The 55001-nt window shown below is 67.2% G+C and carries 55 protein-coding genes and 1 pseudogene (2 of these 56 only partly in view); 31 read left to right on the forward strand and 25 right to left on the reverse strand.

Annotation, left to right across the window (positions count from 1 at the left end; all coding sequences use genetic code 11):
- The 4 genes from GXK59_RS01605 to GXK59_RS01620 all read left to right on the forward strand — a co-directional run.
- Positions 1–75, forward strand: the final stretch of a protein-coding gene (locus GXK59_RS01605; protein WP_160663829.1) for a FadR/GntR family transcriptional regulator. Its footprint begins 615 nt before the window's first position; only the last 75 of its 690 coding nucleotides appear in the window; its start codon lies off the left edge, out of view; it ends in the stop codon at positions 73–75.
- A 282-nt stretch (positions 76–357) separates the two neighbouring features.
- Positions 358–1470, forward strand: a complete 1113-nt coding sequence (locus GXK59_RS01610; RefSeq protein WP_160663831.1) for a 3-deoxy-7-phosphoheptulonate synthase — start codon at positions 358–360, stop codon at positions 1468–1470.
- A gap of 189 nt (positions 1471–1659) precedes the next feature.
- Positions 1660–1872 carry a helix-turn-helix domain-containing protein gene (locus GXK59_RS01615; RefSeq protein WP_024365616.1) on the forward strand — a complete coding sequence of 71 codons (213 nt, stop codon included), beginning with the start codon at positions 1660–1662 and terminating at the stop codon, positions 1870–1872.
- 199 nt (positions 1873–2071) lie between these two features.
- Positions 2072–2170 (forward strand): 30S ribosomal protein bS22, encoded by a 99-nt coding sequence (locus GXK59_RS01620; RefSeq protein ID WP_003792170.1) that lies wholly within the window; start codon positions 2072–2074, stop codon positions 2168–2170.
- A gap of 269 nt (positions 2171–2439) precedes the next feature.
- On the opposite strand, the pseudogene GXK59_RS20550 reads toward GXK59_RS01620, so the two are convergent.
- Together GXK59_RS20550 and GXK59_RS01625 are read right to left on the reverse strand one after the other, a co-directional pair.
- Positions 2440–2556: pseudogene (locus GXK59_RS20550) on the reverse strand (HAD-IB family hydrolase); the annotation flags it as partial.
- 188 nt (positions 2557–2744) lie between these two features.
- Positions 2745–3563, reverse strand: a complete 819-nt coding sequence (locus GXK59_RS01625; RefSeq protein WP_160663833.1) for an HAD family hydrolase — start codon at positions 3561–3563, stop codon at positions 2745–2747.
- A gap of 168 nt (positions 3564–3731) precedes the next feature.
- On the opposite strand from GXK59_RS01625, the gene GXK59_RS01630 reads away from it, so the two are divergent.
- Complete coding sequence (locus tag GXK59_RS01630; protein ID WP_160663835.1) at positions 3732–3992, forward strand: glutaredoxin family protein; 261 nt, start codon at positions 3732–3734, stop codon at positions 3990–3992.
- 90 nt (positions 3993–4082) lie between these two features.
- Complete coding sequence (locus GXK59_RS01635) at positions 4083–4778, forward strand: redox-sensing transcriptional repressor Rex (protein WP_160663837.1); 696 nt, start codon at positions 4083–4085, stop codon at positions 4776–4778.
- 65 nt (positions 4779–4843) lie between these two features.
- Here the strand turns inward: GXK59_RS01635 and GXK59_RS01640 are convergent, their stop codons facing one another.
- The 3 genes from GXK59_RS01640 to GXK59_RS01650 all read right to left on the reverse strand — a co-directional run bounded on the left by GXK59_RS01640 (position 4844) and on the right by GXK59_RS01650 (position 7339).
- Complete coding sequence (locus tag GXK59_RS01640; RefSeq protein WP_160663838.1) at positions 4844–5650, reverse strand: hypothetical protein; 807 nt, start codon at positions 5648–5650, stop codon at positions 4844–4846.
- 212 nt (positions 5651–5862) lie between these two features.
- The gene (locus GXK59_RS20555) at positions 5863–6537 is read right to left on the reverse strand and encodes a hypothetical protein (protein ID WP_237393742.1); all 675 of its coding nucleotides are present in this window, start codon (positions 6535–6537) and stop codon (positions 5863–5865) included.
- A gap of 253 nt (positions 6538–6790) precedes the next feature.
- Positions 6791–7339 (reverse strand): YceI family protein, encoded by a 549-nt coding sequence (locus GXK59_RS01650; protein WP_160663840.1) that lies wholly within the window; start codon positions 7337–7339, stop codon positions 6791–6793.
- Positions 7340–7549: 210 nt separating this feature from the next.
- On the opposite strand from GXK59_RS01650, the gene GXK59_RS01655 reads away from it, so the two are divergent.
- The 5 genes from GXK59_RS01655 to ccsB all read left to right on the forward strand — a co-directional run bounded on the left by GXK59_RS01655 (position 7550) and on the right by ccsB (position 12666).
- Positions 7550–8215 carry a histidine phosphatase family protein gene (locus GXK59_RS01655; RefSeq protein WP_160663842.1) on the forward strand — a complete coding sequence of 222 codons (666 nt, stop codon included), beginning with the start codon at positions 7550–7552 and terminating at the stop codon, positions 8213–8215.
- 2 nt (positions 8216–8217) lie between these two features.
- Complete coding sequence (locus GXK59_RS01660; RefSeq protein ID WP_160663844.1) at positions 8218–8838, forward strand: TlpA family protein disulfide reductase; 621 nt, start codon at positions 8218–8220, stop codon at positions 8836–8838.
- A 17-nt stretch (positions 8839–8855) separates the two neighbouring features.
- A complete protein-coding gene (locus GXK59_RS01665; protein ID WP_160663846.1) occupies positions 8856–9611 on the forward strand; it encodes a cytochrome c biogenesis CcdA family protein in 756 nt (251 codons plus the stop codon).
- A 260-nt stretch (positions 9612–9871) separates the two neighbouring features.
- A complete protein-coding gene (gene resB, locus GXK59_RS01670; RefSeq protein ID WP_160668930.1) occupies positions 9872–11557 on the forward strand; it encodes a cytochrome c biogenesis protein ResB in 1686 nt (561 codons plus the stop codon).
- A complete protein-coding gene (gene ccsB / locus GXK59_RS01675) occupies positions 11557–12666 on the forward strand; it encodes a c-type cytochrome biogenesis protein CcsB (RefSeq protein WP_160663848.1) in 1110 nt (369 codons plus the stop codon). The genes resB and ccsB overlap by 1 nt, the downstream gene beginning before the upstream one ends.
- A gap of 239 nt (positions 12667–12905) precedes the next feature.
- On the opposite strand, the gene GXK59_RS01680 is transcribed toward ccsB, so the two are convergent.
- Positions 12906–13883 (reverse strand): hypothetical protein, encoded by a 978-nt coding sequence (locus tag GXK59_RS01680; RefSeq protein WP_237393743.1) that lies wholly within the window; start codon positions 13881–13883, stop codon positions 12906–12908.
- A 165-nt stretch (positions 13884–14048) separates the two neighbouring features.
- Complete coding sequence (locus GXK59_RS01685) at positions 14049–14468, reverse strand: PLD nuclease N-terminal domain-containing protein (protein ID WP_160663850.1); 420 nt, start codon at positions 14466–14468, stop codon at positions 14049–14051.
- Between the two features lie 106 nt (positions 14469–14574).
- Between GXK59_RS01685 and GXK59_RS01690 the strand changes: the two genes are divergently transcribed.
- On the forward strand, positions 14575–14883 hold the full coding sequence (locus tag GXK59_RS01690; protein WP_160663852.1) for a DUF4229 domain-containing protein: 309 nt from the start codon (positions 14575–14577) through the stop codon (positions 14881–14883).
- Between the two features lie 48 nt (positions 14884–14931).
- Here GXK59_RS01690 and GXK59_RS01695 read toward each other — a convergent pair whose 3' ends face one another.
- The 5 genes from GXK59_RS01695 to GXK59_RS01715 are packed head-to-tail and all read right to left on the reverse strand — an operon-like array spanning position 14932 to position 19261.
- Entirely contained in the window at positions 14932–15813 is an 882-nt protein-coding gene (locus tag GXK59_RS01695) for a 1,4-dihydroxy-2-naphthoate polyprenyltransferase (protein ID WP_160663854.1), read from the reverse strand.
- 49 nt (positions 15814–15862) lie between these two features.
- Positions 15863–17002 (reverse strand): AMP-binding protein, encoded by a 1140-nt coding sequence (locus tag GXK59_RS01700; protein ID WP_160668932.1) that lies wholly within the window; start codon positions 17000–17002, stop codon positions 15863–15865.
- An 18-nt stretch (positions 17003–17020) separates the two neighbouring features.
- A complete protein-coding gene (locus GXK59_RS01705; protein ID WP_160663856.1) occupies positions 17021–17986 on the reverse strand; it encodes a 1,4-dihydroxy-2-naphthoyl-CoA synthase in 966 nt (321 codons plus the stop codon).
- A 21-nt stretch (positions 17987–18007) separates the two neighbouring features.
- Positions 18008–18448, reverse strand: a complete 441-nt coding sequence (locus GXK59_RS01710) for a VOC family protein (RefSeq protein WP_160663858.1) — start codon at positions 18446–18448, stop codon at positions 18008–18010.
- Positions 18449–18502: 54 nt separating this feature from the next.
- The gene (locus GXK59_RS01715; RefSeq protein ID WP_160663860.1) at positions 18503–19261 is read right to left on the reverse strand and encodes a CPBP family intramembrane glutamic endopeptidase; all 759 of its coding nucleotides are present in this window, start codon (positions 19259–19261) and stop codon (positions 18503–18505) included.
- A gap of 201 nt (positions 19262–19462) precedes the next feature.
- On the opposite strand from GXK59_RS01715, the gene GXK59_RS01720 reads away from it, so the two are divergent.
- Entirely contained in the window at positions 19463–21124 is a 1662-nt protein-coding gene (locus tag GXK59_RS01720) for an ABC-F family ATP-binding cassette domain-containing protein (RefSeq protein WP_160663862.1), read from the forward strand.
- A 272-nt stretch (positions 21125–21396) separates the two neighbouring features.
- Complete coding sequence (locus GXK59_RS01725) at positions 21397–22857, forward strand: amino acid permease (protein WP_160663864.1); 1461 nt, start codon at positions 21397–21399, stop codon at positions 22855–22857.
- A 306-nt stretch (positions 22858–23163) separates the two neighbouring features.
- On the opposite strand, the gene GXK59_RS01730 is transcribed toward GXK59_RS01725, so the two are convergent.
- Positions 23164–23340 carry a CsbD family protein gene (locus tag GXK59_RS01730; protein ID WP_035739049.1) on the reverse strand — a complete coding sequence of 59 codons (177 nt, stop codon included), beginning with the start codon at positions 23338–23340 and terminating at the stop codon, positions 23164–23166.
- A 135-nt stretch (positions 23341–23475) separates the two neighbouring features.
- On the opposite strand from GXK59_RS01730, the gene GXK59_RS01735 reads away from it, so the two are divergent.
- From GXK59_RS01735 to GXK59_RS01760, 6 genes are all read left to right on the forward strand, one after another.
- On the forward strand, positions 23476–23934 hold the full coding sequence (locus tag GXK59_RS01735) for an SRPBCC family protein (RefSeq protein ID WP_160663866.1): 459 nt from the start codon (positions 23476–23478) through the stop codon (positions 23932–23934).
- 26 nt (positions 23935–23960) lie between these two features.
- Positions 23961–24611, forward strand: a complete 651-nt coding sequence (locus GXK59_RS01740; protein WP_237393745.1) for a pentapeptide repeat-containing protein — start codon at positions 23961–23963, stop codon at positions 24609–24611.
- Between the two features lie 155 nt (positions 24612–24766).
- Positions 24767–25996 (forward strand): thiolase family protein, encoded by a 1230-nt coding sequence (locus GXK59_RS01745; RefSeq protein ID WP_160663870.1) that lies wholly within the window; start codon positions 24767–24769, stop codon positions 25994–25996.
- Positions 25996–26838 (forward strand): enoyl-CoA hydratase/isomerase family protein, encoded by an 843-nt coding sequence (locus GXK59_RS01750; protein WP_160663871.1) that lies wholly within the window; start codon positions 25996–25998, stop codon positions 26836–26838. Before GXK59_RS01745 ends, GXK59_RS01750 begins: the two co-directional genes overlap by 1 nt.
- Before the next feature lie 2 nt (positions 26839–26840).
- Positions 26841–27713, forward strand: coding sequence for a 3-hydroxyacyl-CoA dehydrogenase family protein (locus GXK59_RS01755; RefSeq protein ID WP_160663873.1), 873 nt, complete (start codon positions 26841–26843; stop codon positions 27711–27713).
- 42 nt (positions 27714–27755) lie between these two features.
- Complete coding sequence (locus GXK59_RS01760) at positions 27756–28379, forward strand: GNAT family N-acetyltransferase (protein ID WP_160663875.1); 624 nt, start codon at positions 27756–27758, stop codon at positions 28377–28379.
- Here the strand turns inward: GXK59_RS01760 and GXK59_RS01765 are convergent.
- Positions 28376–29218: an SGNH/GDSL hydrolase family protein gene (locus tag GXK59_RS01765; protein ID WP_160663877.1), complete on the reverse strand. Its 843-nt coding sequence runs from the start codon at positions 29216–29218 to the stop codon at positions 28376–28378. The two genes, GXK59_RS01760 and GXK59_RS01765, sit on opposite strands and share 4 nt — an antisense overlap.
- A 312-nt stretch (positions 29219–29530) precedes the next feature.
- On the opposite strand from GXK59_RS01765, the gene GXK59_RS01770 reads away from it, so the two are divergent.
- Together GXK59_RS01770 and GXK59_RS01775 are read left to right on the forward strand one after the other, a co-directional pair.
- The gene (locus tag GXK59_RS01770) at positions 29531–30211 is read left to right on the forward strand and encodes a tyrosine-protein phosphatase (RefSeq protein ID WP_160668933.1); all 681 of its coding nucleotides are present in this window, start codon (positions 29531–29533) and stop codon (positions 30209–30211) included.
- A gap of 9 nt (positions 30212–30220) precedes the next feature.
- The gene (locus GXK59_RS01775; RefSeq protein WP_160663879.1) at positions 30221–32845 is read left to right on the forward strand and encodes a S1 family peptidase; all 2625 of its coding nucleotides are present in this window, start codon (positions 30221–30223) and stop codon (positions 32843–32845) included.
- A 152-nt stretch (positions 32846–32997) separates the two neighbouring features.
- Here GXK59_RS01775 and GXK59_RS01780 read toward each other — a convergent pair whose 3' ends face one another.
- Positions 32998–33414, reverse strand: a complete 417-nt coding sequence (locus tag GXK59_RS01780; protein WP_160663881.1) for a PaaI family thioesterase — start codon at positions 33412–33414, stop codon at positions 32998–33000.
- Positions 33415–33576: 162 nt separating this feature from the next.
- Between GXK59_RS01780 and paaZ the strand changes: the two genes are divergently transcribed.
- On the forward strand, positions 33577–35688 hold the full coding sequence (paaZ, locus tag GXK59_RS01785; protein ID WP_160663883.1) for a phenylacetic acid degradation bifunctional protein PaaZ: 2112 nt from the start codon (positions 33577–33579) through the stop codon (positions 35686–35688).
- Positions 35689–35830: 142 nt separating this feature from the next.
- Entirely contained in the window at positions 35831–36238 is a 408-nt protein-coding gene (locus GXK59_RS01790; RefSeq protein ID WP_160663885.1) for a VOC family protein, read from the forward strand.
- A 92-nt stretch (positions 36239–36330) separates the two neighbouring features.
- Here GXK59_RS01790 and GXK59_RS01795 read toward each other — a convergent pair whose 3' ends face one another.
- The 4 genes from GXK59_RS01795 to GXK59_RS01810 all read right to left on the reverse strand — a co-directional run bounded on the left by GXK59_RS01795 (position 36331) and on the right by GXK59_RS01810 (position 39829).
- Complete coding sequence (locus GXK59_RS01795; RefSeq protein WP_160663887.1) at positions 36331–37188, reverse strand: DUF427 domain-containing protein; 858 nt, start codon at positions 37186–37188, stop codon at positions 36331–36333.
- 66 nt (positions 37189–37254) lie between these two features.
- The gene (locus tag GXK59_RS01800) at positions 37255–37860 is read right to left on the reverse strand and encodes a TetR/AcrR family transcriptional regulator (RefSeq protein WP_160663889.1); all 606 of its coding nucleotides are present in this window, start codon (positions 37858–37860) and stop codon (positions 37255–37257) included.
- Positions 37861–37944: 84 nt separating this feature from the next.
- Complete coding sequence (gene paaK / locus GXK59_RS01805; protein ID WP_160663891.1) at positions 37945–39273, reverse strand: phenylacetate--CoA ligase PaaK; 1329 nt, start codon at positions 39271–39273, stop codon at positions 37945–37947.
- Between the two features lie 16 nt (positions 39274–39289).
- Entirely contained in the window at positions 39290–39829 is a 540-nt protein-coding gene (locus tag GXK59_RS01810; RefSeq protein ID WP_160663893.1) for a hotdog fold thioesterase, read from the reverse strand.
- A 223-nt stretch (positions 39830–40052) separates the two neighbouring features.
- On the opposite strand from GXK59_RS01810, the gene pta reads away from it, so the two are divergent.
- Complete coding sequence (pta, locus tag GXK59_RS01815) at positions 40053–42164, forward strand: phosphate acetyltransferase (RefSeq protein ID WP_160663895.1); 2112 nt, start codon at positions 40053–40055, stop codon at positions 42162–42164.
- Here the strand turns inward: pta and GXK59_RS01820 are convergent, their stop codons facing one another.
- Positions 42165–42413: a hypothetical protein gene (locus GXK59_RS01820; protein ID WP_160663897.1), complete on the reverse strand. Its 249-nt coding sequence runs from the start codon at positions 42411–42413 to the stop codon at positions 42165–42167.
- A gap of 194 nt (positions 42414–42607) precedes the next feature.
- Between GXK59_RS01820 and GXK59_RS01825 the strand changes: the two genes are divergently transcribed.
- Positions 42608–43777, forward strand: a complete 1170-nt coding sequence (locus GXK59_RS01825; RefSeq protein WP_160663899.1) for an acetate kinase — start codon at positions 42608–42610, stop codon at positions 43775–43777.
- Positions 43778–43836: 59 nt separating this feature from the next.
- Complete coding sequence (locus tag GXK59_RS01830) at positions 43837–44412, forward strand: GNAT family N-acetyltransferase (protein ID WP_160663901.1); 576 nt, start codon at positions 43837–43839, stop codon at positions 44410–44412.
- 171 nt (positions 44413–44583) lie between these two features.
- Here the strand turns inward: GXK59_RS01830 and GXK59_RS01835 are convergent, their stop codons facing one another.
- Positions 44584–46800, reverse strand: coding sequence for a S9 family peptidase (locus GXK59_RS01835; RefSeq protein WP_160663903.1), 2217 nt, complete (start codon positions 46798–46800; stop codon positions 44584–44586).
- A gap of 375 nt (positions 46801–47175) precedes the next feature.
- On the opposite strand from GXK59_RS01835, the gene GXK59_RS01840 reads away from it, so the two are divergent.
- Positions 47176–48213, forward strand: a complete 1038-nt coding sequence (locus tag GXK59_RS01840; protein WP_160663905.1) for a S1C family serine protease — start codon at positions 47176–47178, stop codon at positions 48211–48213.
- 45 nt (positions 48214–48258) lie between these two features.
- Here GXK59_RS01840 and GXK59_RS01845 read toward each other — a convergent pair whose 3' ends face one another.
- From GXK59_RS01845 to GXK59_RS01855, 3 genes are all read right to left on the reverse strand, one after another.
- Positions 48259–50109 (reverse strand): Hsp70 family protein, encoded by a 1851-nt coding sequence (locus GXK59_RS01845; RefSeq protein WP_160663907.1) that lies wholly within the window; start codon positions 50107–50109, stop codon positions 48259–48261.
- Between the two features lie 171 nt (positions 50110–50280).
- Positions 50281–51972 carry a hypothetical protein gene (locus GXK59_RS01850; RefSeq protein WP_160663909.1) on the reverse strand — a complete coding sequence of 564 codons (1692 nt, stop codon included), beginning with the start codon at positions 51970–51972 and terminating at the stop codon, positions 50281–50283.
- Positions 51956–52321, reverse strand: a complete 366-nt coding sequence (locus GXK59_RS01855; RefSeq protein WP_160663911.1) for a hypothetical protein — start codon at positions 52319–52321, stop codon at positions 51956–51958. The genes GXK59_RS01850 and GXK59_RS01855 overlap by 17 nt, the downstream gene beginning before the upstream one ends.
- 122 nt (positions 52322–52443) lie before the next feature.
- Between GXK59_RS01855 and GXK59_RS01860 the strand changes: the two genes are divergently transcribed.
- Positions 52444–52962 (forward strand): RNA polymerase sigma factor, encoded by a 519-nt coding sequence (locus tag GXK59_RS01860; RefSeq protein WP_202129043.1) that lies wholly within the window; start codon positions 52444–52446, stop codon positions 52960–52962.
- Positions 52963–52973: 11 nt separating this feature from the next.
- Here the strand turns inward: GXK59_RS01860 and GXK59_RS01865 are convergent, their stop codons facing one another.
- Complete coding sequence (locus GXK59_RS01865) at positions 52974–54392, reverse strand: GTPase (RefSeq protein ID WP_160663915.1); 1419 nt, start codon at positions 54390–54392, stop codon at positions 52974–52976.
- A 168-nt stretch (positions 54393–54560) separates the two neighbouring features.
- On the opposite strand from GXK59_RS01865, the gene GXK59_RS01870 reads away from it, so the two are divergent.
- Both GXK59_RS01870 and GXK59_RS01875 read left to right on the forward strand, forming a co-directional pair.
- Positions 54561–54794, forward strand: a complete 234-nt coding sequence (locus GXK59_RS01870; RefSeq protein ID WP_160663917.1) for a hypothetical protein — start codon at positions 54561–54563, stop codon at positions 54792–54794.
- Between the two features lie 55 nt (positions 54795–54849).
- Positions 54850–55001 carry the start of a hypothetical protein gene (locus GXK59_RS01875; RefSeq protein WP_160663919.1) on the forward strand. The gene runs 208 nt beyond the window's last position, so the window shows 152 of its 360 coding nt (coding positions 1–152); the start codon lies at positions 54850–54852; the stop codon falls past the right edge of the window.

The raw sequence follows: 55001 nt of genomic DNA on the forward strand, positions 1-55001 counted from the left end.
GGCCGCGCGGCGCAACTCGTTGCCGACCACATCGAGGGCTACTACGCGGAGGCCGGCGTGGGGTCCGGGGCCTGATCCTACACCTGGTCACCCGGCTAATACTTCAGCTGATCCGTCGCCCAGAGCCGGATTGTTACGTCCCGGATTTTGCCGCGGCTGCGGTCCGCGGGCTATCGTCGAGCTATGACTAACCGTTGGTATGCGTATTTTTCGTTGGCTCTGGAGGGGCCCGCGTCTAACTGACACGCATCCAACCTTCCTTCAGAGCCAACAGGGCAGAGATCATTCTCTGCCCTTCGCCATTTCACGGCGGGTTCTGATCAGGGCCCGCTCCGCACCCCGGAACAGGACCCGCACATGAGCATCGAAGCAGCCCCCGAATCCCAGCAGTCCACCTCTAACCTGCGCGTCAGCGAGTTCACCCCGCTGCCGACCCCGCAGGACATCGCCGCGGAGCTGCCGCTGGACGCCGGCCTGGCCGACGTCGTGGCCCGGGGCCGGGACGAGGTCCGCGTCATCATGGACGGGGTCGATGACCGCTTGCTCGTCATTGTGGGCCCCTGCTCCATCCACGATCCCAAGGCCGGCCTCGAGTACGCCCGCCGGCTGGTCAGCCAGGCCGAAAAGCACAAGGAAGACCTGCTGATCGTGATGCGGGCCTACTTCGAAAAGCCACGCACCACGGTGGGCTGGAAAGGCCTGATCAACGATCCCCGGCTTGATGGCAGCCACGACATCGCTGCCGGGCTGCGTGCCTCGCGCCGCTTCCTGCAGCAGGTCACCGCGCTGGGCCTGCCCGCCGGCACCGAGTTCCTGGAACCCATCAGCCCGCAGTACATGGCGGACCTTGTCTCCTGGGGCGCCATCGGTGCCCGCACCACCGAAAGCCAGATCCACCGCCAGCTGGCGTCGGGCCTGTCCATGCCGATCGGGTTCAAGAACGGGACCGACGGCGACCTGCAGGTCGCGCTCGACGCGTGCAGCGCCGCCGGGGCAGCCCAGGCGTTCCTGGGGATCGACGGCGAGGGCCGGGCCGCCCTGGTCTCCACCGCAGGCAACCCTGACACGCACATCATCCTCCGCGGCGGCCGCAAAGGACCCAACTACTCCGCCCCCGACATCGAGGCCACCACCGCCAAGCTCGCCGCCAAGCAGCTCAACCCGCGGCTGATCGTTGATGCGAGCCACGCCAACAGTGGCAAGAACCACCACCGGCAGGCTGAAGTCGCCTTCGAAATCGGCGCCCAACTCGAGGGGGGCGGCAGCTCGGCGGGAGCCATCGCCGGCGTCATGCTGGAGAGCTTCCTCGTTGGCGGGGCGCAAAACCTCGATGTCGTCGAGCACGCCGCCGGATCGGACGAGCTCGTCTACGGCCAGAGCGTGACGGATGCCTGCATGGACTGGGATGTCACGGCATCGGTCCTGGCGCAGCTTGCGGCCTCCGCGCGCGTTCGCCGTACCCGCGGCTAAGAGCCCCGGCGGTCAGGCGGAGCCGGAGGAAATCCTGCCGGGAGGCCCGGAGATTCCCGCGTAGCTCTTTCACATTGGCACCATCAGCCCCTAGAGTATCTATCACATGGTTGTTTGATGGCTCAGCATCGGCACACCGCCATGTCGTTCAGATGGGGCTGCCGTTCGCTTGAGTAAAGGAATAGGGAAATGTCTTCGGAGGCTAACTTCTCCAATGCGCGCTTCTTGACCGTGGCTGAGGTCGCGGATGTGATGCGCGTGTCCAAAATGACCGTGTATCGTCTTGTTCATTCCGGCGAGATGCCGGCTGTCCGTTTCGGGCGCTCCTACCGGGTGCCGGAAACCGCCGTCGAGCAGTACCTCAAGGGTGCTGTAGTCGACGGGCACACGGAAACAGCCTGATTCTTCGCGTCTTGTACGCCGGAATAACAACCTGCAGGCGCCCAGCGCGGCCTGCGGTCGTGGTGTGCCCCCGTTAGGCGGTACCCTGTTAAGGAACGTTTTACGTCATTGTAAGAACCTGTCAGTTGTACAGTCTGCTGCTTAGCCCGCGGACCCTTTCCAACAGGCAGGTACTGCATCTAGCCGGTAAGGAACTTTCGTGGGTTCAGTTATTAAGAAGCGTCGCAAGCGTATGGCCAAGAAGAAGCACCGCAAGCTGCTTCGCAAGACGCGCCACCAGCGTCGCAATAAGAAGTAGAGATACTTCACATCATGTGAATGCCCGTTGCCTTCCAGGCAGCGGGCATTTTCTTTGGCTTCGCGGCGGGTGCGGACGCGCGTGCGGGCGAGTGACGCGCATTCCGGCGGGCGACGCTCCTTCGGACGGGCCACGCGCTTTCGGACCGTCGACTCGCGTTTGCGCCGGCGCTACGCGGATCCGCGTAGCGCTTGGCAGGAAGCGTAGCGCCCGGCCGAAAGCGCAGCGGAAAGAGGCTGGCCGGGCAGGCTGGCTGGGGGCGGGTTAGACCGTGGGCCGCGGAAGCGGGAGAAGCCTCGATAGAGGCCGTCGATCGCCCCTCCGACCGTGGCGGCCTTGAGGCCCAGGATTGCCGCGCGGCGTCCGGAACGGAAATCGTAGACCGGTCAGTTGTGATCACGGGCGCCGCACCAGCTTCGGAAGGCCGACGGCGGAGAGCTGAGGCGGGCGACGCGCTTTCGGACAGTCGACTCGCGTTTGGGCCGGCGCTACGCGGATCCGCGTAGCGCTTGGCAGGAAGCGTAGCGCCCGGCTGAACGCGTAGCGGAAAGAGGCAGGCGCGCTGGGGTGCGGGTCAGACCGTGGGGCCGCGGAAGCGGGAGAAGCCCCGCCAGAGGCCGTAGATCGCCCCTCCGACGGTGGCGGCCTTGAGGCCCAGGGTTGCCGCGCGGCGTCCGGAACGGAAATCGTAGACCGGCCAGTTGTGATCACGGGCGTGGCGGCGGAGCCGGGAGTCGGGGTTGATGGCCACGGGATGTCCCACCATGCTCAGCAGCGGGATGTCGTTGTGCGAATCGCTATACGCCCAGCACCGCGCCAGGTCCAGTCCCTCGGCCTCGGCCACGGCGGTGACCGCCACGGCCTTGGCGGGGCCGTGCAGGATCTCGCCGACCAGCCGTCCGGTGTAGGAACCATCCATTATTTCGCCCACCGTGCCGAGGGCGCCGGTGAGGCCCAGCCTCGTGGAGATCACCGAGGCCACCTCGATCGGCGTGGCGGTCACGAGCCAGACCTTACGGCCCACCCGGAGGTGCTGCTCGGCCAGCGCCTTGGCCCCCGGCCAGATCCGGGATTCAATCATTTCGTCATAGACTTCTTCGCCGAGGGCCTCGATGTCCTCAACGGTGATACCGGAGGCGAGCGCCAGGGCGGTGTCGCGGACAGCGTGGACATCGTCCATGTTCTCCCCGCGGAGCACGAACATCAGTTGCTTCCAGGCGAACCCCGCCGCCTGTGGAATCGTGAAGGCCCCGCGCTGGTGCATCTTGCGGGCCACGTGGAATAGGCTGGCCCCGCGCATGAGGGTGTTGTCGACGTCGAAGAACGCGGCTTCGCCGTGCTGCGGTGCTGCAACAGGATCTGTGACCACAGCGGCGTACTTCTCTTCGGACATGCCACGAGTCTAGTCAACGCCGGAGCCAGTCCCGTCCCCCCGGGCCGCGGCGGCGCCCGGATGCTGCGGCGCGTCGACGCCGGAGCCAGTCCCGTCCCCCGGGCCGCGGCGGCGCCCGGATGCTGCGGCGCGTCGACGCCGGACGGGCCGCCGGGCTACCGTGGAACCATGCCCAGCCCCGACATCGTCCTCATCACCAAAGCTGACTGCCACCTCTGCTCGGCGGCGCGCGACGCCGTCGACCGCGTCACAAAGAACCTCGGGATCGGCTGGCGGGAGCAACCGGTGGACAACGACGTCGAACTGCGGGAACGCTTCGCCGAGGAGATTCCCGTGGTGCTGGTGGATGGCGTCCAGCGGGACTTTTGGAAGATCGACGAAGCCCGGCTGGAGCGGACGTTACGGCGGGCGCTGGGCCGGCAGGGCTGACCGGCCGGGGCTGTTGGAGGCGACTGCTTTGTCCGGCGAACTGCGGGGGCCCTAGAGTGGAAGTCACAACGCGACTCAATGGAGCAGATAGTGACTTCGCTGGACTCATCCCCCGACGCGATGCCGGGGGGATCCGGGACTGCCGCCAAGCAGATTCCGCCCGCGGCCGTGTCCCGGCTGACCATCTATCTGCGCGCCCTGACCACCCTGCTCGCCGAGGGTGTTGATCGGGTCTCGTCCGAATCCCTGGCCGAGGCCTCGGGCGTCAGCTCCTCGACTCTCCGCAAAGACCTTTCCTATGTGGGCTCCTACGGGACCCGTGGTGTCGGCTACGAAGTGCAGTACCTCAGCCGGCACATCGCCGCGGCGTTGGGCCTGACGCACGACTGGAAGGTCGCGATCGTCGGTGCCGGCAACCTGGGCAAGGCGCTGGCCCGGTACGGCGGCTTCGAATCCCGGGGCTTCGACATTGTCGCAATTTTCGATGCCGACCAGATGGTGGTCGGGAGCGAGGTGGGCTGGTTGCGTGTCAGCGATGCTGCCGACCTGGAACCGGTGCTGCAGCGGACGGGCGCCAACATGGTGGTACTCGCCCTGCCGGCTGCCGTGGCGCAGGACGTCTGCGACCGGGTGATTGCCGCCGGCGTGCGGAGCATCCTCAGTTTTGCCCCGGTGATGCTGCAGGTGCCGCCCGGGGTCAACCTGCGCAAGGTGGATATGGCCACCGAACTCCAGATCCTCGCCTATCACGCACAAAGGGCGCAGGACCCGGAGGATGCTGACTAGCTTTCAGTCAGCCCGTCCGGCTCCCGCGCCCTCTGCGCCGGTGCCTGGCTACTTGGTGTCGACCGTTAGTACGGTCGGCCCGGCTGTCCGTACGGGTTGGCGAACGGCTGCTGCTTGCTGAAGTACGGCGACGTTGCCGGCAGGTACAGCATCACAATGCCGGCGATGCCGAGGAGAACTGCCAGCGTGCCGAGGCTCAGCGGGTAGAGGCTGAAGATGGACAGGGCGGCGAAGACCGTGCCCAGGATCCGTGCCCAGTTCTTGCCTTTGCGCACGTTCAAGGCAACGAGGGCGTAGAGTCCGGCGCTGATCACAGCGAACACGACGATGCTCCCGACGAGGGCACCCCTGAGGTCCTCGAACCGTATTTCAGCACCGCTCGCGGCCATCTGCTGTTCGAACATGTCCCGCATGGCGGGGGAATCCAGCGTTCCGATCGCCAGCAGCAGCGAGATGACCCATACCGCGCCGGACGCAACGATGAGCCAAAAGGCCGTGTTCACCAGTTTGGGCATGCCGGGCGTGGCCTGCGGCTGCCCCGAGGGGTACTGGGCATAGGGGTACTGGGCATAGGGGGATTGGCCGTAGGCGGGCTGGTTGTACTGCGGCGGGTTCTGGCCGTACTGCGGAGGCTGGGGGGCCTGCTGCCCGTACTGCGGGGCGTTCTGGCCGTACTGCGGAGCCTGCTGCCCGTACGGCGGCGCGGACGGGGGCTGGCCGTACTGCGGTGCTCCCGGCGGCTGCTGGCCGTACTGCGGTGCGGAGGGCGGCTGCTCGCCGTACTGGGGTGCGTTCTGGCCGTAACGGGGTGCGGGCTGTGCGCCCGGCTCGGGGGAGTCCGGGTTCGACGGCGGGACTGGCGGGATGCTCATGGGCGTTCCTTTGCGTGGCGGTCTGGTTCGGATACCGGAAACAGATTCCTGCCCTGCCCCCAGCATGGTTTACTCCCACCGTACCGCGGGCCGGCGCGCGCGCGGATCATTCCGCAGGAGTATTCTCGGCGAACAAGGGGCGGGTGCCTGATGCTGCACAAGCGCAGGTCAGGCCCAGGTTGAACTTAGATCCGGCGCGGGGCGGGCGCGGATCAGCTGCGGCCCCGGAGCGAGGCGAACCACGCCTGGGAGTTGGGCATCCACATCAGTGCGGCGGCCGCCAGGCTGACGATGAAGCTCGGCCAGCTGCCTCCGCCCCGGCCTTCCGCCGCGCTGGTGTTGAGGACGGCAAGCAGCAGGGAAATGCCGGCAACTATTGTGAGGGCGAAGCGGGCCCACTCGCGGCCCTCCTTCATCTTCATGGCCAGGATGACCTGAGCCGCCGCAAGGGCCAGTGCCACCAGCACCAGCAGGAGCACCACGAACCCCAGGCCCGGAACGACGGCCAGGAGCACGAACGACCCAAAGAGGCCGATCACTCCGCCGAGCAAACCCAGCAGCCCGCCGATGAGCCAGATCCAGTAGGACACTTTCAGCTCGGTCGGCAGCCAGGTGACCGTGAACATGCCGGCGAATCCGCCGCGGGGCATCACGTCGTTGAAGTTTTGCGGCCGGTCCGTGGGCAGCTCAAAGCGGAATCCGCCGGGCTGGGGTGCCTGATGGCCGGGCGGCTGGTATCCCGGCGGCGGGGCCTGATAGCCCGGCAACTGGTAGCCGGGCAGGGGCGTGACTGGCGGCGGCTCGTAACCTGCCGGTGGAACATTGCCCGCCTGCGGGGGCTGGGCACCCGGCTGATGCGGTGGAGGTACCTCATTAGGGTTGCTCATGGCTCTCACTGTAGACCGCGAATGTGCCGGTATCGAGGGAATTTGAGCATGTTGCGGGGCATGTCGGGGTGGCCCCGGGCCCGCGCCTGGACGCGGCCCTGCAGGGCTCTGCTGAAGACGCATTTGCCGTGGCGGCAGCAGCTCCCGGTTAAACGCAAGACCCCGCTCCGTCACACGGACGGAACGGGGTGCCCGGCGCCGGAAGCCGCCGGCCGGGCCGGTCCTGGGGACCGGCCCGGCCAAGCGTTGCAGACTAGGCTGCGGGGGCGATGAAGGCCAGTTCGAGGTTGACGGCAACCTTGTCGCTGACGAGCACGCCGCCGGCTTCGAGGACTGCGTTCCAGGTCAGGCCGAAGTCCTTGCGGCTGATAGTGGTCTCAGCGGAGAGGCCTGCGCGGGTCATGCCGAACGGGTCGACGGCAACGCCGTTGAACTCGGTTTCGAGGGCCACCGGACGGGTAACGCCCTTGATGGTGAGCTCGCCCTGGAGCTCGTACGCGTCACCCTTGGGGACGATGCTGTTGGAAACGAAGGAGATTTCCGGGAACTTCTCGACGTCGAAGAAGTCTTCGCCGCGGACATGGCCGTCGCGGTTGGCGTCGCCGGAGTCGAAGCTCGCGGTCTTGATCGTGGCGTTGACCTTCGAGTCCGCGACGTTCTCGGCGAGGTCCAGGGTGGCTTCTGCATCCTTGAACTGGCCGCGGACCTTGCTGATGCCCGCGTGGCGGACGGTGAAGGCAATCTCACTGTGGGAGTTGTCGAGGGTCCAGGTGCCGGTGGTGACGTTGGCGGGAAGTGCCATGGTGTTGCTCCTTGAGTCGGGTGGGTCGTGCGGTGGGTCTGATCGTCAGTTGAAGCCTCATTTGTTGAAGTCTCAACCAACTGCTTCACCCAGTATAAACATGCATTTGCATCTTTTATTCCAACTCCGGGGAACATTTCTGAAAACTCTTGAGTTCTACTTCCTGTAGAAGATTTCGTCATTACCCTGCCCTTTGAGAAACTGGTACACATGCCCCAAGCCACTGTCCATTTGCTCCGCCACGGCGAGGTCTACAATCCCGATGGCGTCCTGTACGGCAGGCTGCCCGAATTCCACTTGTCCGAGCTCGGCCGGGAGATGGCCCGGACGCTGGCGGAGCACTTCAGCGCCCGGTCCGCGCAGGGAGCGAAGATCGTCCACCTCGCCGCCTCGCCGCTGACCCGCGCGCAGGAGACGGCGCAGCCCATCTCCGAGGCGCTCCACCTCGAGGTCACCACCGAGGACCGGATCATCGAGGCCGCCAATTACTTCGAGGGCCTCCACGTCGACAAGGCCGAGATCCTCAAGCCGAAGCACTGGCCCATGCTGCGCAACCCGTTCCGGCCCTCCTGGGGTGAGCCCTACAAGGACCAGGCCGCCCGGGTCATCGCCGCGGTTCAGGACGCCCGGCTGCGGGCCGTCGAACTCGGCGGCGAGGGCGCGGAGGCCATCCTTGTGAGCCATCAGCTGCCCATCTGGGCCACCCGGCTCAGCGCCGAGGGCAAGCCGCTGTGGCATGATCCGCGCAAACGCGAATGCACCCTCACCTCGGTCACCTCCCTGGTCTTCGACGACGACGGAACCCTCCTGCGGGTCGAGTACAGCGAGCCCGCAGCCGCCCTTCTTCCCGGTGCCTCCAGCACCCCCGGAGCTTGAGCATGACCAGAAACAAGGAAAACGCGTCACCCGTCTCACGCCGCAGCGTCCTGACCGCGGGCGGTGCGGCGCTCGCCGTCGTACTGGGTCTCTCCGGCTGCGCCCAGGAGGATGCCCTGGCCCAGCAGGCCAGGGCCGGCGACAACAAGAACTATGTGGCCGGCGACGGTTCGGTGACGGAATTCGCCGTGGCGGACCGCAAGAGCCCCATTGCCATCAAGGGCACGCTCTTCGACGGCACCGCGGTGACTGCCGAGGCTTTCCAGGGCCAGGTGACCGTACTCAACTTCTGGTTCGCGGCCTGCGCGCCGTGCCGGGTGGAGGCGCCCTCGCTGGAGGAGCTGCACCAGGAGTTCAAGAGCCAGGGTGTGCAGTTCTTCGGGGTCAATCTCCGGGACGAGAAGGCCACCGCAGAAGCATTCGACAAGACGTTCAACCTGACCTACCCAAGCTTCAATGACAAGGACGGCGCCGTGCTGCTGGCCGTGTCCGGCCTGGTTCCGCCGGGGGCCGTGCCCACCACCCTCGTGCTCGACAAGCAGGGCCGCGTGGCGTCCCGTGTCCTCGGCGAGATCCAGAAGGGCACCCTCAAGTCCCTCATCGCCGCTGCTGTGGCCGAGTAACGGACAGGCCAGCCACCGTGAACAGCCCCTTCGCCGAAGCCATCCTGAGCGGTTCGCTGCTGCTTGCCATCCCCGTGGCATTGCTCGCCGGCTTTGTCTCCTTCCTTTCGCCGTGCGTCCTTCCCCTCGTCCCGGGGTACCTGGGCTACGTCACGGGACTGACCGGCGTCGACCTCGAGAAGCAGAAGCGCGGCCGCATGCTGGCCGGGATCGGGCTCTTTGTCCTGGGCTTCTCGGTCATCTTTGTGTTGCTGGGCGGGGCATTCGGGCAACTGGGGACGCTGATCACCGGCTCGCAGAACGCCTGGATCACCCAGGTGCTGGGCATCCTCGTGATCATCATGGGTGTGGTGTTCATGGGTGGCTTCGGCTGGCTCCAGCGCGACGCCAAGATCCAGTCGAAGCCGCCCGCCGGGCTGTGGGGCGCGCCGTTGCTCGGCATCACCTTTGGCCTCGGCTGGGCACCCTGCATCGGCCCGACCTATTCCGCGGTCCAGCTGTTGAGCCTCTCTGGCGGATCCTCGGCGGCCAAGGGGGCGTTCCTGGCGTTTGTCTATAGCCTTGGCCTTGGCATTCCCTTCCTGCTGATCGCCCTGGCTGTACGCCGGGGCATCGGCGTGATGTCCTTCTTCCGCAAGCACCGCCTCGCCATCCAGCGCATTGGCGGCGGAATCCTGGTGGGGCTTGGACTGCTGATGGCCACCGGCGTGTGGGGAACCTGGGTTTCCGAGTTGCAGTACTGGTTCCAAACCGATGTGAAATTGCCGATCTGATGAGCGAGCGAGTGAACGTAGAGAAGAAGTCCCCGGCCCCCGGCACCACCCCTGGCGGCACCGACCCTGGCGGCACCGACCCCGGCAAGCCGGCCCAACCGGGCACGCCGGGCGGCAAGTCCCGCAAGTCCGGCAAGCCGGGCAGCAAGGCCGGCAAGCCGGGCAGCAAGGCCGGCAAGCCGGGCGGCAGGTCCGGCGCCGCCCGCCCTGTCCCCGCCGCAAAGGCTGAAGCTGTCCTTCCCACGCTTGGCCCGTTGGGCATGCTCCGCTGGGCCTGGACCCAGCTGACCAGCATGCGCACCGCGCTGTTCCTGCTGCTGATGCTGGCAGTGGCCGCGGTACCCGGCTCGCTCTTCCCGCAGCGGCCCGCCAACCCTTCGATCGTCACGCAGTACATCAAGGACCACCCGGACTACGGCAAGATCCTCGACTCGCTCCAGCTCTACGATGTGTACTCCTCGGCGTGGTTCTCCGCGATCTACATCCTGCTGTTCATCTCGCTGATCGGCTGTGTGGTCCCGCGCGCCATCGCGCACTACAAGGCCATGCGGTCCCAGCCGCCGCGGACGCCCGCACGGCTGTCGCGGCTGCCCGAATACGGCACGCTGGTGATTCCCGCCGACGCCGGGATCCCGGCGTCGCGCGCCATTACGGATGCCGCCGGGCTGCTGAAGAAGCGCGGCTACCGCGTCGACGTCCGCGACCGCGACGGTGCCCGGCCGTCGGTGGGCGCCGAGCGCGGCTTCCTGCGCGAGGTCGGCAATCTCCTCTTCCACACCTCGCTGATCGGTGTGCTGGTCTCGGTGGCGGTTGGCGGCCTGTTCGGCTACAGCGGGCAGCGGATCCTGGTGGAGGGCGACACCTTCGTGAACACGCTTGTCGGCTACGACCAGTTCACCCCGGGCACCAACTTCCAGAGCAGCCAGCTGCAGCCTTACTCGGTCCAGCTGGACAAGTTCCAGATCACCTTTGACCGGGAGTCCAAGGGCAAGTTCGGCCAGCCCATCGACTTCAAGGCCGATGTCACCACGAAGGAAACCCCGGACGCCCCGGCCAAAAAGGAGGTGCTGAAAGTCAACGACCCGCTCACCCTGGGCGGCACCAGCATGTACCTCACGGGCAACGGCTACGCCCCCGTCGTGACCGTCCGCGACGGCGCCGGGAACATCGCCATGCAGGGCCCGGTGGTGGCCAAGCTCCAGGGCGACAACTACTACTCCTCCGTGGTCATCAAGGTCCCGGACGCCAAGCCGGAGCAGCTCGCCTTCGCCGGCTTCTTCCTGCCTACGGCCTTCGTCACCGATGAGGGCGTCTCCTTCAGCGGCGATCCCGAGTTGTTCAACCCGCAGCTGACCCTGAACTCCTATTACGGGGACCTCGGCCTGGACGACGGAGCCCCGCAGAACGTCTTCGAACTCGACGTCAAGAAGCTGACCCCGCTCAACGCCAGGAACCTCGACACCAAGGGCATTGTCCTGACGCCGGGGGCCACCCATACCCTGCCGGACGGCAAGGGGACCATCAGCTTCGACGGCGTGAAGCGCTATGTCGGCGTCGATATCCACCACAACCCGGGCCAGCTCTACGCCCTGATCTTCGCGCTCCTGGCGGTAGCCGGCCTGGTCACCTCGCTGTACGTGAACCGCCGCCGCGTCTGGGTCCGGACCGGGTCCCACGAGGACGGCCGCACCATGGTCGAATACGGCCTCCTGGCCCGCGGCGAGGACCACCGGCTTGCCGGCGAGGCGACCGCGATCCGCAAACTGCTCACCGCCGCCTGGGATCTCGACGACGGCTCCCAGTCGGCTCCCAGCGGGAGGGCGGATAATGACCGGGCGGATACCATGCTGCCCGGTGCCGGTGCTGAGCAGGCCTCCCCGGACCACCCCGCAGCAGACTTCATCCAGTCCACAGCAGGCTCTTCCGAGTCAAAGAAGGATCAGTAATGTTCCCCATCAACGAAACCATGGGCCAGTACAGCGAGTTGTTCATGCTTCTCGCGGCCGGCACTTACACGGTGGCTTTTATCGCCTTCGCGTGGGACCTGGCCAAGAGCAGCAAAACGCTGCGCGCGGTGGACCTGAAGGCGGCCGAGCTGTCGGGTGCCGCGGCCGCCCGGGTTCCGGTCGCTGCCGGCGTCGGGGCCTCCAGCGGGGCTGTTGACCGGGCCGAGTCCGACGTTGCCGGACCGATCGGCCGGGCCGAGCGCCCGACGTCGTCCGTCGCGGGGGCTGTCGGCGGCAACGCGGCCGGCATCGGCCAGACCGCCGACGGCGCCATGCGCTACTCCGCCGAGCGCCGGACGCCCGCCCGGGTGGCCGTTGCCCTGACGGTGCTGGGTGTCGCCATCCACGCGGCCGGTGTCATTACCCGGGCCCTCGGCGCGGGCCGCGTGCCGTGGGGCAACATGTACGAGTTCCTCACCACCGGCGCATTTGTGGCCGTGGCCGTTTTCCTGCTGGTCCTCATCCGCCGCGACCTGCGCTTCCTGGGCACCTTCGTAGTGGGCCTGGCGATCATCATGCTGGTGGCTGCCTCGGTGGCCTACTGGACGCCGGTGGGACACCTCGTTCCCGCACTGCAGAGCTACTGGCTCATCATCCACGTCTCCATCGCCGTGATATCCTCCGCACTGTTCACCCTGACCTTCGCGATGTCCGCGCTGCAGCTGGTCCAGTCGCACCGGCAGAAGACCATCGCTGCCGGCGGCGGGGACAAGCTGGGCTTCATGCGCCTGGTGCCGTCCGCGCTGAGCCTCGAAAACCTTTCCTACCGGATCAACGCCATCGCGTTCGTCGGCTGGACCTTCACGCTCATGTTCGGCGCCATCTGGGCCGAGAAAGCCTGGGGCCGGTTCTGGGGCTGGGACACCAAGGAAGTCTGGACCTTCGTGATCTGGGTTGTCTACGCCGGATACCTGCACGCCCGCGCCACCCGGGGCTGGACCGGCACCCGCGCGGCCTGGCTGTCGATCGTCGGCTACCTCTGCGTGGTGTTCAACTTCACCATCGTGAACCAGTTCTTCAACGGCCTGCACTCCTACTCGGGGCTGTAGCCCGCACCACCTCCGTCGATTCGCCACAAGTGGCCGCTAAGCAACCCGCTTAGCGGCCATTTGCGTCGGATGGGTATCCCGGTGCCGGGGGAGCTTCGCCCGGATGCCAGGGTAGGCCCGACCCGGCGTTCTTTTCAGGGCTGCGCGGGCCCACCACACTTCATCGAGTTGCCACGAACGGCCGTTATGCCACCCCGTTCAGCGCCCATTCACCACAAGTGGCCGCTAAGACGCCACTATTAGCGGCCATTCCCGTCAAGTGGTTCCACGCGGGCGCTACGCCGTGGGCTCGGGCCCGGTGCCGGGGTCCAGCCGCGCTCCGTCAGCGCACTCCGTACCCGGGTCACTGCAGTCGGTTCCATGCCGGGTGCGACCGGGTCCAGGTCCCGCTGTGTCAACACGACAACGCGCCACCCGGCATCTCTGGCGCTTTCATCTCGGAAGATGTCGCTGCGACGCTGCGCCGGATCCGCGTGATGCGCCCCGTCGTACTGGATCGCGATCCTTTCCTGCTCATAGGACAAGTCTGGGTCCTGGATCCAGCATCCGTACCCGTCGAAGATCGGGACGTTGACCCCGGGCTCCGGCAGGCCATGGCGAACCAGCAGCAGCCGGAGCTCGGTCTCTTTGGGGGAGTCCGTGTTGGCGCGCATCAGGCCCCGGGCACGCATGGCGCGCCGGTAGCCAGCCCTTCCCCGTTTCCCGGCGAGAAAGGTGTCCAATGCATCGACCGTTGTCAGCGGATTCCTTCGGCGCAGCAGGAAGTCGCCGGCCATCACCAGATCATCCAGGCCCAATGTCCCGGCGAGGTCGAACCACGTCCGCAGGGGGGAAGTGCAGCTCACCCAGACGCCGGTCACGATCTCGTCCGGTTGGAGTGACTGCTGATGGCCGACGACATACTTGTACCGCACGGCCCGTTTTCCTGGACCACCCGTCAGGTGGATGACAGTCAGGTTCCCCAGCGAAGGCGGCAGGGGGAAGCCCCAAAGCACTGCTGCAGACAGGTGGCTCACGACGCCGCCGGTCACAACAGCCAGGGCGCGCAATCGTTCCAGCGAAGTGTCCTGCGTGGTGGCCGCTGTGCGCACTCCGTGGCAGGGGTTGATGAGATCCTGAGCCCGGGTCCGACATCGGCTCAGCCCGGCAGCGCGGGCCTGGGCCACGGTGAAAGGCTGGTTTCGAAGCTGCGGGGGAAGCTCGCTGGGAGGTCGCATACAAGCATTCTGCGTCCGTCAGCAGCGGGCTCCGAGGTTATCCACAGAGTGGAGGAGAAGTGGGTCTTGTGACCGACAGGAAGGTGAGTGGGACGCTACAGTGCGCGGAAGGGACGCCGGGAGAGCCCCGGGGTGGGGCATGCGGCCGTGCAAGGGCAGGCTGGACTACTTGACCTCGTCGGTACCCTGCGCGTCGCCACTGCCGCGGGCCTCGCCGGACCCGGATCCGTGTGTGCCCTTGCCGTCGTCGATGGTGCGCTCCTTGGCGTCCAGCTCTGCCTTGAGCTTCTTGAGCCGGTCGGCCTCGGCCTGGTTGCGGCGGCGGAGTTCGAGGTTGCGCAGGAAGTCCGGGTCGTCGTCGGGCGCGATGGTGTGGCTGTACGTGGCGCGCGCTGGGGCGGTTCCGCGGGGGCGGCCAATGAGGAACCACAGGATGGCTCCAATTACCGGAAGGACGATCTGCACCACGATCCAGGCAGGCTTCGAAATGCCCTTGGTCTGGCGGGCATCAGTGCGGATCACGTCGATGAGTCCATAGACAAAGACAACGAGTACTGCGACGGCAACCACTACACGGAGGAGCATGCCTTCAGTTTAGCCGTCGGGGGAGTTCCCGGCGCCTCCTTGTCCCCACAGCTGGCTTGATCCGGCCTGGTGGGGCGGGGCGGCCGCCGGCGGCTAAACTTGGAGTGTGGATTTCCTGAAATACTCCCTGATCCGGCTGGCGCTCTTTGTGCCTCTGTTCGCACTGTTCGTCTACCTCGAGCTCGGATGGCTGCTTGCCGTCCTCTGCGCGGGCATGATGGCGTTCGCGATCAGCTTCCTCTTCTTCCAGAAGCAGCGCGACGCCGCCGCGGCCTCGCTCCACCAGCGGTTCTCGGGCAAGGCCAAGCCTCTGCGCAGTGCCGGGGAAGTGGACGACGCCGACGCCGAAGACCGCCTGGTCGACGCGCACCCGGACATCACCGTGCACACGGACACGCGCCCGAAGGACTCCTAGCCCCCTGCCCCCAACGGGACCGGGAGAGGCCCTAACGGGACCAGGACCCTAGAAGCCGTGGCTCAGCACGAGTCCCAGCGAGAACAGCACCGCATAGCCGAGGTTGATCAGACCGGTCTGTTTGAGCACCGGAATCAGGCTCTTGCGGCGCCGGCCGGCGATCATCAGCCAGGACGGCATCAGGCTGGCCGGGATCAGCAGCAGCACGATCAGCATCCACGGCCGGGACGGCGCCAGGACAATGGGCAGCAGGATGGCGACGGCGAGCATCAGCACGTAGCTTTCCCGGGCATGCTTGTCGCCCAGCCGCACAGCCAGGGTCTTCTTTCCGGCCTTCCGGTCGGTGGGGATGTCGCGGACGTTGTTGGCCATGAGCAGGGCACAGGCGATGAGGCCGGTGCCGATCGCGCCGATGATGGCCGCGAGGCTGATCTGGCCGGCCTGCGTGTAGGTCGTACCGAGGGTAGCGACCAGACCGAAGAACACAAAGACGAACAGGTCGCCCAGGCCGAGATAGCCGTAGGGATTCTTCCCGCCCGTGTAGCCCCAGGCCGCCAGGACGCAGCCCAGGCCCACCAGGATCAACCACCAGGTCTGCGAGAGGATGACCAGGGTCAGGCCGAACACCATCGCGAGCCCGAACGCGGCGAACGCGGCGTACTTTACGTGCTCGGGTTTCGCGGCGCGGGAGCCGACCAGCCGGAGCGGACCCACCCGGTCCTCATCGGTGCCCCGGATGCCGTCCGAATAGTCGTTGGCGTAGTTCACGCCAATCTGCAGCAGCAGGGCCACCATCGCGGCCAGCACGGCGTTGAGGGGACGGAAGGCGTCCATCTCGTACGCGGCCGCGGTGCCGATCAGGACAGGCGCGATCGCGGCCGGCAGGGTGCGCAGTCGGGCGCCTTGGATCCATTGAGCGGCTGTAGCCACGTTTCAGTACCTCGTGTTGGTTTGGCGGCACCGGGAGTGCCCGGCTTATCTATTTTCCCTGATGCAGCCCGGAGAGCCGAACCGTCATGGCAAGGCGGTCCGGTTTTCCGTTCGGCAGCATCAGCAGTTCGCTGGCGGCCAGCACGGTCTTCGGCGCCAGCGGGCCCAATGCGGCGGCCCAGGCAGCGCCCGCGGTGAAGTTCCGGAGGCCCCGCGGGCTGCTGTCCGCCACCGCGACGTACGCGGCGAGGGCCTGTCCCCACTCGGCGGAGGGAACGCCGGCGACGAAGGCGGCCAGCACGCCGTCGAGCTTCTCCAGCTCGGCCTGCACGTGCGCCGCGGAGACCTTGACGCCGCCGGTGATGACGACGTCGTCCGCCCGGCCCAAAACGGTCAGCTTCCCGTCGGCGTCGAGCTCGCCGAGATCGTTGGTCCGGTACCAGCGGATGCCGTCGTCCTCCACGAATGCCGCCGCGCTGAGTTCCGGGGCATCAAGGTAGCCGGCGGCGATGGTGGCCCCGCCGAGCAGGATGCGTCCGTCGTCCGCCACCCGGACCTCGACGCCGTCGAGCGGGACGCCGTCGTACACGCAGCCGCCGCAGGTCTCCGCCGAGCCGTAGGTGGTCACGACCCGTACCCCGGCGTGACGGGCCGCGGCGAGCAGCCCCGGCTGTACCGGGCCGCCGCCGAGCAGGATCCCGTTGAAGCGCCGGAGCACGGCCAGGGTCTCCGCCGAGGGCGAGTCCAGCAGCCGCTGCAGCTGGGTGGGTACGAGCGACGTGAAACGGATCTTGTCCGTCAGTTCGAGCGCCGCGGCGGTGAAGGCCTCCGGAGTGAAGCCGCCGCTGAGGTCCATCGCCCACGGGCGGGTGCCGGCGAACAGCGAGCGGACCAGAACCTGGACGCCGGCCACGTACTGCACGGGCAGGGCCAGCAGCCACTGGCCCTCGCCCCTGAGCGCCAGCGCGGTGGCCATCGAGGAGGCCGCCAGCGCGTCGAGGGTCAGCACGGTCGCTTTGGGCGTGCCGGTGGAGCCGGAGGTCCGCACCACGACGGCGGCGTCCTCGATGCCGGGCGTTTCGGGGAAGGCCAGCACCGGGGAACCGTCCGGCCCGGCGGAGAGCTCGACGGCGGGGCCCTCACCGCGGAGGACAGCGGCCAGCGCGGTTAGGGCGGGCTCGATGTTCACAGCAGTCACGTGATCGCCCTAGAAGTAGTACGGGAAGCTGGACCAGTCCGGATCGCGCTTCTCGAGGAACGCTTCCTTGCCCTCCACGGCCTCGTCGGTCATGTAGGCCAGACGGGTGGCTTCGCCGGCGAAGACCTGCTGGCCAGCCAGTCCGTCGTCGGCCAGGTTGAAGGCGAACTTGAGCATCCGGATGGCCTGCGGGGACTGCCGGGCGATGTCGGCGGCGTACTCCAGCGCCACGTCCTCGAGCCGCGCATGGTCCACGGCCTCGTTCACCGCGCCCATCCGGACCATGTCCTCGGCGGAGTATTCGCGGGCCAGGAAGAAGATTTCGCGGGCGGCCTTCTGGCCGATCTGGCGGGCCAGCAGCGCTGAGCCGTAGCCGGCGTCGAAGCTGCCCACCGTGGCGTCGGTCTGTTTGAACTTGCCGTGCTCGCGGGAGGCGATGGTCAGGTCGGAGACGACGTGCAGGGAGTGCCCGCCGCCTGCCGCCCAGCCGTTCACGACGGCGATGACCACCTTGGGCATGGTGCGCATGAGCCGCTGGACCTCAAGGATGTGCAGCCGTCCGGCGCGTGCCGGATCGATCGTCTCCTTCGTCTCCCCGACAGTGTCTTGTACTACGTACCTGTACCCGTCACGGCCGCGGATCCGCTGGTCCCCGCCGGAGCAGAAGGAGTGGCCGCCGTCTTTGGGGGAGGGGCCGTTGCCGGTGAGCAGCACGGTGGCCACGTCCGGGCTCATCCGGGCGTGGTCCATGGCACGGTACAGCTCGTCCACGGTGCCGGGGCGGAAGGCGTTCCGCACCTCGGGCCGGTCGAAGGCGATGCGGACCGTCGGCAGGTCGCGGACCACGGTGCCGTCGTCGGAACGCTCCACCTGCCGGTGGTAGGTCATGTCCTGGAAGTCGTCGAAGCCGGTCACTGTGCGCCAGCGGGTGGGGTCAAAGACGTCGGATACCTTGGCGGGGATTTCGTTGCTCACAGTCCGAGTCTAGTAATCGCCTCAGCTGATGCAGAACTCGTTGCCTTCCGGGTCCGCCATGGTGTGCCAGGAATGGGGCCCCTCGCTGGCGGTCCAGAGGAAGGTGGCGCCGCGGGCTTCGAGTGCGGTGCGCACCTTGTCCTTGTCGGCGCCGGCGAGCCTCACGTCCCAATGGACCCGGTTTTTGACGGTTTTTTCTTCCGGGACCGTCTGGAAGAGAATGCGGCGGGCGGGCGATTTGGCCTCGAGTTCCTCGGGCGGCCGGATCGCGGCGCCGGTACTCCAGACGAGTTTGCCGTGGTGGAGCTTGGTTTGCGCATCCGTGGCGAAGCCCTGCTCGATCATGGAGCGGATGAAGGCCTCGTCCTGCGGCTCGACGGCCCACTCGAGGGTTTCTGCCCACCAGTCGGCGAGTTCATGCGGGTTCCGGCAGTCGACGGCGATCTGGATGTTCAGTGTCATGGATAGAAACTACGACGTCGGCGCCCGTGGCGGTAGGGGGCAGCGGTGCCCGTCCTAGCCCTGGACCTTCTGCAGCTGCTCCATCACATCCGGCGGGATGGCGTAGATGAAGATGACCGCCAGCAGGTTTTTTGAGGCGTGCACGAAGTAGGAGAACATCACATTCTTGCCGGTCCAGACGTAGACAAACACCAGGACGGCGCCCATCGCGAGATAGGGCATGAGGACCGGAAGGGTCAGGTCCTCCTGGCCGACGATATGCAGGGCCGCGAACAACACGACGGACAAGCCACAGCACACCCAGAGGTTGACCCGCCGGCTGAGCTTGCCGATCAGGAGGTGGCGGAAGATGTACTCCTCCACAAAAGGCCCCACGATCACCAGCAGCGGCACCATCAGCCAGGCCGGCACCTGCTGCATGAGCGCCTGCAGGCCGGCCTGGTTGGCGGACGTCTGCGGCGTTCCGGTGATTGAGGCGAGGACCGCGGTGAGGATCATCATGGCCACAACGGCGAGGGGGACCATGAGCAGGGTGAACCACGGCCGTGTTGCGAGGACCCTGAGGTCCCGCGCGGCGACATGCCGGGCGGCGGCCAGGGCCAGGATCCCGATGCTGCCGTAGAAGATCAGGTTGACGGAGTAGGACGCCACCGCCGGGTTAGGCGACAACTGGAGCATCAGCGGGACCAGCAGTCCGCCGGCCACAGCGAAAAAAGCAGCGACAGCTACATAGAGGCCTGCCGTGAGGTAGTCGAGCCGCGAGAACCTGTACAGTTCCGGCCGCGGTGCTGGTGTGCGGAGAGCGGTGCCCATGCCACCAGCCTAGCGCCGTGGCGGGACGGCAGAGTCAAACGCAACCGATCATCCCGCCGTCCCAGTACCTCCGTACCCCAGTACCTCCGTACCCCAGTACCTCCGTACCCCAGTACCTCAGTTACAGCCGGCGGTGTCATACTTGACGCCGCACGACGCACGCCGCCGCCGGGCAGGCCGGCACCTACCTGCAAGGACTTCTTGAGCGAACATCTCCGCCTTTCGGGCGTATCCCATGGTTACGGGGACCGGCAGCTGTTTGCCGGCGTCGACATTGCCATCACAGCCGGTGAGCATGTGGCGATCGTCGGCGAAAACGGCGCGGGCAAATCCACGCTGCTCCGGATTTTGGCCGGGCTCGAGGCCCCGGACGAGGGCACCGCCGTCAGCCAGGGCCGCGTGGGCTATCTTGCCCAAACCCTGGGCCTGCCTGATGCGTTCACCGTGAGCAACGCGATCGATGCCGCGCTGGAATCGCTCCGCGAAATGGAGGCCGAGCTGGAGCGTCTGGAAGACGGGCTGGCTGGAGCGGAAGCAGATGAACTGGAACGCTACGGAAACCTGCAGACGCAGTACCAACTCAGGGAAGGCTATGCCGCGGAATCCCGGGTGGAGGCGGCGCTGGACCGGCTTGGCCTCGGCGGACTGGACCGGGCGCGGACCCTGGGCTCGCTCTCCGGCGGGGAGCAGGAACGCGTGGCACTGGCCTGCGTGCTGGCCGATCCCGCGGACCTCCTCCTCCTGGACGAACCCACAAACCACCTTGACGCCAGCGGCACGTCCTGGCTGGAGGCGCGGCTGGCCGCGCACCGCGGAACCGTGGTGGTGGTCTCCCACGACCGCGTCCTGTTGCGCAAAGTGGCATCAACAGTGATTGAAGTCGATGCCGAACGCCTTACGGTCAACCGGTACGGCAACGGCTACGAAGGCTACCTGCGGGAGAAGGCGGCCGAGCGCCAGCGCTGGACGCAGCAGTACCACGGGTGGCTGGACTCGATGGCGGCCGAACGGCTCCAGGCGGACACCGTCGCGGGGACGATGGGCTACGCCCGCCAGCGCGACAACGACAAGATGGGGTTCGACTTCAAAGCCGGCACGTGGCAAAAGGCAGCTACCAGCAAGGTCCGCAACGCCCAGGAACGTCTCCGCCGGCTGGAGGCAAACCCCATCGACCGGCCGCCGGTGCCCCTGAAACTGGCGACGGAGCTGCGGGCGGACGTTGCGGCGGGTCCCGCTCTCGAAGCGACGGGAGTGACGGTGCCCGGTCGCCTGGAACCGACGGACCTCAGGGTGGAGGCGGGCCAGAAGATCCTCATCACCGGTCCCAATGGTGCCGGCAAGTCCACGCTGCTCGCCGTCCTCGCGGGCACGCTGGAACCGGCCAAAGGCACTGTAGTGCGGCACGGCCGGATCGGATACCTGCAGCAGGAACTGGAGCTTCCGCAGCGCCCGGGGCTGCGCCTCTTGCCGGCTTTCGCCGCGGGCCTGGGCGGCAACATCGATGAGCACGCCGAGGCGCTGCTCCGGCTCGGGCTCTTCCGGACCAGCGAATTCCACGTCCCGGTGGGAAGCCTTTCCGCAGGGCAACAACGCAGGCTGGCGCTCGCCCGCCTCCTCCTGGGCGGGTACGGAACGATGCTCGTGGATGAGCCCACCAACCATCTGGCGCCCGTGCTGGTGGAACAGCTCGAAGCGGCCCTTTCGGACTTCGCAGGGACACTGGTCCTGGTCAGCCACGACCGCGCGCTCGGGGAGTGGTTCAGCACTTGCGCCCTTCAAAACAGCACCGGGACCCGCGCCGGGCACGGGGCCAAGGCCGGGAACGGGCTCCGGTACGCCATGCGCGACGGCGCCCTGGCCTAACGGACGGACGTGCCGGGATTTGCCGGTCCAAAATCGAACATCATTCGGCAATTCGGCCGGTACGGCGTCAATAATTAGCGGAAATGTCCGAGGGGTGTTGCCCCCGTCACTCCCGGGTCCTGAATGCTAGTACGATAGATGAGCCGCGCGAACTTCGACGCTTGTGAGGTTCGGTACATGTCTTGGTCCCTGCGAGGGGCTTGGGCCCGAATTTTGTGTACTTGAATCCACGGTCCCTTCCCGGCCATACCTCGACCTACAAGGAAACAGCTGTGCCATCAAATACCCCCACAGAACTTAAGAGCCCGACGGCGCAATCCGCCGTCGTCGACTCGACTCTCAGCGCCGAGGGCTACCAGAAATCCCTGAGCGGTCGCCAGGTCACCATGATCGCGATGGGCGGCGCCATCGGCGTCGGCCTGTTCATGGGTGCCGGCGGACGGCTGGCCTCCACCGGCCCCGCGCTCATCTTCTCCTACGCCATCGCCGGCGTCATCGCTTACCTGCTGATGCGCGCCCTGGGTGAGCTCATCATGTACCGCCAGACGTCGGGCTCCTTCGTCAGCTACGCCGGCGAAATGTTCGGCAAGAAGGGCGCATACCTGTCCGGCTGGATGTACTTCATCAACTGGGCGATGACCGGCATTGCCGAGCTCATCGCGATCGGTCTGTACTTCCAGTTCTTCTTCCCCAACGTGCCGGTGGAACTGACCGCGATCGCGGCGCTGCTGCTGCTGGTGGGCGTCAACCTCCTGAGCGTCAAGGCGTTCGGCGAATTCGAATTCTGGGCCTCCGTCCTCAAGGTCGGCGCCATCCTCATCTTCCTGGCCGTGGGCACCTTCATGGTGGTTACCAACGCCCAGGTGGGCCCCGGCCACGCGTCGGTCAACAACCTCTTCGCGGCCGAAGGCGGAATGTTCCCCAAGGGCGCGCTGGTCATGATCCTGGTCCTGAACGCCGTGATCTTCGCCTACAACGGCATTGAGCTCGTCGGCATCACCGCCGGTGAGATGCAGGATCCGGCCAAGGAAGTGCCCAAGGCGATCCGCGCCGTCGTTTTCCGCATCGTGGTCTTCTACGTCGGTTCCGTCACCCTCCTGGCCATGTTGCTTCCCTCGGACCAGTACGTGGCGGGCACCTCGCCGTTCGTCACCGTGTTCGGGCAGATGGGCCTCGGCTGGATGGGCGATGTCATGAACATGATCGTCATCACCGCCGCGCTGTCCTCCTGCAACTCGGGCCTCTACTCGATCGGCCGGGTCTTCCGCACCATGGCCAACAACGGGCATGCCCCGCATTGGCTGACCAAGATGTCCAAGAGCCACGTGCCGTACGCCGCCATCCTGGCCATCGGCGGCGTCTACCTCGTAGGCATCCTGCTCAACATCTGGCTCGGCGGCTCGCACGCCTTCGACCTCGCGCTGAACTCCGCATCGATCGGTGTGATCTTCACGTGGGGCGCCATCTTCGCCAGCCAGATCGCGCTGCGCAAGACCAAGGGCAAGGTCTCGTCCCTGCCCGCGCCGGGCGGAACCCGGGCCAGCTGGGCCGGCCTGATTTCCCTGCTCGTCATCACGGTGCTCATCGGTTTCGACACCATGACCAGCAAGACCGGTGAAGTGTTCCACCTCGGACTCTGGACCCTGGCGACCATCCCGTTCTTCGCGCTCGTGCTGTGGCTTGGCTGGCAGAAGGTCAAGAATAACGAACCGACGAACGCGCTCTTCAACTAGCCGCTACAGGCAACATCCAAGCGGACGACGACGGCGGGCCTCCAGTGCGGGGGCCCGCCGTTGTTGGCTTTAAGCTGCGGCTGCGGCATTCCTTCGACGGCGCTCGACGGCGTTCGCGGCGCCAACTCTGTGTCGAGGCAGCATCGACGTGACGAAGATGGCCGCTAACCGGGGTGGCATAGAGGCCAGTTGTGGTGAATCGCGGGTCTGCGGGGCCCCGCGCCCAGGGGTCGCATCCGCCCGGGCGCACAAAAAACGGCGGCGGCCATCCCCCAAAGGAATGTCCGCCGCCGCTATTCGAAAGGACTAGTCCTTCTTGAAGGCGTCCTTGACGTTCTCGCCGACCTTCTTTGCGTCGGCTACAACCTGGTCCTTCTGGCCCTCGGCGCGAAGCTCGTCGTTGTTCGTGGCGTTGCCAGTAGCTTCCTTGGCCTTGCCACCGAGGTGCTCTGCTTCGTTCTGAATCTTGTCTCCGATACCCATGGTGTGAACCACCTCTCGTTTCCGGTTGAAATTCAACGTTCATTCACCATAACACAAAGCATGCTTAGTAATTCAAGGGGGCATCCTGCGCTGCAGGGATGAAATCTGCCGCGAGGCCGGGCTAGGCTCGATGCTATGGACCACAAAACCAGCCTGACCCAGCATGTCAACGCGCCGGCGGACAAGGTGTGGGCCGTCATTTCCGACATCCCCGGTTCGGCCGCAACCCTGTCCGGCATTGATTCGATCCAGATGCTGTCCGACGGCCCGTACGGCGAGGGTACGCGCTGGAAGGAAACCCGCACCATGATGGGCCGGTCGGAAACGGTGGAAATGTGGGTGTCCCAGGCCGACCCGCCCCGGAGCACAACGGTGAAGGCGGTGCAGGGCCGGGCGGACTACACCACCCGCTTCGCGCTGGTCGATCGCGACGGCGGCACGGACCTGACGCTGACCTTCGGCGCCGAAATCCTGAATCCCTCCCGGATGAGCAAGCTGGCGATGGCGCTCCTTGGAAAACTGGGCATGCGCATCACCCGAAAGGCCCTCGCCAAGGACCTGGCGGAGATCGCAGCCCGGGCCGAGTCGCTCTGATGGTGCGCGGCACCGCGGGGCCGAAGATGCCCAAAGTGACCGCGCCGAGGCTCAGCCCGGTCCGGCTGGCGGACCTGCGGGACGACCCGTCCCCGGATTTCCAGTCCGGCGAACGGTACGACGGCGTCCGGTACAGCAAGGCATCCGCTGACGGGCTTGAACTTGGCGGCACCGACTTCGCCGAGTGCGATTTCCAGGGTGTTTCCTTCAACGAGACGCAGCTGCGGGGCGCCTCCTTCCGGGACTGCATCCTGGCGGAGCTGTACGCGCCCGTGTTCATGGCGGCCCGGAGCACGCTGCGCGACGTCGAGATCGGCAACCCCCGCTGGGGTTCCGCGGAACTTTATGAAAGCGGCTGGCAGTCCGTGCGGATCGACGGCGGCAAGCTCGACTACGTGAACCTCCGCGGTTCCAGGCTCACGGACGTGCAGATTAGCGACTGCATCATCAACGAGCTGGACCTGGGCTCCTGTGCGGCGACGCGGGTGGCGCTGAAGAACTGCACGATCGGCACCCTCGACGTGTCCGGGGCCCGGCTCAAGGACTTTGACATCCGGGGCACGGACTTCCGCGCCATCAGCGGGCTCGAAAGTCTCGCAGGCCTCGTCATCGACGACTACCAGCTGGGCCTGCTGGCCCCGCTGATGGCGAGCCACCTCGGCGTCGTCGTCGCGTAATCCTGCGGGGCCTTCATTGACCCCCTTGCCGTGCCGTGTAATCTTTATAGAACGAACGGTCGGTAAATTGGCGCACTAGCGGGTCGAACGCAGTGGCCGCGGCCGGTGAGTGTTTTTTCGATGACAGTGCCGTTTATCGCGTGAAGGGTGTACCCATGGCATCAGCAGTTGCAGGACCACAGGCATTTCTCGTAGGCGGTGCCCGCACTGCGGTGGGCCGGTACGGCGGGGCACTTTCCGCGGTCCGCCCCGATGACCTGGCTGCCCTGGTGGTCCGCGAGGCTGTGGCCCGGGCCGGGCTGGACCCGGACAGCATCGACGAGGTCATCCTCGGTAACGCCAACGGCGCCGGCGAGGAGAACCGCAATGTCGCCCGGATGGCCACCGTCCTGGCCGGCCTGCCGCTGCACATCCCTGGCATCACCGTGAACCGGCTCTGCGCCTCCGGGCTGAGCGCCATCATCATGGCCAGCCAGATGATCAAGTCCGGGGCCGCGGACATCGTGATCGCCGGCGGCGTCGAATCCATGAGCCGCGCCCCCTGGGTCCAGGAGAAGCCGCAGACCGCCTTCGCGAAGCCGGGACAGATCTTCGATACCTCCATTGGGTGGCGCTTCGTGAACCCGCTATTCCAGAGGGGTGAGCTGTCCCGCGGCGGGAAGATGACCTACTCCATGCCGGAAACGGCCGAGGAAGTCGCCCGCGTGGACGGGATCACCCGTGAGGACGCCGACGCCTTTGCCGTCCGCTCCCACGAACGCTCCCTCGCGGCCATCGCCGCCGGCCGCTTCGCCGACGAGATCGTCCCGGTCACCGTCAAGACCCGCAAGGGCGAAACCGTCGTCGACACCGACGAGGGCCCCCGTGCCGGCACCACGATGGACGTCCTGTCGGGACTGCGCCCCGTCGTCGCCGGCGGCTCGGTGGTCACGGCCGGCAACTCCTCCACCCTCAACGACGGCGCCTCCGCCATCATCGTCGCCTCGGAGGCGGCCATCGAGCGGCTCGGCCTCACCCCGCGTGCCCGGATCATCGACGGTGCCTCCGCCGGCTGCGAACCCGAAATCATGGGCATCGGCCCCGTCCCGGCCACCCGGAAGGTGCTCGCACGGACCGGCCTGAGCGTCGGTGACCTCGGCGCCGTCGAACTCAACGAAGCCTTCGCCACCCAGTCGCTCGCGACGATGCGCCGGCTCGGCCTGGACCCCGAGATCGTAAACCGCGACGGCGGCGCGATCTCCCTGGGGCACCCGCTGGGTTCGTCCGGCTCACGGCTCGCGATCACCCTGCTGGGCCGGATGGAGCGCGAGGACGCCCGGATCGGCCTCGCCACCATGTGCATTGGCGTCGGCCAGGGCACCGCGATGCTGCTGGAACGCGTCTAGTGGCCGCCGCGACGACGGGTCTCAACCCGCAGGATTTCAGCACGCTGAAGGTCGAGGAGCGCGAGGACCGGCTGGTGGTGCTCCTGAACCGGCCCGAGGTCCGCAACGCGATCGACCAGCAGATGGTCGACGAGCTGCACGCCGTCTGCGCTGCGCTGGAGCAGACCCCAAAGGTGCTGATTATTGCCGGCACGGAGGGCATCTTCGCTTCCGGCGCGGACATCGGCCAGCTGCGCGAACGCCGCCGCGACGACGCCCTGCGGGGCATCAACTCCACGATTTTCGTCCGGATCGCCAAGCTTCCGATGCCGGTCATTGCGGCCCTGGACGGTTTCTGCCTCGGCGGCGGGGCCGAACTGGCTTACGCTGCGGACTTCCGGATCGGTACACCCTCGGTGCGGATCGGCAACCCGGAAACCGGCCTGGGCATCCTGGCAGCCGCCGGTGCCAGCTGGCGGCTGAAGGAACTGGTGGGGGAGCCGGTGGCCAAGGAAATCCTGCTGGCCGGCACGGTGCTGCGCGCCGACCGGGCCCTCGCCGTGAACCTCATCACCGAGATCCACGAGGCCCCCGATCTGATGGCCGCCGCCCACGCCCTGGCCGACAGGATCGCCGGCCAGGACCCGCTCGCCGTCCGGATCACCAAGTCGGTGTTCCACGCCCCCGCCGAGGCACATCCCCTGATTGATGAGCTGGCGCAGGGAATCCTCTTTGAATCCCAGGCAAAATTCGACCGCATGCAGTCATTCTTGGATAAGAAAACAGCTAAGAAGGCTGCCAAGTCATCGGCCCAGCAGTCAGCCACGACGTCCGAGCAGGATCCAGACCGGAAGAAGAACTGACCATGAGCAACTCCACACTCCCCGCGAACCTTCCCGACTCTGTCGGGGTGCTGGGCGGCGGCCGGATGGGCGCCGGCATCGCGCATGCCTTCCTGATCAACGGTGCCAACGTCCTCGTCGTCGAGCGAGATGAGGAAGCAGCCGAGGCCGCCCGCGAACGGGTGGAATCGGCGGCGGCCAAGAGCATCGAGCGCGGCGCCACGGACGGCAACCTGGACGAAATGGTCTCGCGGCTGTCGGTGACGGTGGACTACGACGACTTCAAGGACCGCCAGCTGGTCATCGAGGCCGTCCCGGAGGACTGGGACCTGAAAGTCGCCTCGCTGCGCGGCATCGAGGAACGCCTGGCCGACGGCGCGTACGTCGCCTCCAACACCTCCTCCATCTCAGTCAACGCACTGGCCCGCGAGCTGGCGCGCCCGCAGAACTTCCTGGGGCTGCACTTCTTCAACCCGGTCCCGGCGTCAACCCTGATCGAGGTCGTCCTCGGCGAACACACCTCCGAGCCGCTGGCCCAGGCCGCCCGCGGCTGGGTCGAGGCGCTGGGCAAGACCGCCGTCGTCGTCAATGACGCCCCCGGCTTCGCCTCCTCCCGGCTCGGCGTCGCGATCGCGCTCGAGGCGATGCGCATGGTCGAGGAGGGCGTGGCGTCCGCGGAGGACATCGACAACGCCATGGTCCTGGGCTATAAGCACCCCACCGGACCGTTGCGGACCACGGACATCGTGGGCCTGGACGTCCGCCTCGGCATCGCCGAATACCTCGCCTCCACCCTGGGGGAGCGCTTCGCGCCGCCGCAGATCCTGCGCGACAAGGTGGCCCGCGGCGAACTCGGACGCAAATCCGGCAAGGGCTTCTTCGACTGGAGCAAGTGACCGGCTGACAGGTGCCGGGGCCGGTACCCCTAGGATGGTGCGGTGACTTCCCTGGACCGCCCCGCGATCGCTCCCATCACCCTGACCGGCAAATACGTCATCCTCGAGCCGCTGAGCCCGGACCACCACGACGGCCTCGTCGAGGCGGCCCGGGACGGCGAATTGTGGCACCTCTGGTACACCAGCGTGCCCGCGCCGGAGCAGATGGCCGCCGAGATTGAGCGGCGCCTGGCCCTGCAGGAGAGCGGCTCCATGCTGCCCTTCACCACGCGGCTGCTTGACCCCGCCACCGGCGGGCCGGGCCGCGTGATCGGCATGACCACCTACATGAACATCGACGCCGCCACGCCCCGGGTGGAGATCGGCTCCACCTGGAACGCGGCGTCCGTGCACGGCAGCGGCAGCAACCCGGATTCCAAGTTGCTGCTGCTGCGGCACGCCTTCGAAACGCTGGGCTGCCCCGCCGTCGAGTTCCGGACGCACTGGCTCAACCACCAGTCCCGCGAGGCGATCGCCCGGCTGGGCGCCAAGCAGGACGGAGTGCTCCGCAGCCACACCCGCAGTGCTGATGGCGCGTTGCGGGACACCGTGGTGTACTCCATCCTGGAACACGAGTGGCCGATGGTCCGGAACGCGCTGGAGTCCCGGCTGGCCAAGCGGCGCTAGGGTGCCGTGTAGGCCTGTGCGGCGCTCAGTGCTGTGTAGTACGCCTGGTAGCCCTTGGCGTTCGGGTGGAAGCTATCTGCGTTACCGGTGACGCCGTTAATCCACGGGTCGTCGGGTGAGAGAATGCCGTGGCCGGCGAACTCGGTCCGGACGTCGACGTACTGCACCCGGCGGTCCTGGGTGTTGGTGGCCCCGGCGGCGTCGGCGATTTTCTCGTTCAGTTGGTCAGCCAGGAAGGTGGCCTGGTAGATGAATTGGGACATCGAATCGGTCAGGCCGGCGGGGAGCGGATCGAAGAGGTAGGGGTAGCCGGTCACCACAATCTTGGCGTTGGGCGCGGCCGCCTGCACGCTCCGGATCATCGCGGCCACATCACGGCCCAGCTGTCCGCTGACGAGCAAGTCCATCGCGGTAGCGGTGGCTCGAGCACACGCGGGAGCAAGGTCGGGATTGGCAGAGCCGCAGTTGGTGACGATGTCCCCGAACCCGAGGTTGTTGCCGCCGGCGGTGATGGTCACCAGCCGTGTGGTTGTGTTCAGCTGGAGCAGCTGTGTGTTCACGACGTCCTGCGTCGTCTTGCCGCTGCAGGCCGCGTTCGTGACCAGCTTGATGGCCTTGGTATCAGCCGCGAGCTCGGCATAGCTGTTATCGCTGCGGTAACAAGTATCGTTCTTGTACTCACCGGCGCCCTGGCCCGCGGCGTAGGAGTCGCCGAGCGCGATGTACTTGGTCTTGTCCACGGCCTGCGCCGGGGCCGCTGCCAGACCTGCTGCCATTGCCAGGGCGGCGAGACCGGCAGCCAGGGCCGTTCGACGGCGTCGAAGTTTCAGAGTTCCCATGGTGTTTCCCCTCAATAGCACGCTGGTTTCAGCGACCGTGCCGCGAAGACGTGTCAGTCCCGGCTGCAGGCGAGCTGAAAAGTAGCCCGGCGGCTACCGGGTTCACCGTCACCCTACGCGGACGCCTGTACCCCACACCCTGCCAATGGGCCCTATGTGGGAAACTTTTCCAATGCAGGGGAACCTGTCCCGTTGTGGGTATCTTTCGCAATCCTGCCCGTGGATCGGCGCCGGTGCGTGTGCTTGACTTTCAGGATGACAATTCCCGCCGCCTCCCCGGGCCCAGCCCGGGGAATGAGGGTACCCGAAGCGATGCAGTGGGACGGTGCGGTCAACGCCTGGCACGTTGCCGGCAGCGTGTTCCGGATGGGGCGCCGTGAATGGCTCACCGACGCCGGGTGGCAGCAGGCGTACGACGGCGGCATCCGGACGGTGATCGATCTCCGCAACCCGGAGGAGATCCGTCGCCGCGACACCGACCCCCAGGTGAGGCCGGAGACCCTGGCCGCGTTCGACGTCGTGCACGCCCCCACCGAGGACCCCGGCAACAGCGAGTTCCGCGAGCTCTGCGTTCCCTACCTGAATGATCCGGCGTCCTATGCGGACAATGCCCGGATCTTCCCGGACAAGCTGGCCGCGGTGTTCCGCGCCGTGGCGGCGGCGCGCGGCGGCGTCGTGATCCATTGTTCCGCCGGCCGGGACCGCAGCGGGATGATCGCGGCCATGCTCCAGGACCTCGCCGGAGCGGGCGAGGACGCCATCGCGCAGGGTTACGAGCGCGCCATGCGTGGGATCAACGAGCACCACCGGGTGTCTGGCATCCCGCATCCGCATGAGCGGTACCTGCCCGAGGACGCCCTTGCGCCGCTGCTCGAAACGCGGCTGGAAAGCCTGCTGCAGTTTGTTCGGCATGTGAGGACCGGGGATTTCCTAAGCCACAATGGCATAACGGACCGGGAGCGGACTGCCATTCTCGCCAAATTGGGGCGCTAGAGTAACCGGGTGAAGACTCCGAGGTATCAGCTGACAGTGCGCGCGGTGGCGGCTGCCGCCATCGCGATCGCGGGATCGTTCTATGCCGTTCCTGCCCTGGCCGAAGCCGGGGGACCGGAACCCGCTCCTACCTCCTCACCGACAGCGACCGCCAGCCCGGCAGCGCCGGTTGATACGACGACGCCGGCAGTGGCGCCGGAAGTCAGCGACGCCGGACTCGCCGAGGCCGTCCGGCGCGATTTGGGTATGACGCTCGAGGAATTCAATGCAGCCGGCCAGCTGGCCAGGACCGCCGCCGACGCCGTTCCCTCGCTGCGGGAGCTGCCCGGCTACTTGGGGATCAGCCTGCTGGACGGCAAAATCCTCGTCGAAGGCAGCGGCGCCGAGCTGCAGTCCCGGGTGAACGAACTGAACGGGACGGGAACCTCGGGAGTGTTCGTTCTCGTGGCTCCGGCAGCTGAGTCCTCGGCTGCCCCCTCGACCACTCCTTCGGCTACTCCGACGGAGGCTCCTACCGCTGCTCCCTCGGCGGCCGAACTGGTGGCGTCCAGCACCGAGCAGCTGTTCCAGGCCTATGTCCGCGAGGTTGGCCCTGCCGGCCTGCAGGCCGTGGCCTACTCCGGGGGGCGCTTCATCATCCGCACCGGCGGAACGAACGCCGCCGAAGCGGACCTGCCCCCGGTGCCGGACCAGCAAGCCGCGCCGGTGCCGACTGCCCCGGCGACGACTGCCGCGGCGCCAGGGAAGATCTCCCCGGCCGACTTCGTGGCCCGCTACGCCAACGTCCAGCTGGAGCAAGCGCCTCCCCTCGCGACCGAAGCGGACGTGTACGGCGGAGAGGGCTACGTCATTGACTCACCTCCCCGGCGGACCATCTGCTCGACCGGATTTGGCGCGTTCAGTGCGGCGGGTCTGCCGGTCGTCCTGACGGCGGGGCACTGCGCCGAGGACGGCACAGCCGCCGTCATCGGACTTGAGCCACCGACCTCCGCGACGGCGGGTGGCTCGTTGCCCCTTCCCGGCAGCCTCGCGTCGTTCGGCAGCTTCGGATTCAGCCAGTTCGGCGGACTCCAAAACTCATGGGTCTTGAACCCACTGTGGAACACGGACGATCCCGGAGAACCCGGCAACGTCGGCACGGACATCGCCGTTATTGAGTCACTGAACGGCGGCGTAAACGTCCAGCCGGCCGCGACCACCTGGGCCAGCGCCGCGAACCCGGGCTCTACCGCCGTGAAGATCATCGGCATGGTCGCCCCGTTCAAGGGCCAGGAAGTGTGCCGCTCCGGACGGACCGACGGCTGGTCCTGTGGGCAGGTGGAAGAAACCGGCATCTACGTGGTGGGCGGAAGAACCACCGATCCGGCCGACGTGCGCGCATTCAGGGGCTTCCTGTCCAAGAATGTCCAGTCCAGTGGCGGTGACTCCGGCGGCCCGTGGATCAGCGGCAATTATGCCGTGGGCACCCACTCGGCCGGCGAGACCAGTGGAGAGAACTTCGCCATCGCCACCACGCTGGAAGACTCCCTGACCAAGATTCCCACCGCCGTGCAGCTCCAGCTGTTCCTGAACAAGCCGGAACTCGTGGCCCCGGAAAATCTGACCTTCATGGAAGGCCAACCGATCACGGGCCGGGTCCCGGCGGCCCCGGCGTCGGCCGTTGCCGCCAACTCGAAAGTGCGCATCACTGTTGCGAACCAGGCACCCCTGGAGGTGCCCGTCGACCCGGCCGGCAACTGGACCTACCCCGCACCCGCGACCACCGGACCGCTGTCATTCACCGCGGAAACGGTGAACGGATTCAGCCACTCGGGCGCCGCTTCCGTGGCCGTCAACATCTCCGACCTCGACGCCCCGGTGATCACCGCCCCTGAAGGGGGAGCGGCTTTGAGGACGCTCAACCGCATCGACGGCACCGGAACCCCCAGCCAGACGGTGAAACTCACCGGCGACGTCAGCGGCTCCGCCGTCGTCGGGCCGGACGGCCGCTGGAGCATCCCGGTCGCCGGGCCCGTCTATGGCCAGATCGCCGTGCACGCCGTGCAGACGGCTCCCTCGCACGAGGACAGCCCCTCCGTGACGCGCACGTTCACCGTCACCCCGGTAGCCCCGGCGGTCGCTTCGATCGTGGACGGGCTGCACTTCAGCCAGGACTCGCTTCCCGGGACGATTTCCGGGACGGGCCTCGACGGCGCCGACGTCACCGTCTCGATCGACGGGACGCCGGCCGGTGCTGCCCAGGCAGGGGCCGGCGGTGCCGGGGCGGGGGCGCGCGCAGTGGTCCGCTCCCTGGTTCCGCACATCCTCGTGGCAGGCGGGCGCTGGAGTATCCCGTTCCCCTCCGGCCTCGCCGTGGGGGCGCACACGCTTTCCGTCACCCAATCGGTCGACGGCGTTGCCTCGGACCCGCTGCTGCTGACCTTTACGATTGACGCCCCGGCCGTTGCGCCCGCTGGGCCCGCTGTTCCGCCGGCCGGTCCAGCCGTGCTTCCGGCCGGCGCCGGCCAGCTGCCGGACACCGGCGCCGGGCAGCTGCTGCTGATGGGAGCCTTCGCCGCGGGAGCGACCCTGCTGGGCGGCCTGCTGCTGGGTGGTTCCCAACTGGCCGCGGCACGGCGCCGGCTGGTCCGCTAACTGCCGCACCGACTGGACGTCAGCCAGCCAGAGGTCCGGGCGGAACACCTCGTACTGGATGTCTTTGGCCCGGACGCCGCTTGCCACCAGCGCGCTCCGGACGGACTTCAGGAACGGCAGGGGACCGCAGAGGTGCTGCGACCTCCAGCCCCTTAGTTCTTGCGGTCCAGCAACAGGTTGGTGATCCGCAGGGTGCAGAGCCGCTGCCCCGCCTCGTTGGTGATCAGCACCTCGTGGGTGGTCACGGTGCCGCCGAGATGGATGGGGGTCGCGGTGATCGTGATGAGCCCCTCGCGGGCGGACTTGTGGTGGGTGGCCGAGACGTCCACGCCGACGGCGGTCTTGCCCAGGGTGCTGGCGTGGATGACCGCAGCCCAGGAGCCCACCGCCTCCCCGACTGCCAGCGAGGCGCCGCCGTGCAGCAGCCCGAAGGACTGCCGGTTGCCCTCCACCGGCATGGTGGCGACCACCCGCTCGACGGATTCCTCGACGATCTTCACGCCCATTTTCTCGTCGAGTTCCCCGAGGGTGATCTTCCACAGCTCGGTATTCCGGGGCTCAGGCGTCATAAGGTCTCCTTTTTGGCCGGAAATCCAGGGGCTCAGGCCGGTCAGTGCCGCCGCAGCTAGTGTGCGGCAGGCCTCATTCATGTACTGTAGACATATTACCGAACGGACGGTCAGTAATGCTGGCCGTGTTGATCTTGCCCCCGTTGGAAGGACCCGTCAACGATGACCACCACTGCAACCGCTCCGGAACCCACAGTAGACACTGTCGAGATCGTTCCCAGCTTCATCCGGGATTCCTGGTGGACTCCCGACGCCGGCGCCGCAGCAGCCGCCGCGTCCGTTCTGGACGCCAGCACCGGTGAACTCCTCGCCAAGGTGAGCACCGAGGGACTCGACCTCGCCGCCGTCGTGGACTACGGACGCACCACCGGCCAGGCGGAACTGGGCAAGCTGACCTTCCACCAGCGCGCGCTCAAGCTCAAGGAGCTGGCGCAGTACCTCAACGGCCGGCGCGAGGAGTTCTACGCGCTCTCCTTCCAGACCGGCGCCACCAAGATTGACTCCATGGTCGACATCGACGGCGGCATCGGCGTGCTCTTCACGTTCGGTTCCAAGGGCCGGCGTGAATTGCCCAACTCCCAGGTGATCGTGGACGGCCCCATGGAGGTGCTGTCCAAGGACGGTTCCTTCGCCGGCGAGCACATCTACACCCGCATCCCCGGCGTCGCCGTGCAGATCAACGCCTTCAACTTCCCGGTCTGGGGCATGCTCGAGAAGTTCGCGCCCGCCTTCATCGCCGGCGTGCCCACCATCGTCAAGCCCGCCACTCCCACCGGCTACGTCACCGCCGCCGTGGTCAAGGCGATCATCGACTCCGGCATCCTGCCCAAGGGCTCGCTGCAGCTGATCTCCGGCTCGGTCCGCACCATGCTGGACCACCTCGACTACCGCGACATCGTGGCCTTCACCGGCTCCGCCTCCACCGCCAACACGCTCAAGTCCCACGTCAACGTGGTCAAGGGCGGGGTCCGCTTCACCTCGGAAACCGACTCCCTCAACGCCTCGATCCTGGGCCCGGACGCCGTCAAGGGCACGCCGGAGTTCGACGCCTTCATCAAGTCCCTCGTCACCGAGATGACCGCCAAGGCCGGCCAGAAGTGCACCTCGATCCGCCGGGCCATCGTGCCGCAGGAGCTGGTGCAGGACGTCATCGCCGCCGTGGGGGAGCGGATCAAGGAACGCATTGTCCTCGGCGACCCGCGCGCCGAAGGCGTCAACATGGGCGCCCTGGCGTCCCTGGAGCAGCTCGCCGATGTGCGCGCCGCCGTCCAGTCCATGCTCGACGCCGGCGGCGAACTCGCCTACGGCACGCTTGATTCGCCGAAGGTCACCAGCGCGGACGGCACCGTCGGCGTCGTCGCCGACGGCGCGTTTATGTCCCCCGTGCTGCTGAGCTGGGCGGATCCGGAAGCCGACGAGGTCCACTCGCTGGAAGCGTTCGGCCCGGTTTCCTCGGTGATCGGCTACACGGACCTGGCCGACGCCGTCCGCCTCGCGGCCCGCGGCGGCGGTTCGCTCGTCGCCTCGGTCTGCACCAATGATCCCGAGGTTGCCCGCGAACTGGTCACCGGCATCGCTGCCCACCACGGCCGCGTGCACATGCTCAACCGCGAGGATGCGCGCAGCTCCACCGGCCACGGTTCGCCGGTCCCGCACCTGGTCCACGGCGGCCCGGGCCGCGCCGGCGGCGGCGAGGAGCTCGGCGGCATCCGCTCCGTCCTGCACCACATGCAGCGCACGGCGATCCAGGGCTCACCGAACATGCTGACCGCCGTCACGGGCGTCTGGCACACCGGGGCCGACCGCAACTTCACGCTCGAGACCGAAGGCCAGCACCCGTTCCGGAAGCACCTGAGCACGCTGCACATCGGCGACGCGATCCGCTCCGGGCTGCGGGAAGTGACCCTGGACGAAATCACGAAGTTCGCCAACTCCACCGGCGACACCTTCTACGCCCACACCAACCAGGAGGCAGCGGCGGCCAACCCGTTCTTCCCGGGCATCGTGGCGCACGGTTACCTGTTGCTGGCCTGGGGCGCCGGGCTGTTCGTGGAGCCCGCACCGGGCCCCGTGCTGGCGAACTATGGCCTGGAAAGCCTGCGCTTCATCACCCCGGTGGCCGCAGGCGATTCCATCCGGGTCACCCTGACCGCCAAGAAGATCACACCCCGCGAGACGGACGAGTACGGCGAAGTGGCCTGGGACGCCGTCCTGACGAACCAGAACGACGAAATCGTGGCCACCTACGACGTCCTCACCCTCGTGGAGAAGTAGCCCGCCCTTTACTGCCGCCGAGGTGAGATTTCGCGCCCATTGTCCCCGCGGACATGGGCGCGAAGTCTCACCTCGAGGCGTATATTGGCCGACTCTTTCCGCCCCGCTCCGGCGTAGAATTTTGATCGTAGGAGGTGGCGAAATGACCCTATTGTTGAACAAAGCCACAACGGTCCTGCCAGTCGATGATGCAGAGCGTGCCCACCGGTTCTATGCGGACACCCTGGGCCTCCCGCACCGTGGTGTGGCAGACGATGGAAGCGAACTATTCGGCAGCGACGGCGGCCCCATGCTGCAGTTGATGCCCGTCAGGGACGGAAAGCATTCCGAGCACACCACCCTGAGTTTCGAAGTCTCGGAGATCGAACGGACCGTCCAGGAGATGGAGTCCAAGGGCGTCCAGTTCCAGGACTACGACCTGCCGGATCTCAAGACCGAGAACCACATCTGTACGACGGATTCGGAGAAGTGCGCCTGGTTCATGGACACGGAGCACAACATCCTCTGCGTCCACGAGAACATCACGACGGCGGCTGACTACCAGCTCTGACGGCAGTTCCCGACACACAAGGAACAGCACACAAGGAACAGCGCCCCGGTCCGCCGGGGCGCTGTTCCTTGTCTTCGGGGCGGACGCGGCCCTCAAAGTGCCCCCGGACCGCTGGGGCGGGACCACGGAGTCACAGGCCGGGGCTGCACCACGCCCCCCACGCTCAGATCGACGCGCTCATTGAAGAAGCTGACGAGGCCGTGGATCTGCGCGGCGTCGCGGAACCGCCGGTCATAGCTCCACGCAATGTTCCGCCCGTGCTCCGAGCCCGGGACGCTCCAGTAGGTGGCCTGGCCCTTGTACGGGCAGACCGTCCGCTTGGGGCTCTCCTGCAGCAGGTCCAGCCGCACGTCCGCCTGCGGGATGTAGTACCGCACCGGGAGCAGCGTCTCGTAAAGCAGCTGCGCGCCGTGCGTGCTGGCCAGCGTCACGCCGTCGAGCGCCACCTGCACGTCCACGAACGATGCGCGGATATCAACGCGGTGGAACGGATCCCGCGGGTGGCCGATGATTTCCTCATCGTCCTCGAGCCAGTCGAAGGCCCCGAAATCCAGCGCCACATAGCCGGCCAGGTCGGGGTCCTCGGGCCGGAACGCGCCGCGGGGAACGGTCGCCGCAGCCGTCACGACGTCGAGTTCCTCACCGGCGCAGGTGTGGTTGCCAAACCCCGTTGTGGGGTCGAGGGACGTTGCAGCCGCGCCCTGCCGAAGCGCGAAAGGGTGCTCGTCGACAGAGGCCGCCGGCAGCGACGGTGTGGCGAGCCCGGCCAGCAGGTCCTGCTCCGGCACGGCGAAGATGGGCGTGATCCGCCGCGGTTCCCAGATCAGGCAGGCCTGCAGGGTATCGACGACGGTTGTCCGGCCGAGGCTCGCGCGGATCCTTTTGGCAGTGGGTTCGTAGCGCAGCCGGGGGAGAGCGCCCATGAGCACCTGGGAGAGTTTGGTGGCCATCCTCCCAGCGTGGCCCGGGTGCCGGGCGCGGTCAATGGGATTCTGGTGGAGTCCCGAACCCCACGCCTAGCGGGCGACGTGGAGGCCGTGGAAGGCCATGGTGATGACGTCGTCGGCCAGTTTCTCGGGGGAGAGGGAGCCGCCGGGTTTGTACCACTCGACGATCGAGTTGATCGTGCCGAAGAGCAGCCGGGTCACGGTGCGGGGATCGATGTCCTGGCGGAGCGACCCCTCGTCGCGGGCCGCGGAAATCAGCGCCGCCACCTTGTGGTCGAACGTGCGCCGCCGTTCCATGGCGTCGCGTTCGATCTCGGTGTTGCCACGCAGGCGCAGCAGCAGGGTGACGAACGGAAGCCGTTCAACAAGCACCGAAATGGTCTCGCGGAGGACGAACTCCAGCCGGGCTTCGGCGGTGCCGGTGTTGGCCTGCGGCTGGTCCAGGATGGCTTCGAGGCCGCCCAGGGCGTGGTCCAGCGCGAGCTTCAGCAGGTCGCCCTTGGACGGCACGTGATGGTAAATGGCTGACTTTGAAATGCCCAGGTTTTCAGCGAGGATGCCCATGGACGTGGCGTCGTAGCCGTGGCGGTTGAAGACGTCGACGGCGATCACCAGCACCGACTGCTGGTCATAGCCGGGACGGCCGCGTTTGGTGCTGCTTGCTGTTGTGGGCATAGTCGCTAGTTTCTCACGATCAGGAGAAGAGCCAGCCCGCCGGGCGGCCCGGGCGGGCCGGCCGGCGGGCTGGACATGATGTGGTCAGGCCTTGGGGCGCATGTCGTAGATCCGGCGGAGCTTGCCGTTGGACCGCTCCAGGGAGCCGGGTTCGACGACGTCGACGGCGCAGGAGGACCCGACGTGGATCTTGATCTGCTGCTGCAGGACCTTGGCGGCCGAGGCGACACCCTCGACCGTGACGGACTCGCGGCGTTCGATCTTGACGGTCAGCTGGTCCATCCGCTGGCCCTCGGGACGGGTGAGCTCGAGCTGGAAGTGCGGGCTCAGCTCGGGGATGCGCAGCGCGATCTCCTCGATCTGCGAGGGGAACAGGTTCACGCCGCGCAGGATGATCATGTCGTCGCTGCGGCCGGTGATGCGGCCCATGCGGCGGTGCGCGGGGCGCGCGGTGCCCGGCAGCAGGCGGGTGAGGTCCTTGGTGCGGTACCGGATGATCGGCAGCGCTTCCTTGGTGAGCGAGGTGAAGACCAGCTCGCCGGGTTCGCCGTCGCCCAGGACCACGGAGGGGTCGAAGGCGTCGATGATCTCGGGGCGGAAGTGGTCCTCCCAGATGTGGCTGCCGTCCTGGGTTTCCACGGCCTCGCCGGCGACGCCGGGCCCCATGACCTCGGAGAGCCCGTAAATGTCGCAGGCCTTGATGTTCATCATCTCTTCGAGCTCGTGGCGCATTTCCTCGGTCCACGGCTCGGCACCCAGCACGGCGAACTTGAGCGAGGTGGAAGCCGGGTCGATGCCCTGCTTCATCATCGCGTCGGCAATGGTCAGCAGGTAGGTCGGGGTGGCCAGGATCGCGTCCGGCTTGAAGTCCTGGATCAGGGTGATCTGGCGTTCGGTCTGGCCGCCGGAGATCGGGATGACGGTGCAGCCGAGGGCCTCGGCGCCGGCGTGGGCGCCCATGCCGCCGGTGAACAGGCCGTAGCCGTAGGCGTTGTGGACCTTCATGCCGGGACGGACGCCGGAGGCACGCAGCGAGCGGGCGACGAGCTTGGCCCAGTCGGCGAGGTCCTTCTTGGTGTAGCCAACGACGGTGGCGCGGCCCGTGGTGCCGGAGCTGGCGTGAATGCGGGCCACCTCGTGCTGCGGCACGGCGAACATGCCGAAGGGGTACTCCAGGCGGAGGTCCTCCTTGGTGGTGAAGGGAAACTTGCCCAGGTCGGAGAGCTCGCGGAGATCCCCGGGGCGGACGCCGGCCTCGTCGAACTTGCGCTTGTACAGCGGGACGCGGTCGTAGGCGTAGGCCACGGTGTGCTGCAGGCGGCTGAGCTGCAACGCCTCGAGCTCGTCGCGGGAGATGGTTTCTTCGCGGTCCAGGACAGCATCACTGGTGGGTGCGACGGTTTCTTGGGTCATCTGGGGTTCCCTGTTTCTATTTCTTGGAGATGGTGCGGCTGCGGCCGCGGAACTCGGCGACGAGTTCGCCCGGGGCGATGTCGGTGGGGAGTTCGCCCGGGACCGTGGCAGCCGTGGCAGCCTGTGGCGTGCCGGCGGGTGCCGTGCCCGCAGGTGCAGTAGGCGCGCCCGTATTGGGATCGGCGGCGTAAATCTGGATGTCGTAGAGGCCGCTGCGTCCGGTGCTGGCGCGGCGGTTGGCGACGGCGGTCAGGATCTGGCCGCGGAAGGCCGGCTTGAGGAAGTTGATGTCGACGCCGGAGGCCACGGTGATGCTTCCCTCGTCAGCAGGTTTCGGGTTGGCGGGGTTGCAGGCCAGAGCGAACGCAGTGTCGCCGAAGGCGAAGATCATCCCGCCGTGGGCCATGCCGAATCCGTTCAGCATTTCCTGCCGGAGCGGCATGCGGATCGTGGCATGTCCGTCGTCCAGCGCCACAACTTCGATGCCCATCCATTCCGAGGCATAGTCGTCTTTAAGGATGGGGTGGGTGTCACCGGAAATCGTCAGTTCAGCCATGCGTCATTGCCTCCAGCTTTATTTACCGAATGTTCATTAGGTAATCCCATTTGGGTGCCTTCTGTTAAGAGCCAGCGGGCGTATGAAGCTCCCGGCGAACACAGCCGGACAGTCAAAAAGCACCCCAAAACCCCGCAGAGAGCGGCCAGGAAGCCAGCTGCCCGGCAGGAGAAAGTAGGCTGGGAGGACCGAGCACCACCACGGCACAACCTAAGGGCAAACCATGGCCAAAGGAATCTACGTCAGCGCGACCACCCCGGGCTCCGGGAAGTCCCTTATTGCCCTGGGCCTGGCGGACACGCTGCACCGGCATGCGGACCGGATCGGGTTCTTCAAGCCCGTCGTCAACGGCCACGACGCCGCCTCGGACCCCATGGTGGCCCTCATGAAGGCCCGGTTCGACCTTGACGACCAGCGCTGCCGCGGCGGCCTGACGTTTGTTGAGGTCCGCGGGCTGCTGGCCGAGGGGAAGCGGGCCGAGATCGACGCCCGCTGCGTGGAGATCTTCGCCGAGATGTCACGCCACTGCGATGTGGTGATCGTGGAGGGAACGGACCTCACGGGCCAGGACGCCGCCGTCGAATTCGACCTCAATGCACGACTCGCGAACAACCTGGCCGCCTCCATCGTGGCCGTGGTGGGCGCGAAGGGGCGGACGGTCGCGGAGACGACCGACGCCGTCGAGGTTGCCCGGAAGGAGCTCCTCGCCGAACGCTGCTCGCTCCTGGCGATCATGGTGAACCGGGCTGACCCGGAGGACCTGGAAGCCATTGCCGCGGCCGTCCGCCCGGGCGCCTCAGGCCGGCCCGTCTACGTCCTGCCGGAGCTGGAGTCGATCGCCAGGCCGACCACCGGCGAGGTCGCCTCCGCCCTCGGCTTGGGCCAGGTGGCCGGGCTGCCGGACCTGGAACGGGACGTGCATTCGGTCAAGGTGGCGGCGATGAGCGTCGCCAATTTCCTGCATGTGCTCGACGACGGCGCCCTGGTGATCGTCCCCGGTGACCGCGCCGACGTGCTGGTCGCGTGCCTGGCGTCGTCGTTCTCGCCCGAGTTCCCGGTCCCGTCCGCGCTGATCCTGACCGGCGGCCTGGCCCCCGATCCCACCATCTACTCGCTGCTGGCGCAGGCCCCGTTCCCGATCTTCGCCGCCCCGGACGACACCTACGTGACGGCCAAACGCGTCTCCGAGGTGCGCAGCGAGATCTGGTCCGGGCACCGCCGCAAGGTGGCCTCCGCCCTGGGCCTGTGGGCCAAGCGGGTGGACGAGGCCGAGCTGCTGGAACGGCTGCACCTGCCGCGGCCGGAACGGATGACGCCGCTGCGGTTCCTGCACGACCTCATCGAACGGGCCCGGCTGCAGCGCCGGCACATCGTCCTGCCCGAGGGGACCGACGTGCGGATCCTGCGTGCCGCTGAAATTCTGCACCGGCGGGACGTCTGCGACCTCACGATCCTGGGCAACGAGTCCGAGGTCCGGGAACTGGCGTCCACGCAGGGCATCGACCTCTCGGGCATGAGCATCGTGGACCCCGCGACATCGGAGCTGCGTCAGCAGTTTGCGGAGAAATACGCGCAGCTGCGGGCGCACAAGGGTGTGGACCTCGCCCGGGCGCTGGAACTCATGCTGGACGGCAGCTACTTCGGCACCATGATGGTGCAGCTGGGCGTGGTGGATGGCATGGTGTCCGGCGCCGCGCACACCACCGCCCACACCATCCGCCCCGCGCTGGAGTTCGTGAAGACCCGCGACGGCGTGAAGATCGTCTCCTCCGTGTTCCTGATGCTGATGCCGGACCGGGTGCTGGTCTACGGCGACTGCGCGGTCAATCCGGACCCGAATGCGGAGCAGCTGGCGGACATCGCGCTGGCCTCGGCCGAGACCGCCGTCCAGTTCGGCGTGGAGCCGCGCGTGGCCATGCTGTCCTATTCCACCGGCGGGTCCGGGACCGGCGAGGCCGTGGACAAAGTCCGGCAGGCCACCGAGATGGTGAAGGCGCGCCGCCCGGATCTCGCCGTCGAGGGCCCCATCCAGTACGACGCCGCCGTGGACGCCGCGATCGCGCAGTCCAAGATGCCCGGTTCGTCCGTCGCCGGGCAGGCCACTGTGTTCATCTTCCCGGACCTCAACACCGGCAACAACACCTACAAGGCGGTGCAGCAGTCCTCGGGGGCCGTCGCCGTCGGGCCCGTCCTGCAGGGACTCCGCAAGCCGGTGAATGACCTCTCCCGCGGCTGCACCGTGGAGGACATCGTGAACACGGTGGCCATCACCGCCGTCCAGGCGCAGTCCGCGGAGGCCGCCGCCGCGCCGGCCCCTGCGGCTGCCCGGGCCTAGTCAGCTGTTTTCCGGCTCCGCCAGGCTGTAGGGATCTTCCTGCTGGGCGGGCTCATCTGACAGGCCGGCCGGCGTGAGGTCCAGGTCCTCCAGGTTCTCGGGAGCCTCGGGGGCTTCCCCGGTCTCGGCGGCCTTGAGCTTCCCCGTGTCGTCCAAGGCCGGGTTGGCGCCTTCGACGCCGGTGGGATCCGGTTTGCCGGACCCGCTGGCCGGCTCGGTGCTCTCAGGCTGGGTGGTGTCGTCAGTCATGGAATTCCCTTCGTGATTTGTCCAGTTGGTCCGCCGACTCTAGGCGCCCGCCGCGGCTTGCGCAACGGAGTGGCGGCTTCGCCAGCCCGGCAATTTATAGTGGAACCCAGGGAGCGCTCCGCCAGGCTCCGGCGTGATGCCAGTCCCGACGCGCCCTCCGGGGTCAGCGCAGCAGCCAAGGCATAGGAGGCCCCATGCTCGTCCTCGTCATCAACTCAGGCTCGTCCTCGCTCAAGTTCCAGGTCCGCGACGTCGAGGCCGGCAGCGTGCTCGCCGAGGGGCTGGTCGAGAAGATCGGGATGGGCAACGGCGGCGAGGGCGACGGCCAGATCGAGGGCCCCCGCGACCACGCCGAGGCACTGGAACAGGTAGATGCTGAGATCCACGCCGCGCTGGGGAGCCGGACGCTCGACGCCGTCGGGCACCGGGTCGTGCACGGCGGGGAGCGCTTCTCCGCGCCGGTGCTGATCAACAACGAGATCACCCGGGCCATCGAGAGGCTCAACCCGCTGGCGCCCCTGCACAACCCGGCGAACGTGCTGGGCATCCGCGCGATCTCGAAGAAGTGGCCGGACATGCCGCAGGTCGCCGTGTTTGACACCGCCTTCCACCGCACCCTGCCGGAGCACGCCTGGCGCTACGCGGTGCCGGAGGAGCTCTACACCAACCACGGGATCCGCCGCTACGGCTTCCACGGCACCTCGCACGAATACGTCGCGCACCGGGCGGCGGCCCTGCTGGATGTCCCGCTGGACGAGTTCGACGCCGTCATCGCGCACCTGGGCAACGGGGCCTCCGTCACGGCGATCCGCGGCGGCCAGTCCGTGGACACGTCCATGGGCTTCACCCCGCTGGAGGGCCTCGTGATGGGCACCCGCTCCGGTGACCTGGATCCGTCCATCCTGGTGTTCCTTGGCCGGGCCGGCTGGTCCCCGGAGGACCTCGATGCCATGCTCAACCGCCAGTCCGGGCTCAAGGGCCTGGCCGGCAACAACGACATGCGCTCCGTCGTGGAGGCCGCCGAAGCCGGCGACGCCAAATCGTCCATGGCGCTCGCCGTCGCGTCCTACCGGCTCGCGAAGTACATCGGCGGGTACCACGTGGCCGTCGGCGGGGCGAAGGCGCTCGTGTTTACGGCCGGGATCGGGGAGAACTCGCACCAGTTCCGCGCCCTTGTAGCGGAGCGGCTGGGTGCCCTGGGCGTGCAGCTCGACGCCGGCCTCAACCGCGAACGCTCGAAGGAACCCCGGGTGATCTCCTCGGCGACCTCGGCCATCCCCGTGCTCGTGGTGCCCACCGACGAGGAGCGCGCCATTGCCGAGGCCACGGCTGCCGTCGTCACCCCCTCATCGACTGCTCCGTAGCGGCCCTTTTGGCGGCCCAAAACGGCACTTACGGAGCAACCGATGGGTAGCCTTGGGCCATGACGGAACTGAACTTGCCCCTCCGCACCGAACGGCTGGTGCTGCGCCGCTTCGAGGCCGGGGACCTGGACGCGTACCACGCCTATCATTCGCTGCCCGAGACCGCCCGGTTCCTGCCCGGGGAGGCGAAGAGCTACACCAAGTCCATGGAGTCCGTGGGCAAGTACGCCAACTTCGTCTTCGAGAAGGAGGGCGACTGGATCTGCCTGGCCATCGAGGCCGCGGACTCGCCGGGGCTGCTCGGCGAGGTTGTGCTGAAGTGGCTGCCGGGTTGCGGGCAGGCCGAGATCGGCTGGAGCCTCGCCCCGGCGGCGCGCGGCAAGGGCATCGCGTCCGAGGCCGCCGGTGCGCTGCTGAAGCTGGGCTTCGAGGAGCTCGGCTTCCATCGGATCGACGCCAAGCTGGATGCGCTCAACACGGCCTCCGCGGCGCTGTGCGAACGCCTCGGCATGCGGCTGGAATCCACCCAGGTGGACAAGTGGCACTACAAGGGTCAGTGGGCCACGGAAGTCGTCTACGCCATCCTCGCGGACGAGTGGAAGTCCCGGCAGCAGGCGAAGGACTCAACGGACTGACGAAGATGGCCGGAACGGGTGGTCCCATTCCGTCCATCTTTGGCAAAGGGCGTGCTCAGCCAGCGCCAGGTCGCGCGGCCGGGAACGCCCTCGCCGCCCGTCCCATCGATTGCTCCGTAACCGCCCTTATGAGGGCTCAAAAGGGCGGTTACGGAGCAATCGATGGGGAGTTTACTTAACCCCGGCCCCCGGCAAGAGTTCCTTGGCGCCCAGGGAGTCGGCGACGAAGGCGTAGTCCCACGCGCGTTCCTTCCACTGCACGTAGCGGCCCGAGGCGCCGCCGTGGCCGCCCTCCATCTCGATCTTCATCACGATCGTCTCGCTGCCGGTGTTGAGTTCGCGCAGCCGCTGCACCCACTTGGCGGGCTCCACGTAGAGCACCCGGGTGTCATTAAACGAGGTGACCGCCGCGATCTTGGGGTAGGCCACCGCGCGGACGTTTTCGTACGGGGTGTAGGACTTCATGTACTCGTACACGGCGCGGTCGGTGATTGGGTTGCCCCATTCCTCCCACTCCAGCGCCGAGAGCGGCAGTTCGGGATCCAGGATGGTGGTCAGGGCGTCCACGAACGGGACGGCCGCCACGATCGCCGCGTACTTCTCCGGTGCCAGGTTGGCCACGGCGCCCATCAGCAGGCCGCCGGCCGAGCCGCCCATGGCCGCGATCCGTGCCGGGTCCACCCAGCCGGACTGCGCCAGCCAGTCCGTGGCCGCGATGAAGTCCGTGAAGGTGTTCTTCTTCTGCAGCTTCTTGCCGGTGTCGTACCAGTGCCGGCCCAGCTCCCCGCCGCCGCGGATGTGGGCGATCACGAACACGATGCCACGGTCCAGCAGGGAGAGCCGGGGGATCCCGAAGCTGGGATCCATGCTCATCTCGTAGGAGCCGTAGCCATACACCAGCCCGGCCGCCGTGGAATCGCGGGCCACCGAGGCGTGCCGCAGCACCGAAAGCGGGATCCGGGTCCCGTCGGACGCCACCGCCCACTCGCGGGTGGCGACGTAGTCGGCGGCCGAGTAGCCGCCCAGGACGGGGCTTTCCTTGCGCAGCAGCAGTTCGCCGGCGGGCAGCTCCGCGGTGGGCAGCACAAAGTCGTAGACCCGGGACGGCGTGAAGTAGGAGGTGTAGCCCATCCGGATTACCGGGGCCTCGTAGTCGGAGCCGGCGACGCCCGCGGTGTAGAGCTCCTCCTCGAAGGCCGGCTCCACCGGCGCGCCCTGCTCCGGCGTGCCCAGGCCGGCCAGCGGCAGGACCTGCACGCGCTCGATAGTGTCCTTGCGGATGGAGACCACCAGATGCGTCGAGGTGACCCCGGCGCCGTTGACGCGCACCTGGTCGGAGTGTTCGACGACGGTGGTCCAGTGCTGCTCGGCGAGCGGTTTGGCGAGCTCGGCCGGGTCCACGAGGGAGACCATGGAGTTGATGGCGTCCCTGTTGTGGGTCAGGACGATGGCCTCGGCCTGCTTCCCTGCGGCGTCGGCCAGCAGGAACGGCTCGGCCTCGTAGAGGATGCGCTCGTCCCGGGAGATCACGGTGCTGAGTCCGGCGTCGAGCGCGTCGAAGCGCAGCAGGCGGGTCTCGCTGAATTCCGAGCAGCCGATGCCCAGCACCAGGTGGCGCCGGTCGGCGGAGAGCTCGAAGCCCAGCCACATGGCGACGTCGTCCTCCTGGTAGATGACCACGTCCCCCTCGACGGGCGTGCCGAGGACGTGGGCCTTGACCTGGTAGGGCCGCCAGGCGTCATCCACCACGGTGTAGAAGATCCGGGTGCCGTCGGGGGAGAAGGAGATGCCGTAGAAGACGTTCTCGATCACATCGGGAAGGAGCTCCCCGGTCCGCAGGTCCTTGATGCGCAGCGTGAACCGCTCGTCGCCGGCGTTGTCCACGGCGTAGGCGTAGAGGTTCCCGTCGATGGTCACGGCGGCGCCGCCGACGGCGAAGAAAGGCTTGCCCTCTGCCTCGACGTTGCAGTCCAGCAGGATCTCCTCGCCGGGGATGTCGACGCCGACCTCGACGGCGGGGGGAGTCCAGTCGGCGATGCGGTCACCGGTGTCCTGGGCCCGGACGCGGCACTGGATGCCGTACTCCTTCCCTTCCACGGAGCGGGTGTAATACCACCAGCCGTCCTTGCGGTTGGGAACGGAGAGGTCCGTCTCCTGGGTGCGGCCCTTGATCTCCTGGAAGATGGCCTCGCGCAGCGGTTCCTGGTGGGCCGTCACGGCCTCCTGGTAGGCGTTCTCGGCCTTGAGCAGCTCCACGACCTCCGGGGATTCCTTGTTCCGCAGCCATTCGTAGTTGTCCTCGAAGGCGTCACCGTGGTGCGTGCGGACGGCAGGGATTTTCTTGGCCACGGGGGGCTGCGGGGACGGCTGCACGGGAGTCTGGGTCATGGCTCCAATCTACCGCCCCGCGGGGGCCAAGAACCGATGCCCAGGGTTCGCCCCGGCAGCGAGCAGCCGAAGATTTTGGGGCGTGTCGCGGAAGCTATGTTGCCCATTAGTCCAAATGCGTGATAATGAGCTACCGCCTGGGGGAGGTTACGAACAAGTAACGAGGAGGTAATCATGGAGCCACACATGAACGGCCGGTCGTTTCGCAAGATCTCAGTTGCGTTAGCGGCCACAGCAGTACTCGTCACAGGGTGCCAATCGGGGAACGCCAGCAACCCGACACTCTCACCCACCGCTTCCGGCACGGCACCAGCATCGGGTGCAGCCGCAGCACCGGCAACGGACATCCCCCACCACAAGGACGGCGGCCTCATCATGGCCGATTCCCTGCCCCACGGGAGCGATCATCCGGTGGACATGTCCCCGCAGCAGATCTATGGGGTCGGCGAACAGGCGGTCTTCGCCATCGAGGGGCGCCGCCCGGACGACTTCCTGGGGTTCGGCACGGGGTTCCTCGTCGACAAGGAGGGAGGCATGGGTGTCACCAACGCGCACGTCGTGGAGGGCCTGGCCGCGATTTCCGGTCGCTTCAACAGCGGCGAGAAAGCTGCGCTCCACGTCATCGGGTCGGACCCGTGCTCTGACATTGCCGTGGTCCACTTCTCCTCCCCGCTGCCGGAAAAGTCCGATGCTGTCATTTTCGGCAACTCCGCTGACGTCAAACCCGGGGACACCGTCACTGTTCTTGGCTATCCGGATACCCTGACCCAGAGCCCCTCGGAACAGAAACTGCTCATTTCCTCGGGCCTCGTCAACGCGACCAACGTGGCGGCCCGCCCCCCGGGATTGCCCGAATACAAGGACACCATCCAGCACGGGGCGACCATCAACTACGGCAATTCGGGCGGCCCCTTGCTCGATCACCACGGCAGGCTGGTGGGGATCAACACACTGACTAATCCAGGCACGCCGGGCGCGCCCGTGCAGGGCCAGTTCTATTCGATCGCCATTGACTCGGCCAAACGGGAGATCGTGGACAAGCTGCTCAAGGGCGAGTCTCCCAACAACATGGGATGGGCGGTCGAGGAGTACTACCCCGGCTACTTCAAGTCCCTGGACCGCGTCAAGGGCCCTGCTCTTGACGCGCAGCTGGCCAAGGCGGGCGTGCAGGGCGGCCTGTACGTCAAGGCGGTCACCCCGGGCTCGGGAGCCAGCAAGGCCGGGATCCAGTCCGGCATGCTGGTGACGAAGTTCCAGAACACGTCCACCTACACCATCGCCGAGATGTGCGCTATTTCCGAGTCCATTCTTCCCGGCTCGGCAGCCGAGGTCGAAGGGTTGTATCTCCTCTCGGAACCCTCAAAATTCAGCACTCCGTTCAAGGCTGAATTCGTTGTCCCGGGCAAGCACTGAAAGGCATCGCACCGATTGACACCCGGCCGGGCACCCGGCCGGGCGTTACCACTTCGTCGTCCACCACTCGTGCAGCCTCGGCACATCCGCGCCGGCGGACACCGCCCGGTACTCCACGAGCGAGTCCTGGTCATTCCACACCAGGTAGTTCTCCCCGTCCTTCGAGGCACCCAGGATCCGGCCCTTGACCGCCGAGTCCCCCCGTGACCAGTCCTGCCAGCCCGGTGGGTTCTCCGGCGCCCGTTCGGCTGCCCCGTACTGCTGGACCAGGTCATCAAACGCGGCGTTCATCGCGTCTGCGGTGGCATATCCGTAGACGGAGATCTGCGGTTTCTCCATGGCGTTGAAGCCGCTGTCGGCGGGTGGCTCGCAAACAAGTCCGAAACTCGCTGCCACCAGGTTCTTGTTCGGCGCGCAGCTGTCCGGGGACACTTGGCCGCGGGAGGCTGCCGTGGTGAGCAGGGTGCATTCGCCGTCCGTCAGTCTGGGCCGCACCTCGCCCGCGCACTTCCTGGACGTCGGCGCCTGGGACGTGGCGCTGGACAGGGGATTGGGCGGGAAAGGGAAACCGCCCGCCAGCGCGATCGCGGTCCCGAGCAGCACCACTGCCGCGCTCACGCCGCCTCCGATCAGGATCCGCTTGGTAAGCCGCGACGGCTTCCTGCCGCGTGGAGGGGCGGCTGGAACATCCGCACGCTGATGCCCGACGGCGGCACCCGGCTGGTCCGCACCGTCACCGGCACCCGCGCCGTCGGCCCCGCCAAGAGCAGCGTCCGCGCTTCCTCCAGGGCCCGCAGAGATCCCGCTCGACGCCGGCGCCTCCAGTGCCCCGACGCTGGTGATCTGTTTGGGATCCCCCATCAACCCCAGTTTCATCGGCAGGATTTCCCCGAGCCGGGCCTGAAGCGCCGGGATGTGGCTGGACCCGCCGGTGAGGTAGACCCGGTGGAGTTGCTGGGACGAGGGCAGCGCCTCCTGGATGACCCGCTGGACCAGTTCCACGGCACGGCCGATCTGGCCGTCGATCAGTTGCTCAAACTCGGCGCGGGTCACGGTGCAGACCCATTCGTGCCCGCCAGAGCGGACACCGATGGGAGCCGCCCCGTGGAAGCTCAGGGCATGCTTGGCTTCCCGCACCTGGTCCTTCAGCGCGGCTTTGTCGGCGCTGGAACGCTCTGACGCCAGGCCCTGCAGGAGGTTCGTCTTTCCTTCGGCGGCGAGCTGTGCGTAGACCCAGTTCTCCAGTTGTGCATCGAAGTCATGCCCGCCCAGGGGGTCGATGCCGGCCGAGGCCACAACGCGAAAGGCCCGCCCGTCGGGGGTTTCGGCGAATTCCAGCACTGCGGCGTCGCAGGTGCCGCCCCCGAAATCCAGCACGGCCACGTGCGCGCCCACGCCGACGTCGGAGCTGGCCGCATAGTGCCAGCCGGCCGCGATGGGTTCGGCCATCAGGACGATGCCTTCTTCCGGGATGCCGGCCTTCACCGCGGCGGCGGACAGGCGGCCCTTCAGGTATTCGTCCCAGGACTCCGGGTGGGTCAGGACCACCTCGAACGGGAACCCGCCGCCCACAAAGCGGATGGCCTGTCCGACGACGAACCGCAGTACCGCTGCGACGAGGTCGACCGGATCGAAGACGGCGTCGCCGAGCACCACCGCATCCTCGCCGAGGCGGCGCTTGGGCGTCGGTTCGAACGCCGCGGGGTAGATGCCCGCGATTTGGCGTGCGGCGTCGCCCGTGAGGATCTCACCGTTGTAGGCGGCCACGCAGGAAGGGATGGCGTCCGAGCGCGTGCCCAGCCTGAGAACAAGAGCGCTGCCGGCTGCCGGCGCGACGGCGGCTGCCGTGTTTGAGGTCCCGAAGTCGATGGCCAATCGCCAGGGGATTTCCTCCATGTTGGCTCCTTAAGTCCACGTTCCCCCGCACGTGAGTAGCCGGGGCAGGGCGCCAGGGCGAACCCGGGGCGGGAATCGCCGGTCCCCAACCCATAGTGTGCTCCCGCATCCGTGCATCGCGGTAGTCCCGGGCAGCCTGACCGTGGTGCAGGCCCCTGACCGTGGTGCAGGTCAGAGGTGATGGAGGTGTGCCAGGCTCTCATCGATTTCCGCGACTTGCTTGTCGATCGTGGCGACTTCGCGTTGGAGTTCCTCAATGCGCCGCTGCGACTCCTCGGCAGAGAGCCGTTCCTGGGCCTGGCTCTCCTGGATGAGCTGCTGAAGTCCGCCCAAAGATGCCTGCAGCTGGGTGCGGTAAGTGACCACCAGCTCGGGCTTGAGCCTGCGCACCCGGGCGTCCAGATAGTCCGCAATCACCGCGCGTTCCAGCTGGGCGAGTCGAGGGACTTCCGCCTGCAGCCGGGTTCGCTCCAAGACGTTCTGGCGGTAGTACCGGTTGAACGCAAACCAGCCGCCGGCTCCAGCGACTGCCAGCGGAACGGCGGCGCCCGACACGGCGACACCGAGCAGGCCGGCGATGGAGGTTCCGATGCTGGATCCCATCACCACCGACATCACCACGGTGGGATCGAAGCCGGCCCCGCGCCGCTCGCTGCCAAGGTGCGGCTGGTCGGCGGGGGCACCGGCGGCACTGAGTAGCTCGTTGAGCACCGCCGGCAGCGGAACCTCGCGGAAGAATCCGTGGGTGAGAATGGCCAGCCGCTCCTCGGCTTCCGCGATGAGGTCGGCGCGCAGTGCCAGGAGTTCAGCGATCATGTCGCTGCTCAGTTGACGCATCTTTTTCTGGTCCCGGAGTCCCCGGGCCGCCTGGATCCGGTTCCGCCACAGGGAGATCCAGTCGTCAAACGCCGCGGCGGCGCTGCGCAGGACACCCGCGCGGAGTTCCCCGAGGTCCCTTTCCAGGTCCAGGGCCCAGCGCTGCTGCTCCTCCTTCAGCTCCGAGAACCGCTGCCGCTCGGCCAGCATTCCCGCCCGGGTTTCTGCCGGCGCACCGGCCACAGCCAGTTGGGTGAGCCGGGCCCGGCGGTAGCCGTCCAGCGCTGTCCGCGCCAAGCGGAGCGCGTTGGCTGTGGGGGCCAGGCCGGCGTGGGCAAGTTCCGTTTTCAAGGCCTCCACGAAGCGGGAAAGTCCGGAGGCGGCCAGGAGTTGGTCGCGCACGGCCGGATCCGTGGCCGTGGCCGCAGCCGCAGCAGTGACGGGCGAAACGCCAAGCACGAACGTGTCCGCGAGCCGGGGAATCCGCGCCCGGAGCAGGGCCGCGTTGCCGGCGGCGACGTTCTGCCAGGAGCCCGGAAAGAGGTCAGTCTTGGTGATGACTATGCCCAGCGATTCCACCTGGGCCGAGCATTGTTCCAGGTAGGCCAGCTCGCCGCTGGACAGCTGGGCGCCGGCGTCAGTGACAAAAACGGCGAGCGATGCCGCTTCCAGGAACTTCAGGTTGAGCTGCGACTGGGGTGCGTCCAGGCCTCCCGGGCTCGGGGCATCGAGCAGGACCGCGTCACCGAGCAGCCCCTTTCCTCCGGCCGTGTCCGGCGTAACCAGGCGGTAGAGGGCCTCTCCTGCTGCGTCGGCATCCCGGCCCGCCAGGTCGGGTGCCAGCAGGTTGACCAGTGAGGTCTTCCCCCGGCCGCTCTCGCCGAGAAAGACGACGACCGGAGCGTGGCCGACGTCCGTGGCCTGCCGGATGGCCCGGTCGGCGGCGTCGGGATATCCGACCGAGCGCAGCAGGCGGGTAGAGGTGCTGAGCACTGCCCGGGCCGAGGCCAGGGCGGCAAGCTGCGGGACCTCAGTATTGGACGTCATCGCCGTCGCCTGGGGCCTCGTCCCCGGAGTTCCAGCCATCGGAGCCGGACTCGTCGCCGTCGAACGGCTGATCCGGCGTGGCCGCGAAGCCGTATCCCGGCCCCCCGTCCCCGCCGGGATCATCGTCGTCGGCGTCTGGATCATCCCCGTCATGGTCGTCGGCGTCGAAGTCGGCGTCTGGATCGATTCCGACGGCGGCTGCGGCGACGGCGGGGGAGGCGCCGTCCGGGCCGTCCTCCTGTCCGGCGGCGAAGGTGGCCTCCAACGCGCGTTCCCAGACGGCGGCCGGCGGCCCTTCGGGAACCAGCAGCATTTCTTTCAGCGAGATTTCAGGGACTTCGTGGCTCATTTTCCTCTTCCTCCTGTGTAAGGGTGGTCGAACATTTTGTGCGGGTCTATAGTGGCCCTAATATCGGCTAGTGCGGGGGGCACGGCGACCTGAACCCGAGTGGGGGACGCATGGACGCGACCGTGGCCCAGAGGCAGCTGTTGGATGCCGCAATCCGGGGCGATGAAAAGGCTTTTGAGGCCCTGGTGACCGAGTCCCGGACCATGATCTGGTCGGTCTGCCTGCGGATCACCGGGAACACCTACGACGCCGAGGACGCCCTGCAGGACACCCTGCTGGCTGCGTGGCGCGGGATGGGGAATTTCCGCCGCGAGTCCGGCTTCGGGACGTGGGTCTACAAGATTGCGGCCAACGCGGCGTTGACCATTGTCCGGGCCAGGAAGAGCACCGAGGTCGAGGTGGACGAGACGTACTCCCCGGAACGCGACTTCGCCGAAAGGCTCGCGGAGGCTGACCTGGTCCAGCAGGCGATGAAGACCATGCCGGCGGATTTCCGTGTGGCCCTGGTGCTGCGGGAGCTGTGTGACTTCACGTATGCGCAGATCGCCGATTACCAGGGCGTGGGGGTGCCCACGGTGAAGACCAGGATCAGCCGCGCACGGCAGGCTTTCGAGGCCGCCGTGACCTCCGGTGTTGCGTAACCTCCCGCCCGTCATGGCCGGCTCCCGGCAGTTCCGGAACGGATCAGCAGGGAACGGGCGATGACCCTGGCAGCCCGGGCCTCTGCGCCCGTTGATGCGGTGGAAACCATCGACTGATAATGGGCGGCCAGCCCCAGGTAGCCGCTGCTTCCGGAAATATCCGGCAGAACTCCGTCCAGTTCCGGATCATCCCGGGTAAGGCCCTGCAGCACCGCCACCATTTCATGCCCGGGGGCGTCCGCTTTCAGCAGGTCCAGCGCGGCTTCCTCGTGCAGGCGGTGAAAGGCCGGGGCATGCCGTGCCGCTTCGATCAGGCGACGCGCGTCAGCGGGCCAGGACCGGGAGCGCGCTGCAGCCAGGAGGCCGGTGAGCATCCCGTCCACGCGGGCACTTTCCGTCGGGCCGATCACCGCCGATTGCAGGGTCCGTTCCAGCGCTGCCAGTCCGGACCGTTCGTGCAGCCACCGGGTGAGCTGCCCGGCAGATCCGCACTGCTCCCTTCCATATCTGATTCCGTACGGTCCGATCAGTCCGGTGAGCCGCAGGAAATCCTCCCCGGACACCTCCGGGGGAGCGCCCAGCTGGTCGGCGAACTGGAGACGCAGATCGTCCGCTCCCTGCAGCAGGCGGAGATTCCGCACGTCCTGTTCGCGCAGCGCCCCGGTCTGCACCGTTTCGGCGAGCAGGGCCGAGACGGGAAGCACGGCGGTGAGCTGCGGCATCCTGCCGGAAAGTTCGGCTGCGGCCGTTTGGGCCTGGTCCACCGGCTCCGCCCCGTGCCACGGGCCGCCGCCGAAGTTATCGGCGTGTGCCACGAGACCAACCACGGTGGATCGCCCCGGTCCGGCGCCGGGGCGGGCCTTGAACCGGGCAATGAATTCCTCATCGTCCGGGCGGAAGGAGTCCCGGACCAGGTAGAGCAGCGCGTCGGGGCTGTCCGGATCTGTGCCCCCCAGCATCCGGGCCTCGGTCCGGCGCGAATTGTCCGTCGCCGCCGAGCCCAGCCCGGGGGTGTCCACGATTGTGGCGGGCCGCAGCACGGCCGCCTGCACGTGGACCTGCAGGTAATCGATGGTCTCGGGGGGGATATCTTCCAGGACCGGCCCGGATCCGGTGAGCGGTACCGGCACCACATTCCCGGTGTCCAGCACGGCTTCGGCGCGGGCCGGCGAACCGTAGACGTAGCGGCACAGCAACGCGGTGGTTTCCTGCGTTGAGGTGGGCGCCAGTTTGGCGCTGATCAGGCTGTTCACCAACGTCGACTTGCCCGTATTCACCCGGCCCGTCACCGCAATGACGGCCGGACGCCGGAGCGCGGTCCGGAAATCGGCAATCACCCGGCCGCCGGACAGCCCCAGCAGCGTATCGACGTCGTCCAGCAACTGCTCCGCGCTGGAGCGAAGGCCCGAATGGCCCTCGGGAGCATTCATGGCCGAACCTCTTTTCGGGTGGACGTCTTTATCCGTTTGATGCCCGCGGCGGCGGAAATGTTCCCGGAAGATCCAATTTTCTTTTTGGGAACTTTTCGGGGGCCCGGGGCCTCTAATCACCATCAGCAAAACAGGGAGCAAGAGCTTCCACTACATAAGGAGATCATCATGTACGTCAACGCAACAGTTCTCGCGGAAGTAGATCGCAGTGGCGACGGCTGGGTCGACTGGATCGCCGGCGACACCAACGGCGACCGGATCGCGGACGTCTTCCTGAAGGACGACAACTTCGACGGGTATTTCGAAACCATCGGCTACGACTTCAACGAAGACGGCTGGCTGGATCAGGAGCAGGTGGATATGAACGGTGACGGCTACATCGACACCGTTCTCTACTACTAGTCGCAGCAGTCATAAACGCATCAGCACATCCCTTCCCATTCTTAAGGAGAGCATCATGTCACTGGAAGCTTTTACATTCATCGATACCAACGGCGACGGCCTCGGAGACTTCGGCGGCGCTGACCTCAACGGCGACGGCATCCTCGATGCCTATGCCCTCGACAGCAACTTCAACGGCGTGGTCGATCAGTACGCCGAAGATGCCAA

It is taken from the genome of Pseudarthrobacter sp. ATCC 49987, assembly GCF_009928425.1.
Lineage (GTDB): Bacteria > Actinomycetota > Actinomycetes > Actinomycetales > Micrococcaceae > Arthrobacter.

What these genes read in the sequence shown, in the direction of transcription:
- GXK59_RS20555 (WP_237393742.1), bottom strand. Translation starts at nt 6,537, where the DNA reads ATGAGCAACCCTAATGAGGTACCTCCACCGCATCAGCCGGGTGCCCAG.
- GXK59_RS01655 (WP_160663842.1), top strand. Translation starts at nt 7,550, where the DNA reads ATGCCCCAAGCCACTGTCCATTTGCTCCGCCACGGCGAGGTCTACAAT.
- GXK59_RS01845 (WP_160663907.1), bottom strand. Translation starts at nt 50,109, where the DNA reads ATGGAGGAAATCCCCTGGCGATTGGCCATCGACTTCGGGACCTCAAAC.
- GXK59_RS01790 (WP_160663885.1), top strand. Translation starts at nt 35,831, where the DNA reads ATGACCCTATTGTTGAACAAAGCCACAACGGTCCTGCCAGTCGATGAT.
- GXK59_RS01770 (WP_160668933.1), top strand. Translation starts at nt 29,531, where the DNA reads ATGCAGTGGGACGGTGCGGTCAACGCCTGGCACGTTGCCGGCAGCGTG.
- GXK59_RS01855 (WP_160663911.1), bottom strand. Translation starts at nt 52,321, where the DNA reads ATGAGCCACGAAGTCCCTGAAATCTCGCTGAAAGAAATGCTGCTGGTT.
- GXK59_RS01830 (WP_160663901.1), top strand. Translation starts at nt 43,837, where the DNA reads ATGACGGAACTGAACTTGCCCCTCCGCACCGAACGGCTGGTGCTGCGC.
- GXK59_RS01840 (WP_160663905.1), top strand. Translation starts at nt 47,176, where the DNA reads ATGGCCGATTCCCTGCCCCACGGGAGCGATCATCCGGTGGACATGTCC.
- GXK59_RS01745 (WP_160663870.1), top strand. Translation starts at nt 24,767, where the DNA reads ATGGCATCAGCAGTTGCAGGACCACAGGCATTTCTCGTAGGCGGTGCC.
- GXK59_RS01730 (WP_035739049.1), bottom strand. Translation starts at nt 23,340, where the DNA reads ATGGGTATCGGAGACAAGATTCAGAACGAAGCAGAGCACCTCGGTGGC.
- GXK59_RS01850 (WP_160663909.1), bottom strand. Translation starts at nt 51,972, where the DNA reads ATGACGTCCAATACTGAGGTCCCGCAGCTTGCCGCCCTGGCCTCGGCC.
- GXK59_RS01615 (WP_024365616.1), top strand. Translation starts at nt 1,660, where the DNA reads ATGTCTTCGGAGGCTAACTTCTCCAATGCGCGCTTCTTGACCGTGGCT.
- GXK59_RS01795 (WP_160663887.1), bottom strand. Translation starts at nt 37,188, where the DNA reads ATGGCCACCAAACTCTCCCAGGTGCTCATGGGCGCTCTCCCCCGGCTG.
- ccsB (WP_160663848.1), top strand. Translation starts at nt 11,557, where the DNA reads ATGTTCCCCATCAACGAAACCATGGGCCAGTACAGCGAGTTGTTCATG.
- GXK59_RS01765 (WP_160663877.1), bottom strand. Translation starts at nt 29,218, where the DNA reads ATGGGAACTCTGAAACTTCGACGCCGTCGAACGGCCCTGGCTGCCGGT.
- paaK (WP_160663891.1), bottom strand. Translation starts at nt 39,273, where the DNA reads ATGACCCAAGAAACCGTCGCACCCACCAGTGATGCTGTCCTGGACCGC.
- GXK59_RS01800 (WP_160663889.1), bottom strand. Translation starts at nt 37,860, where the DNA reads ATGCCCACAACAGCAAGCAGCACCAAACGCGGCCGTCCCGGCTATGAC.
- GXK59_RS01715 (WP_160663860.1), bottom strand. Translation starts at nt 19,261, where the DNA reads ATGGGCACCGCTCTCCGCACACCAGCACCGCGGCCGGAACTGTACAGG.
- GXK59_RS01820 (WP_160663897.1), bottom strand. Translation starts at nt 42,413, where the DNA reads ATGACTGACGACACCACCCAGCCTGAGAGCACCGAGCCGGCCAGCGGG.
- GXK59_RS01755 (WP_160663873.1), top strand. Translation starts at nt 26,841, where the DNA reads ATGAGCAACTCCACACTCCCCGCGAACCTTCCCGACTCTGTCGGGGTG.
- GXK59_RS01630 (WP_160663835.1), top strand. Translation starts at nt 3,732, where the DNA reads ATGCCCAGCCCCGACATCGTCCTCATCACCAAAGCTGACTGCCACCTC.
- GXK59_RS01625 (WP_160663833.1), bottom strand. Translation starts at nt 3,563, where the DNA reads ATGTCCGAAGAGAAGTACGCCGCTGTGGTCACAGATCCTGTTGCAGCA.
- GXK59_RS01650 (WP_160663840.1), bottom strand. Translation starts at nt 7,339, where the DNA reads ATGGCACTTCCCGCCAACGTCACCACCGGCACCTGGACCCTCGACAAC.
- GXK59_RS01810 (WP_160663893.1), bottom strand. Translation starts at nt 39,829, where the DNA reads ATGGCTGAACTGACGATTTCCGGTGACACCCACCCCATCCTTAAAGAC.
- GXK59_RS01710 (WP_160663858.1), bottom strand. Translation starts at nt 18,448, where the DNA reads ATGACACTGAACATCCAGATCGCCGTCGACTGCCGGAACCCGCATGAA.
- GXK59_RS01735 (WP_160663866.1), top strand. Translation starts at nt 23,476, where the DNA reads ATGGACCACAAAACCAGCCTGACCCAGCATGTCAACGCGCCGGCGGAC.
- GXK59_RS01680 (WP_237393743.1), bottom strand. Translation starts at nt 13,883, where the DNA reads ATGCGACCTCCCAGCGAGCTTCCCCCGCAGCTTCGAAACCAGCCTTTC.
- GXK59_RS01870 (WP_160663917.1), top strand. Translation starts at nt 54,561, where the DNA reads ATGTACGTCAACGCAACAGTTCTCGCGGAAGTAGATCGCAGTGGCGAC.
- GXK59_RS01740 (WP_237393745.1), top strand. Translation starts at nt 23,961, where the DNA reads ATGCCCAAAGTGACCGCGCCGAGGCTCAGCCCGGTCCGGCTGGCGGAC.
- resB (WP_160668930.1), top strand. Translation starts at nt 9,872, where the DNA reads ATGCTCCGCTGGGCCTGGACCCAGCTGACCAGCATGCGCACCGCGCTG.
- pta (WP_160663895.1), top strand. Translation starts at nt 40,053, where the DNA reads ATGGCCAAAGGAATCTACGTCAGCGCGACCACCCCGGGCTCCGGGAAG.
- GXK59_RS01660 (WP_160663844.1), top strand. Translation starts at nt 8,218, where the DNA reads ATGACCAGAAACAAGGAAAACGCGTCACCCGTCTCACGCCGCAGCGTC.
- paaZ (WP_160663883.1), top strand. Translation starts at nt 33,577, where the DNA reads ATGACCACCACTGCAACCGCTCCGGAACCCACAGTAGACACTGTCGAG.
- GXK59_RS01610 (WP_160663831.1), top strand. Translation starts at nt 358, where the DNA reads ATGAGCATCGAAGCAGCCCCCGAATCCCAGCAGTCCACCTCTAACCTG.
- GXK59_RS01640 (WP_160663838.1), bottom strand. Translation starts at nt 5,650, where the DNA reads ATGAGCATCCCGCCAGTCCCGCCGTCGAACCCGGACTCCCCCGAGCCG.
- GXK59_RS01865 (WP_160663915.1), bottom strand. Translation starts at nt 54,392, where the DNA reads ATGAATGCTCCCGAGGGCCATTCGGGCCTTCGCTCCAGCGCGGAGCAG.
- GXK59_RS01780 (WP_160663881.1), bottom strand. Translation starts at nt 33,414, where the DNA reads ATGACGCCTGAGCCCCGGAATACCGAGCTGTGGAAGATCACCCTCGGG.
- GXK59_RS01835 (WP_160663903.1), bottom strand. Translation starts at nt 46,800, where the DNA reads ATGACCCAGACTCCCGTGCAGCCGTCCCCGCAGCCCCCCGTGGCCAAG.
- GXK59_RS01685 (WP_160663850.1), bottom strand. Translation starts at nt 14,468, where the DNA reads ATGCTCCTCCGTGTAGTGGTTGCCGTCGCAGTACTCGTTGTCTTTGTC.
- GXK59_RS01825 (WP_160663899.1), top strand. Translation starts at nt 42,608, where the DNA reads ATGCTCGTCCTCGTCATCAACTCAGGCTCGTCCTCGCTCAAGTTCCAG.